This is a genomic window from Micromonospora sp. URMC 106 (assembly GCF_051386395.1).
In the GTDB taxonomy this organism is placed as follows: domain Bacteria; phylum Actinomycetota; class Actinomycetes; order Mycobacteriales; family Micromonosporaceae; genus Micromonospora.
Window position 1 is genome coordinate 1 of the sequence record NZ_JBPQTP010000045.1, and the last position, 48740, is coordinate 48740.

46 protein-coding genes and 1 pseudogene are annotated in these 48740 nt (G+C 74.8%); 23 read left to right on the plus strand and 24 right to left on the minus strand.

The window, feature by feature from the left end; all coding sequences use genetic code 11:
• The 4 genes from ACSNOB_RS16040 to ACSNOB_RS16055 form a co-directional block, all read right to left on the minus strand.
• Nucleotides 1–261, minus strand: a 261-nt coding sequence (locus ACSNOB_RS16040; RefSeq protein WP_436687362.1) for a zf-TFIIB domain-containing protein, incomplete at its 3' end; no start/stop codon positions are given.
• Nucleotides 262–280: 19 nt separating this feature from the next.
• Nucleotides 281–916, minus strand: coding sequence for a phosphoribosyltransferase (locus ACSNOB_RS16045; RefSeq protein ID WP_436687363.1), 636 nt, complete (start codon nucleotides 914–916; stop codon nucleotides 281–283).
• Nucleotides 891–2222, minus strand: coding sequence for a glycosyltransferase 87 family protein (locus ACSNOB_RS16050; RefSeq protein ID WP_436687364.1), 1332 nt, complete (start codon nucleotides 2220–2222; stop codon nucleotides 891–893). The genes ACSNOB_RS16045 and ACSNOB_RS16050 overlap by 26 nt, the downstream gene beginning before the upstream one ends.
• Nucleotides 2223–2389: 167 nt before the next feature.
• Entirely contained in the window at nucleotides 2390–4906 is a 2517-nt protein-coding gene (locus ACSNOB_RS16055; RefSeq protein ID WP_436687365.1) for a putative bifunctional diguanylate cyclase/phosphodiesterase, read from the minus strand.
• 912 nt (nucleotides 4907–5818) lie between these two features.
• Between ACSNOB_RS16055 and moaC the strand changes: the two genes are divergently transcribed.
• The 4 genes from moaC to ACSNOB_RS16075 are packed head-to-tail and all read left to right on the plus strand — an operon-like array spanning nucleotide 5819 to nucleotide 8534.
• Nucleotides 5819–6310: a cyclic pyranopterin monophosphate synthase MoaC gene (gene moaC / locus ACSNOB_RS16060; RefSeq protein ID WP_436687366.1), complete on the plus strand. Its 492-nt coding sequence runs from the start codon at nucleotides 5819–5821 to the stop codon at nucleotides 6308–6310.
• Nucleotides 6307–6777 carry a MogA/MoaB family molybdenum cofactor biosynthesis protein gene (locus ACSNOB_RS16065; RefSeq protein ID WP_436687367.1) on the plus strand — a complete coding sequence of 157 codons (471 nt, stop codon included), beginning with the start codon at nucleotides 6307–6309 and terminating at the stop codon, nucleotides 6775–6777. The genes moaC and ACSNOB_RS16065 overlap by 4 nt, the downstream gene beginning before the upstream one ends.
• A gap of 36 nt (nucleotides 6778–6813) precedes the next feature.
• A complete protein-coding gene (locus ACSNOB_RS16070) occupies nucleotides 6814–8073 on the plus strand; it encodes a molybdopterin molybdotransferase MoeA (protein ID WP_436687368.1) in 1260 nt (419 codons plus the stop codon).
• Entirely contained in the window at nucleotides 8070–8534 is a 465-nt protein-coding gene (locus ACSNOB_RS16075; protein ID WP_436687369.1) for a molybdenum cofactor biosynthesis protein MoaE, read from the plus strand. Before ACSNOB_RS16070 ends, ACSNOB_RS16075 begins: the two co-directional genes overlap by 4 nt.
• A gap of 18 nt (nucleotides 8535–8552) precedes the next feature.
• On the opposite strand, the gene ACSNOB_RS16080 is transcribed toward ACSNOB_RS16075, so the two are convergent.
• The gene (locus ACSNOB_RS16080) at nucleotides 8553–9995 is read right to left on the minus strand and encodes a glycosyltransferase 87 family protein (RefSeq protein ID WP_436687370.1); all 1443 of its coding nucleotides are present in this window, start codon (nucleotides 9993–9995) and stop codon (nucleotides 8553–8555) included.
• A 214-nt stretch (nucleotides 9996–10209) separates the two neighbouring features.
• Nucleotides 10210–10755, minus strand: a complete 546-nt coding sequence (locus tag ACSNOB_RS16085; protein ID WP_436687371.1) for a DoxX family protein — start codon at nucleotides 10753–10755, stop codon at nucleotides 10210–10212.
• Nucleotides 10756–10889: 134 nt separating this feature from the next.
• On the opposite strand from ACSNOB_RS16085, the gene ACSNOB_RS16090 reads away from it, so the two are divergent.
• Complete coding sequence (locus ACSNOB_RS16090; RefSeq protein ID WP_436687372.1) at nucleotides 10890–11435, plus strand: GNAT family N-acetyltransferase; 546 nt, start codon at nucleotides 10890–10892, stop codon at nucleotides 11433–11435.
• A 118-nt stretch (nucleotides 11436–11553) separates the two neighbouring features.
• On the opposite strand, the gene ACSNOB_RS16095 is transcribed toward ACSNOB_RS16090, so the two are convergent.
• From ACSNOB_RS16095 to ACSNOB_RS16105, 3 genes are all read right to left on the minus strand, one after another.
• Entirely contained in the window at nucleotides 11554–12795 is a 1242-nt protein-coding gene (locus ACSNOB_RS16095) for an AAA family ATPase (protein ID WP_393108385.1), read from the minus strand.
• 186 nt (nucleotides 12796–12981) lie between these two features.
• Nucleotides 12982–13407, minus strand: a complete 426-nt coding sequence (locus ACSNOB_RS16100; protein ID WP_436687401.1) for an LppU/SCO3897 family protein — start codon at nucleotides 13405–13407, stop codon at nucleotides 12982–12984.
• A gap of 593 nt (nucleotides 13408–14000) precedes the next feature.
• A complete protein-coding gene (locus ACSNOB_RS16105; protein WP_436687402.1) occupies nucleotides 14001–14468 on the minus strand; it encodes an LppU/SCO3897 family protein in 468 nt (155 codons plus the stop codon).
• A gap of 419 nt (nucleotides 14469–14887) precedes the next feature.
• Between ACSNOB_RS16105 and ACSNOB_RS16110 the strand changes: the two genes are divergently transcribed.
• Both ACSNOB_RS16110 and ACSNOB_RS16115 read left to right on the plus strand, forming a co-directional pair.
• A complete protein-coding gene (locus ACSNOB_RS16110; protein WP_436687373.1) occupies nucleotides 14888–15916 on the plus strand; it encodes an EamA family transporter in 1029 nt (342 codons plus the stop codon).
• A 10-nt stretch (nucleotides 15917–15926) separates the two neighbouring features.
• Entirely contained in the window at nucleotides 15927–16574 is a 648-nt protein-coding gene (locus tag ACSNOB_RS16115) for a prepilin peptidase (protein WP_436687374.1), read from the plus strand.
• A gap of 61 nt (nucleotides 16575–16635) precedes the next feature.
• Here ACSNOB_RS16115 and ACSNOB_RS16120 read toward each other — a convergent pair whose 3' ends face one another.
• The 6 genes from ACSNOB_RS16120 to ACSNOB_RS16145 form a co-directional block, all read right to left on the minus strand.
• Nucleotides 16636–19830: a UvrD-helicase domain-containing protein gene (locus tag ACSNOB_RS16120; protein ID WP_436687375.1), complete on the minus strand. Its 3195-nt coding sequence runs from the start codon at nucleotides 19828–19830 to the stop codon at nucleotides 16636–16638.
• Between the two features lie 137 nt (nucleotides 19831–19967).
• Nucleotides 19968–21212, minus strand: coding sequence for a metallophosphoesterase (locus ACSNOB_RS16125; protein WP_436687376.1), 1245 nt, complete (start codon nucleotides 21210–21212; stop codon nucleotides 19968–19970).
• Nucleotides 21213–21225: 13 nt separating this feature from the next.
• Nucleotides 21226–21459, minus strand: coding sequence for a MoaD/ThiS family protein (locus tag ACSNOB_RS16130; protein ID WP_393108648.1), 234 nt, complete (start codon nucleotides 21457–21459; stop codon nucleotides 21226–21228).
• Between the two features lie 110 nt (nucleotides 21460–21569).
• Nucleotides 21570–22583 (minus strand): GTP 3',8-cyclase MoaA, encoded by a 1014-nt coding sequence (gene moaA / locus ACSNOB_RS16135; RefSeq protein ID WP_436687377.1) that lies wholly within the window; start codon nucleotides 22581–22583, stop codon nucleotides 21570–21572.
• Nucleotides 22580–23494 (minus strand): fructosamine kinase family protein, encoded by a 915-nt coding sequence (locus ACSNOB_RS16140; protein WP_436687378.1) that lies wholly within the window; start codon nucleotides 23492–23494, stop codon nucleotides 22580–22582. Before ACSNOB_RS16140 ends, moaA begins: the two co-directional genes overlap by 4 nt.
• Nucleotides 23495–23511: 17 nt before the next feature.
• Nucleotides 23512–24903 (minus strand): MFS transporter, encoded by a 1392-nt coding sequence (locus ACSNOB_RS16145; protein ID WP_436687379.1) that lies wholly within the window; start codon nucleotides 24901–24903, stop codon nucleotides 23512–23514.
• A gap of 167 nt (nucleotides 24904–25070) precedes the next feature.
• On the opposite strand from ACSNOB_RS16145, the gene ACSNOB_RS16150 reads away from it, so the two are divergent.
• The 7 genes from ACSNOB_RS16150 (at nucleotide 25071) to ACSNOB_RS16180 (ending at nucleotide 33063) form a co-directional block, all read left to right on the plus strand.
• A complete protein-coding gene (locus ACSNOB_RS16150; RefSeq protein WP_436687380.1) occupies nucleotides 25071–25652 on the plus strand; it encodes an NADPH-dependent FMN reductase in 582 nt (193 codons plus the stop codon).
• A gap of 27 nt (nucleotides 25653–25679) precedes the next feature.
• Nucleotides 25680–26276: a DsbA family protein gene (locus ACSNOB_RS16155; RefSeq protein ID WP_436687381.1), complete on the plus strand. Its 597-nt coding sequence runs from the start codon at nucleotides 25680–25682 to the stop codon at nucleotides 26274–26276.
• 11 nt (nucleotides 26277–26287) lie between these two features.
• Nucleotides 26288–28978 (plus strand): AAA family ATPase, encoded by a 2691-nt coding sequence (locus tag ACSNOB_RS16160; protein WP_436687382.1) that lies wholly within the window; start codon nucleotides 26288–26290, stop codon nucleotides 28976–28978.
• A 98-nt stretch (nucleotides 28979–29076) separates the two neighbouring features.
• Nucleotides 29077–30117, plus strand: coding sequence for a DUF4192 domain-containing protein (locus tag ACSNOB_RS16165; protein WP_436687383.1), 1041 nt, complete (start codon nucleotides 29077–29079; stop codon nucleotides 30115–30117).
• A 30-nt stretch (nucleotides 30118–30147) separates the two neighbouring features.
• Nucleotides 30148–31104, plus strand: a complete 957-nt coding sequence (locus tag ACSNOB_RS16170) for an acyltransferase domain-containing protein (RefSeq protein WP_436687384.1) — start codon at nucleotides 30148–30150, stop codon at nucleotides 31102–31104.
• A gap of 208 nt (nucleotides 31105–31312) precedes the next feature.
• Complete coding sequence (locus tag ACSNOB_RS16175) at nucleotides 31313–32005, plus strand: GAP family protein (protein ID WP_436687385.1); 693 nt, start codon at nucleotides 31313–31315, stop codon at nucleotides 32003–32005.
• Between the two features lie 143 nt (nucleotides 32006–32148).
• A complete protein-coding gene (locus ACSNOB_RS16180) occupies nucleotides 32149–33063 on the plus strand; it encodes an aldo/keto reductase (RefSeq protein ID WP_436687386.1) in 915 nt (304 codons plus the stop codon).
• A 119-nt stretch (nucleotides 33064–33182) separates the two neighbouring features.
• Here ACSNOB_RS16180 and fdhD read toward each other — a convergent pair whose 3' ends face one another.
• Nucleotides 33183–34034: a formate dehydrogenase accessory sulfurtransferase FdhD gene (fdhD, locus tag ACSNOB_RS16185; protein WP_436687387.1), complete on the minus strand. Its 852-nt coding sequence runs from the start codon at nucleotides 34032–34034 to the stop codon at nucleotides 33183–33185.
• A 51-nt stretch (nucleotides 34035–34085) separates the two neighbouring features.
• Here fdhD and ACSNOB_RS16190 point away from each other — a divergent pair, with 51 nt between their 5' ends.
• The 3 genes from ACSNOB_RS16190 to ACSNOB_RS16200 all read left to right on the plus strand — a co-directional run bounded on the left by ACSNOB_RS16190 (nucleotide 34086) and on the right by ACSNOB_RS16200 (nucleotide 36225).
• Entirely contained in the window at nucleotides 34086–34775 is a 690-nt protein-coding gene (locus ACSNOB_RS16190) for an NTP transferase domain-containing protein (protein WP_436687388.1), read from the plus strand.
• Nucleotides 34772–35038: a DUF6457 domain-containing protein gene (locus ACSNOB_RS16195; protein ID WP_436687389.1), complete on the plus strand. Its 267-nt coding sequence runs from the start codon at nucleotides 34772–34774 to the stop codon at nucleotides 35036–35038. The genes ACSNOB_RS16190 and ACSNOB_RS16195 overlap by 4 nt, the downstream gene beginning before the upstream one ends.
• 80 nt (nucleotides 35039–35118) lie before the next feature.
• Nucleotides 35119–36225, plus strand: a complete 1107-nt coding sequence (locus ACSNOB_RS16200; protein WP_436687390.1) for a T3SS (YopN, CesT) and YbjN peptide-binding chaperone 1 — start codon at nucleotides 35119–35121, stop codon at nucleotides 36223–36225.
• A 79-nt stretch (nucleotides 36226–36304) separates the two neighbouring features.
• Here the strand turns inward: ACSNOB_RS16200 and ACSNOB_RS16205 are convergent, their stop codons facing one another.
• Together ACSNOB_RS16205 and ACSNOB_RS16210 are read right to left on the minus strand one after the other, a co-directional pair.
• Entirely contained in the window at nucleotides 36305–38182 is a 1878-nt protein-coding gene (locus tag ACSNOB_RS16205) for a beta-propeller domain-containing protein (protein WP_436687391.1), read from the minus strand.
• A 120-nt stretch (nucleotides 38183–38302) separates the two neighbouring features.
• Nucleotides 38303–38761, minus strand: a complete 459-nt coding sequence (locus ACSNOB_RS16210; protein WP_436687392.1) for an Lrp/AsnC family transcriptional regulator — start codon at nucleotides 38759–38761, stop codon at nucleotides 38303–38305.
• A gap of 59 nt (nucleotides 38762–38820) precedes the next feature.
• On the opposite strand from ACSNOB_RS16210, the gene ddaH reads away from it, so the two are divergent.
• Complete coding sequence (gene ddaH / locus ACSNOB_RS16215) at nucleotides 38821–39654, plus strand: dimethylargininase (RefSeq protein ID WP_436687393.1); 834 nt, start codon at nucleotides 38821–38823, stop codon at nucleotides 39652–39654.
• 101 nt (nucleotides 39655–39755) lie between these two features.
• Here ddaH and ACSNOB_RS16220 read toward each other — a convergent pair whose 3' ends face one another.
• Entirely contained in the window at nucleotides 39756–40952 is a 1197-nt protein-coding gene (locus tag ACSNOB_RS16220) for an ABC transporter substrate-binding protein (protein ID WP_436687394.1), read from the minus strand.
• Nucleotides 40953–41031: 79 nt separating this feature from the next.
• Nucleotides 41032–41829, minus strand: a complete 798-nt coding sequence (locus tag ACSNOB_RS16225) for an alpha/beta hydrolase family protein (RefSeq protein ID WP_436687395.1) — start codon at nucleotides 41827–41829, stop codon at nucleotides 41032–41034.
• 82 nt (nucleotides 41830–41911) lie between these two features.
• Here ACSNOB_RS16225 and ACSNOB_RS16230 point away from each other — a divergent pair, with 82 nt between their 5' ends.
• Nucleotides 41912–42514 carry a bacterial proteasome activator family protein gene (locus ACSNOB_RS16230; protein ID WP_436687396.1) on the plus strand — a complete coding sequence of 201 codons (603 nt, stop codon included), beginning with the start codon at nucleotides 41912–41914 and terminating at the stop codon, nucleotides 42512–42514.
• Nucleotides 42515–42545: 31 nt separating this feature from the next.
• Here ACSNOB_RS16230 and ACSNOB_RS16235 read toward each other — a convergent pair whose 3' ends face one another.
• The gene (locus ACSNOB_RS16235; protein ID WP_436687397.1) at nucleotides 42546–43358 is read right to left on the minus strand and encodes an HAD family hydrolase; all 813 of its coding nucleotides are present in this window, start codon (nucleotides 43356–43358) and stop codon (nucleotides 42546–42548) included.
• Nucleotides 43358–44179, minus strand: a complete 822-nt coding sequence (locus ACSNOB_RS16240; protein ID WP_393108439.1) for an HAD family hydrolase — start codon at nucleotides 44177–44179, stop codon at nucleotides 43358–43360. The genes ACSNOB_RS16235 and ACSNOB_RS16240 overlap by 1 nt, the downstream gene beginning before the upstream one ends.
• A 194-nt stretch (nucleotides 44180–44373) precedes the next feature.
• Here ACSNOB_RS16240 and ACSNOB_RS16245 point away from each other — a divergent pair, with 194 nt between their 5' ends.
• Entirely contained in the window at nucleotides 44374–44895 is a 522-nt protein-coding gene (locus ACSNOB_RS16245) for a GNAT family N-acetyltransferase (protein WP_436687398.1), read from the plus strand.
• 739 nt (nucleotides 44896–45634) lie between these two features.
• Here the strand turns inward: ACSNOB_RS16245 and ACSNOB_RS16250 are convergent.
• Entirely contained in the window at nucleotides 45635–46384 is a 750-nt protein-coding gene (locus tag ACSNOB_RS16250) for a hypothetical protein (protein WP_436687399.1), read from the minus strand.
• Between the two features lie 111 nt (nucleotides 46385–46495).
• Here ACSNOB_RS16250 and ACSNOB_RS16255 point away from each other — a divergent pair, with 111 nt between their 5' ends.
• The 3 genes from ACSNOB_RS16255 (at nucleotide 46496) to ACSNOB_RS16265 (ending at nucleotide 48244) form a co-directional block, all read left to right on the plus strand.
• Nucleotides 46496–46927 (plus strand): OsmC family protein, encoded by a 432-nt coding sequence (locus ACSNOB_RS16255; protein WP_393108445.1) that lies wholly within the window; start codon nucleotides 46496–46498, stop codon nucleotides 46925–46927.
• Between the two features lie 105 nt (nucleotides 46928–47032).
• On the plus strand, nucleotides 47033–47377 hold the full coding sequence (locus ACSNOB_RS16260) for a metallopeptidase family protein (protein WP_393108652.1): 345 nt from the start codon (nucleotides 47033–47035) through the stop codon (nucleotides 47375–47377).
• A 144-nt stretch (nucleotides 47378–47521) separates the two neighbouring features.
• Entirely contained in the window at nucleotides 47522–48244 is a 723-nt protein-coding gene (locus ACSNOB_RS16265; protein WP_436687400.1) for an AIM24 family protein, read from the plus strand.
• Nucleotides 48245–48317: 73 nt separating this feature from the next.
• Here ACSNOB_RS16265 and ACSNOB_RS16270 read toward each other — a convergent pair.
• Nucleotides 48318–48740 (minus strand): annotated as a pseudogene (locus ACSNOB_RS16270) (prephenate dehydratase); the annotation flags it as partial.

Below are 48740 nucleotides of genomic sequence, written 5' to 3' on the forward strand. Positions count from 1 at the left end.
GGCCGGCGGCGGGGGCGGCGGAGGCGCGTAGCCGCCCTGCTGGTGGCCCGGCTGGCCGGGGTAGCCGCCCTGCTGGTGGGTGGGCTGCGCCGGGGCGCCGCCCTGCTGGCGGTTCCAGTTGGCCTCCGCCTCGAACAGCTTCTCCAGCTCGCCGCGGTCGAGGAAGATTCCCCGGCACTCGCCGCACTGGTCGATGACGACGCCGCTGCGCTCGTACTGGCGCATTTCTCCGTGACACTTGGGACAGGTCAGGCTCATCACCCGACCGTACCCGGTCAGGTCACGCGGTCGCTGTCAGCGCTTCGGTGACTTCTGAGTCGGCGACCTCGTGGAAGTCCTCGTAGTAGGCGCTCACCGCCATGAACTCGGGCGGGTGCTGCGCGCAGATGACCTGGTCGGCCTCGGCGGCCAGCATCTCGTACGCCTCCTGCGAGCCGACCGGGACGGCGACCACCACCCGGCGTGCGCCGAGGTGGCGAGCGACCTGGACGGCGGCGCGGGCGGTGGCCCCGGTGGCCAGGCCGTCGTCGACGATCACGGCGGTGCGCCCGGTCAGGTCCAGCGGCGGGCGTCCGGCGCGGTAGAGCCGCTCCCGCCGTTCCAGCTCGGCCTGCTCGCGGCGGTTGACCTCGTCGATGTCGCCCTGGCTGAGTCGGCTGGCCACGACGTCGTTGAGCACCTGCACGCCGCCGGGGCCGAGTGCGCCGAACGCCACCTCGGGCGCCCACGGCATGCCGAGTTTCCGGACGACCAGCACGTCCAGGGGCGCGCCGAGGCGTTCGGCGACCACCCGGGCCACCGGAACGCCGCCGCGCACCAGCCCGAGCACGATGACGTCCGGTTCGCCGATCAGGGCGGTGAGCCGGTCGGCGAGCATTCGGCCCGCCTCTTCACGGTCGCGGTAGGTGGTGGTCATGCCTCAGGTCTACGCCGTGTCGCTGCCCTTCGCCCGCCAGTTCGGCGAACCCGGGCCGTAGCGCGGCGGCCCAGACCAGGAGGGCGATCGGGTAGAGCAGGTAGCCGAAGCGGGTCGAGGGCATCAGCAGGATCGCGGCGAGCAGCCCGTACCCGCAGACCAGCGCGGCGGCGACGGCGGTGCGGGGCGGGCGGCGGGCGAGCCGGACGGCGATCGCCAACCCGGCCGTCAGCAGCAGGGCGGCGGCGACCGCGCGGCCGGCGGGCAGCGCGGTGGCGATCAGGTGGCCGGGGAACGGCGACTGCGCCGGGCTCGTCACGAGGCCGTGGCCGAGCGGGAAGCGGAGCACGTTCTCGACCAGCGCGTCGCGGTCGACGAGCAGGGCGGGGAGCAGCGCGGCGGCGGGCAGGCCGAGCGCTCCCGCCGCGACCCGCAGGCCAGCCCGCCGGGTCATCCCCCAGACGATCAGCACGAGGGCGACGGGCCACGCGAAGAGCTTCAGCGCCCCGGCCAGGCCGACGGCGATCCCGACCCGGCCCGGTCGCCCGGCGGCGGCGAGGGCCAGCGCGAGCAGGCAGAGCGCGAGGACGGGCAGGTCGTCGCCGCCGGTGGCCAGGGTGAGCGCGCAGACCGGCAGCACGGTGGCGGCCTGTACGCCCCGGAGCACGGCGGACCCGGCGCGGTCGCTCGCCGGCCGGCCGACCCGGGTGAGGCTGCGGACCGCCAGGGCCAGCGCCAGCGCGGTGCCGACCGCGAACCAGACGCGGGCGTCGGTCCACCAGGCGTCGACGGCTGCCCGAGGCAGCCCGAACAGAGCCATCCCCGGCTGGTACGGGGTGTAGCCGAGCAACTGCTCGCCGGGCGGCAGGGCGGCGATCGCGTCGTGCCCCAGGTACGGCGTGCCGGTGTCGACCAACCGCCTGCCGGACTCCTCGACGACCAGCACCTCCTCCTGCGCCCGGTCGCTGCGCCCACCCGCCCGCTCGACGCTCTGCCAGGCCAGCGGCAGCAGGGCGGTGGCGGACCAGGCGAATCCGGTGACCGCCCAGCGGGCCCGCAGGCCGGTCAGCGACGATCCGGGGTCGCGCCGGCGCAGCAGGAGTTGGCCGGCCGCCACGAGGGCGGCGAGGAGGTATCCGACGGCGGCGATGCCGCCCCAGGCCCGGTGCGGGACCAGGGTGGACGTGGCGGCGGTGATCGCGGCGAACGCCGCCGACACGGCGTACAGGCCGAGGTCGAGGGCGAGGCCGCCGGCGGCGGGGTCGAGGGCCCGCCAGCCGCGGCGGGTGGTCGGGGCGGCGGTCACGCGGGCCAGTCTGGCAGACCCGGTCCGCCGCGCCGCCACGCGTCGAGTCCGGGCCGGCGGACGGTCGCGTCGGCCCGCCGCCGTCGGCTGGGTCACCCTCGCCGACCGCGACCGCGACCGGGCCGGGCGCGGCACGGTCGGCCGGTCGCGGTCGGCCCGGCGGGTGGTCAGGCGGGCAGGTGGCGGTCGGTGCGGCCGCGCCCACCCTGCCGGCGGCCCGGGGCGAGCCGGATCACCGCGCCGGTGTCGTGCAGGGGCGGCGCGAGGGCGCCGGGGCTGCCCCCGGAGCCGCGCCGGAACGCCGCGAGGAGCATGCCCGCCGGCATCGGCCGGGCGAAGAGGTGGCCCTGGCCGGCGGTGCAGCCCAGCTCCCAGAGCGCCCGGCGCTGCGGCTCGCTCTCCACCCCTTCGGCCACCACGTCGAGGCCGAGGCTGCGGCCCAGGTCGAGAGTGGAGCGGATGACGGCGGCGGCCTCGGCGGAGCCCTCCATGGCGGTGACGAAGCTGCGGTCGATCTTCAGCTCGTGCACCGGGATCCGGGAGAGCAGGGACAGCGAGGAGTATCCGGTGCCGAAGTCGTCCAGCGCCAGCCGGACCCCCTCGTCCCGCAGCCGGCTGAGCACCCGGTCGACCACGTCGAGCTGGCTGAGCGTCAGCGTCTCGGTCAGCTCCAGCACCAGCCGGTCGGGGGGCAGGTCGTGGGCCCGCAGCCGGGCCAGCACCGAGCCCGGGAAGCGGGCGTCGAGCAGGCTGCGCGGCGACACGTTCACGGCCACCGGCACGTCGAAGCCGGCGTCCCGCCAGGCGCTCGCCGCGATCAGCGCCTGGTCGAGGATCGCCTCGGCGAAGGCCGGGAGCAGCCCGGAGCGTTCCACCGCCTCCAGGAAGCGCAGCGGGTCGATCACCCCGTGGGTGGGGTGGCGCCAGCGGGCCAGGGCCTCCGCGCCGGTGACCAGGCCGGAGCCCAGGTCGACGATGGGCTGGAAGTTGACGGTGAACTCGTGGTCGGCGACGGCGCGCGGCAGTTCCCCGCCGAGGGTCAGCCGGCCCAGGTCGGCGGTGTCCCGGGTCGGGGCGTACGTCGAGGTGCGCTGCCCGGCCCGCTTCGCCTGGTACATCGCCACGTCCGCGCGGCGCAGCAGCTCCGCCATCCCCCCGGTGGCCGGCGCGGCGGCGATCCCGCCGCTCGCCTCGACGCTGATCCGCATGCCGTCCAGGTCGAAGGGCTCGTGCAGCGCGGCGAGCAGGGTCTCCGCGCGGTGCGCGGCCACCGCCGGGGCCGGCAGACCCCGCAGGAGTACGGCGAACTCGTCGCCGCCCAGCCGGGCCACCAGGTCACCCTCCTGGGCGGCGCCGCCCAGCCGCTCGGCGACCTGCACCAGGACCTGGTCCCCGGCGGCGTGCCCGAGGGTGTCGTTGACCTCCTTGAAGTGGTTGAGGTCGATCAGCACCAGCGCGGTCACCCCGTCGGCGTGCCGGGTGTTGAGGTGCTCGGTGCCCTGGTCGAGCAGGTGGCGGCGGTTGGCCAGCCCGGTCAGCGCGTCGTGCGTGGCGGCGTACGCGTGCTCGTCGGCGACCCGGGCCAGCTCGGCGTACGCCTGCGCGTTGCGCACCGCTGTGCACAGGGCCGAGGCGAAGGTGCGCAGCGTGTACTGCTCCCGCTCGGAGAGCTGCACCGGCCCGCGGAAGCGCAGGCGCAGCACGCCCACGTCGGCCGTCCGGTCGTGCCCCTCCAGCGCGACCGGGACCACGGTGCCGTCGACGGTGGTGGGCTCGCCGGCCGGCCCGTCGTACGTGATGGCGCCCGATCCGCCGCGCACGGTCCGGCCGCCGTCGCGCAGTTCGATTTCCACCTCGTCGGCGGAGAACAGCTCGGCGGCCTGGGTGACCGCGGTGGTGAGGACCTCGTCCAGGTCGACGACGTTGAGCGCGTCGGTGGTGCGGGCCAGCCGCTGCCACGCCTGCTGCTCGGCGCGCCCTCGCACCCGGGTCGAATAGGCGAGGTGGAGACTGAGGACGAGGGGCGGAACGGCGAGCAGCAGCCGAGGATCCGCTCTGAGGATGAGCAGCGTGCAGACCGCGACGACGAAACGCACGCCGAAGCCGGCCAGCCGCAGATCCAGGTTGCTCAGGAACTGACGGCTCACCCGGTTGCCCGACGCGAGTGCGATCACCGGAATCGCCAGGAGGTCGTCGAGCAGTGCCGCGACGAGGTAGATCGCCCCGAGGGACGTGATGAGGTCGGGCACGTCCGCCGGCGGCCACCGCCAGTGCAGGGTCAGCGCGATCGCGCCAGCCCCGGCCGCGACCAGGATGTTCTTGCCGACGCTGAACGCGGTCTTGATAGCCGGGAGGCCCATGATGACCGACGCGACACCGATGCCCGCGCCGGTGGAGATCACGACCCATGCCGGCGGTGCGACGGCGAGCCCGATCACGATCGCCGTCTCGGCCCACGTGATGGAATGCGTCGTCGACCTGATGCGCATCGGAGCCTTCACGATCGTCCCGAGGGCCGTTATGAAGGTGAGCGCAACGATGGTGGCCACATCGCCGACGGAGTTGGGTGGGCTGTCGACCAGTGAGCCGAGGGCGACGACGGCGGGTGCCACCGCCAGCGCGACCACCAGGCCGACGAGCGACAGCAGTTGCCGATCTGTCCTGCTCGCGTTTCCTGGCGCCATCCCGGCCATGAGGCTCCTGTCGTCGCCGACAGTTACTTGCTGACGACGGGAGCCTACCGCTCGGTGTCGCCAAAAGTCAGTGCCACTCGCTGCCGCGCATGACGCGCTCCTTTCGCTTCGTCCCCGAACCCGAGGTCGCTCCCTGAGGAATCGGCCTTCAGTGAGGAGGAGCGTAGGAGAAATAGCGAATGGTTAGCAGCAATAAATGTCGGTATGCGCAACATTAGCCAAGCCTGGGGCTTCTTGTCACGGTCTGTCCATCGCTCCTGAGCGGAGCGCATAGGTGTTGTGTCGCTGCGGGAAGAGGGCTTCGTGTACCTGATGATGGCAGCAGGGAAGGAACTTCGCCGTGGCCAGTGTGGAACTGCGAGACCGCCGGCGTCATCCGCGCTTCGGTTGGACGGCAACTGTCAATGGCCCGGTGGACCACGCGTTACGCCCGCGTTACCGCCGTGTGCTGAGGAGCGACGAATCGCGCACTGTGCTGAGCCCGTGTCCACCGACTGTGGGTGATCATTGCATTGCCCACCGGTCCGGAATAGGTCACGGGGGACTGGCGAAATTCGTGTCCCGGGTGGCCCCGCGGGTGTGGCAATCCGAGCGGCGGCAGCACGAACTGGCGCTCGTATTGTCGGCTGACTCGGGCGAAAGGCGCGCCGAATGTGCCGCGTTGAACGATCTCGGCCTGACCATCGCCCGTTCCGTATGACATGGCGAAAGCTGCCGAGGCGCACCGGCGGGCGCTTGAACTCGCGACCCGGATCGATCAGCCGTACGAGCGGGCGCGCGGGTCGCCGTTGAGCAGCGTCCATCGAATTCCTGCCGCCGGTCCCGATTGCGTCCTGCGCGTCCGGCACAACGGGGAGGTTCCGGTACGGGCAGGACCTCCGTACGACGGATAGGCTCGCGGCCGTGACCGATCCCGCGCAGCTCACCCACGTCGACGAGGCGGGCGCGGCCCGCATGGTCGACGTCTCCGCCAAGGCGGTCACCGGCCGCCTGGCCGTCGCCGCCGGACGGCTCCGCACCACGCCCGAGGTGGTCGAGCTGCTACGCCGCGACGGGCTGCCCAAGGGCGACGCGCTGGCGGTCGGCCGGCTCGCCGGCATCATGGGCGCGAAGCGGACGCCGGACCTGATCCCGCTCTGCCACCCCATCGCCCTGCACGGCGTCACGGTCGACCTGACGCTGACCCGCGACACCGTCGAGATCACCGCCACCGCGCGGACGGCGGACCGGACCGGGGTGGAGATGGAGGCGCTGACGGCGGTGGCCGTCGCCGGGCTGGCGCTGGTCGACATGGTCAAGGCGGTCGACCCGGCGGCGAGCGTCGACGCCGTCCGGGTGCTGCGCAAGGAGGGTGGCAAGACCGGCGAGTGGGTCCGCCCGGAGGACCGGCCGTGATCCGGGCGCGGGTGGTGGTGGCGTCCAACCGGGCCGCCGCGGGGATGTACGCCGACACCAGCGGCCCGCTGCTGGTGGCCGGGCTGCGCGAGCTCGGCTGCGAGGTGGACGAGCCGGTGGTGGTGCCGGACGGCGAGCCGGTGGGCGAGGCGCTGCGGGCCGCCCTGGCCGACGGGATCGACGTCGTGCTGACCAGCGGCGGCACCGGGATCAACCCCTCCGACCGTACCCCCGACGTGACCCGCGCGCTGCTCGACTACGAGATCCCGGGCATCGCCGAGGCGATCCGGGCGCACAGCCGGGACAGGGTGCCCGCCGCCGCGCTCTCCCGAGGCATCGCCGGCGTGGCCGGCCGGACGCTGGTGGTCAACCTGCCGGGGTCGACCGGCGGTGCCCGGGACGGCCTGGCCGTGCTCGGGCCGATCCTCGTCCACGCCGTCGACCAGCTCCGCGGCGGCGACCACTGACGGTCCCGTTCGCGCCGCACCCGCTAGGCTCGGCCGGTGAGCACGGAAACCGCACCGGCCGCCGATCCGGTCGCCGCGCCCCCGCCGGCCGGCTGGGACGAGGCCCGGTCCCGCGTGTACGCGGTCGGCCTCGCCGCCGCGCTCCCCGCCGTCAGCCGGCCGCTCGCCGAGATCGACGGTCACACCCTCGCCGAGCCGCTGGCCACGCGTACGGACCTGCCCGCCTTCCCCACCTCCAGCGTCGACGGCTGGGCGGTGCGCGGAGCCGGCCCGTGGCGTCAGGTCGGTCGGGTGCTGGCGGGCAGCACCCCGGCACCGCTGAGCGACGACGGGACGACCGTCGAGATCGCCACCGGCGCGATGGTGCCCGAGGGGGCCACCGCCGTGCTGCGGGTCGAGGAGTCCCGTCGTACGCCCGACGGCCTCGTGGACGGCACCCCACGGCCGGCGCCGGAGTGGCGCGAGCCCGGCGAGGAGGCGTACGCCGGGGAGGAACTGGTCCCCGCCGGCACCCCGGTGGACCCGGCGCTGATCGGCCTGGCCGCCTCCTGCGGTCACGACAGCCTCCGGGTGCGGCGGCAGCCGCGCGCCGCGCTGCTGGTCTTCGGCGACGAACTGCTGACCGCCGGCCCGCCCGCCGCCGGCCGGGTCCGCGACGCGCTCGGGCCGGCGGTGCCGGCCTGGCTGCGCCGGTACGGCTGCGTGGTGCGGCCGTCGGACGTGGTGGGACCGGTGGCGGACACCCTCCCCGCGCACGTGGCGGCCCTGCGCGCGGCGCTGGCCACCGCCGACCTCGTCTGCACCACCGGCGGCACCATGCACGGCCCCGTCGACCACCTGCACCCCACGCTGGAGGCGCTCGGCGCCGACTACGTGGTCAACACGGTCGCGGTGCGCCCCGGCTTCCCGATGCTGCTGGCCCGGCTGGCCGGCGCCGACGGGCGGGTCCGGTTCGTCGCGGGGCTGCCCGGCAACCCGCAGTCCGCCGTCGTCGCCCTCGTCTCGCTGGTCGCCCCGCTGCTGGCCGGCCTCTCGGGCCGCCCGATGCCGGCGCTGCCGCACGCCACGCTCGCCGAGCCGGTGCGCGGCCGGGGCAGCTACACGCACCTGGCGCTGGTCCGGCTGGACCGGGTCGCCGGCACCGCCCACCCGGTCCGGCACGTCGGCTCGGCGATGCTGCGCGGGCTGGCCGGCGCGGACGGGTTCGCCGTCATCCGTCCCGGCACCTCGGGCGAGCCCGGTGACCGGGTGCCGGTCGTGCCGCTGCCGCTGCTGCCCGGGGAGCGTGCGTGGTGAGCGCGCCGACCGCCGACGCGTCAGGCCGACTCGCGGACCCCCGGCCCGCGACGTTCGGCGAGGTCACCGACCGGCCGCTCGACCTGGCCGCGCACGAGGCGGCGGTCGCGGACCGCCGGGCCGGCGCGGTGGTGTCGTTCCAGGGGGTGGTCCGCGACCACGACCACGGCCGCGCGGTGACCAGCCTGGAGTACGAGGGCCACCCGAGCGCCGAGCGGGTGCTGCGCGAGGTGGCGGCCGAGATCGTCGCGGACCCGGACGTGTACGCGGTCGCCGTGTCGCACCGGGTCGGCCCGCTCGCCATCGGCGACGTGGCCCTGGTCGCGGCGGTCAGCACGGCCCACCGGGCCGCCGCGTTCGCGGCCTGCGCGCGGCTGGTCGACGAGGTCAAGGCGCGGCTGCCGATCTGGAAGCGGCAGGTGTTCGCCGACGGCACCGAGGAGTGGGTGAACTGCCCCTGACGGGGCCGGCCCACCCCCTCAGCGACGGACGCCGAGCGCGGCCTGGCGGCCCGTCCGGTCACCGTAGAAGGCCGGCTCGGCGCCGGGACGCCACGGCAGCGCGGCGACGAGCACGATCAGGGCCAGCGCCAGCGAGTTCTCCATCAGGGCGCCGAAGAGGCCGTCCTGGTAGTGCGACACCTCGGGGAGCTGGTGCTCGTACGGCCAGATCGGTGAGATCAGGAAGAGCAGGTAGAGCCCGAGCGCCGCCACGCCGTGCCGGAGCCCGGTCAGCGTCGGGTACCAGATCGGCGGGCGGAGCCCGTTCACGCCCGGCAGCCCGCCGTACGCGCCCTGACCGGCCCGCTGCGCCAGCCCGCGGCTGGCGTCGCGGCGGCGTACCGCTGCGTCGGCCAGCACGATGATCGCCGGGATGACCCAGACCAGGTGGTGCGTCCAGGAGATCGGGCTGATCACGTTGGCGGTGAGGCCGACCAGGGTGAACGCGGTCAGCTCGTCGCCGTCGGCGCGCGCGTTGGCGGCCCGGGACAGGCCGAGCGCCAGCATCAGCACGGCGAACGACAGCCAGAGCAGGCCGGGCGTCTCGATCGAGTCGTAGAGCCGGGCCAGCAGCCCGGCCAGCGACTGGTTGGGGGTCATGTCGGCGGCCCCGACCCGCTCGGTCTGCCAGAGCACGCCGCCGAAGTAGGCCCGGGACTCGGTGCCGACGACGGCGAAGGAGCCGAGGGTCACGGCGATCACCGTGCCCACCGCGGTGGCCGCCGCCCGCCACTGTCGCGTGATCATCAGGTAGGCGATGAACAGGGCCGGGGTCAGCTTGACCGCGGTGGCCAGGCCGATGCCGAGGCCGGCCCACGCGCCGCTGTAGACGAAGCGCAGCAGCGGGCCGTCGGACTCGGCGACGTCGGGGCCTCGGCGGGAGCGCCAACGCAGACCGATCAGGTCGGCCATGATCAGCGCGAAGAGGAGCAGGTTCACCTGGCCGTAGCCGAGGGTCTCCCGGGCCGGCTCGATGGCGACCGCCAGCGGCGTCGCGATCGCCACGGTGAACCAGAGCGGCCAGCCGAGCCGGTCGACGATCGGGCGGAGCAGACCGGCCAGCACGACCGCCAGGGCGGCGATGCTGGCGAGCGCGTTGACCATGCCGGCCAGCTCGACCGGCAGGTGTGCCATGGGCAGCATGACCAGACCGCCGAACGGCGGGTAGGTGAAACCCAGGGTGGTGCCGGGTGCGATGAACTCGTAGAGCTCGTGACCGCTCGCCCACCACACCACCGCGCCGTGGTAGATCTTCATGTCGAAGAAGTTGTACGGCCGCCCGAAAGCGCCGATGGCGAGCCATGCGGCACAGGCGACGGCGGCCACGATGCCGGTCCGTACGACTGTTCTACGATCGATCCCACGCGTTACGCGACGGACTGGGGCGAGGCGGTCCACCCGTCTTCCGACGGTCGCCGGCATGGCGTGGCCACCCCCGTACCAAGGTCGTCCTACCCGTCCAGGTCCTGCACGGAGCCTAGAACGGCGCCTCACGTTAATGCCTCCCGCGTTATGCGACCGTGTCCGATCCCACACAAGTTTTTGACATTTCCGCCCCGTTAACGCCTACCGGGTGGTTCAGGTGATTCGTGGGCGTTGGCGGGTGGGACCGGCGGAGGGGAGGTATCGACGCAGGTCAGCCGGGGAGTCGTCGGGCCGTCGCTGCCGATCGTACGGCGATTCGGGCCTCCCTGCGGGCGGTACGCACGGCTCGCCGCACGGAACGTCGGGAGTGGCCGATCCGGTGACCGGTCCGCCACCGCAGACCCGGCTTCCCGCCGGTGTCCGCCGCGGCGAGCAGCAGCCCGCCGAAGAGGCCGAGGTTCTTCAGGAAGTGGATCTGGTTGTTGTGGCGCGCCATCGGGTCGTCGTTGTTCCAGAAGGGATGCCCGGCGACGGTCACCGGGACGAGCGTGCCGGCGAGGACCAGCGCGGCCGGCCGGGCGAAGCGTCCGGTGGCGAGCATCAGCCCGGCGCCGACCTGCACCGCCGCGTTGAGCCGGATCAGTGTCTCGGTGTCGGTGGGGATGCGCGGGTCGGCCTTCTCCAGCAGCGGCGTCACCCGGTCCGTCACCGGCTTGGCGGCGGGAACCAGCCGCCCCGGGTTCTTGAAGTTGGTGAACCCGCTTACCACGAAGATGCCGCTCAACATGGCGCGGGCGAGGGAGCGCACGGGTTTCATGGATCAGTCATACCCCGTCACCGGCGCGGCTACCCCGGCAACCGCCGATCCGGATCGGTCGACGTGGACGCCGCGCCACGCCGATTCGAGCGACCGTCGCGGATGGACCGGCTACGACGGGTAACGTCCCCCGCGTGACGACGTTGCGGCTGCGACCCGAGGACCCGGCCGACGCCGGCGCGGTCCGTCGGGTGCTGGCCGCCGCTTTCGCCCGGCCCGACGTGGCCACGCCGCCCGAGGTGGGACTCGTCGACGAGTTGCGCGACAGCGACGCCTGGCTGCCGGAGCTGGCGATGGTCGCCGAGTACGGCGGCGAGGTCGTCGGGTACGCCCTGCTGACCCGGGTCCGGGTGAAGTCCGACGACGCCACCGCCCCCGCGCTGGCCCTCGGCCCGGTGGCGGTCGCGCCGCACCGGCAACGGATCGGGCTCGGCACGGCGGTGGTCCAGGCGGCCCTGGACGCGGCCACCGAGCTGGGCGAGCGGTTGGTGGTGGTGCTCGGCGACCCGTCGTACTACCACCGGTTCGGTTTCGGCAGGGCCGACCGGATGGGCCTGACCAGCCCCTGGTCCGGTCTCGGTGACCCCTGGCAGGCGCTGGCGCTCCCGCCGACCGTCAGCGGCGAGGGGCCGCCGCCGCGGGGCGAGGTCCTCTTCCCCCCGCCCTGGTCGAAGGTCTGACGCCCGCACCGGCCGTCCGCCGGCCGGGCCGTCGCGCCGGGCCGTCCGCCGGCCGGGCCGTCGCGCGGGGCCGTCCGCCCGCCGGATCCCGGCGCCGGCGGCGACCCGTCGCGGCCGGTCAGGACGGTTGGGTTCGCAGGTAGCGGCCGAAGTGGGGGACGGTGAAGGCGACCGTGCCGCGCTCGCCCGAGTAGATCAGGCCCTTCTTGATCAGCGCGTCCCGGGCCGGGGAGAGGCTCGCCGGCTTGCGCCCGAGGGCGCGGGCGATCTCCGCCGTCGGCACGGCGGCGTCCATGTCGTCCCGCCCGCCCCCGTCGGCCTCCCCCTCCACCAGGGACAGCGTGGCCATCGCCCGCATGTACTCGCGCTCGGCCGGGGTGGCCCGCTCGAAGCGCGAGCCGAAGAAGCCGACCGCCAGCTCGGCCTCGGCCTCCGGGGCGGCGACCCGCACGTCGGCGGCGGTGATCGGCGAGCGGGGCGCGTGGTCCCAGGTCGCCTTCCCGTACGCCTGCACGAAGTACGGGTAGCCGCCGGACTTCTCGTAGAGCAGGTCGAGCGCCTTCTGCTCGTACTCGACCTCCTCGCGCTCGGCCGGCGCGCAGAGCGCCTGGTCGGCGGCGATCCGGTCGAGCCGGTCGATGCGCTGGTAGCGGAAGAGCCGCTCGGAGTACGACTTGGCCGCGCTGAGCACGGCCGGCAGGTGCGGCAGCCCCGCGCCGACCACGATCAGCGGCGCGCCGAGCTGGGACAGCTCGTGGCAGGCGGCGCAGAGCGCGGAGACGTCCTCCGGGCCGAGGTCCTGCATCTCGTCGATGAAGATCGCGATGCCCGTGCCGACGTCGGCGGCCACGGCGGCGGCGTCGGTGAGCAGCTCGACCAGGTCGATCTCGATGTCGCCGGAGTCGGCGCGGCCGCTGGCGGCGGGCACGTCGATGCCGGGCTGCCACCGGTCGCGCAGCTTCGGGGCGGCCCCGCCGCGACCGGCCGGCGCGGAGCGCTGGGCGAACGCCTTGAGCACGCCGAGGAAGGCGTCGATCCGGTCGGGCGCGCGGTGTCGCGGGGCCAGCTCACGCACCGCCATGTGCAGGGCGGCGGCGACGGGGCGGCGCAGCGACTGGTCGGGCCGGGCCTCGATCTTGCCGCTGCCCCAGAGGTGGTTGATGGCCTGGGACCGGAGGGTGTTGAGCAGCACCGTCTTGCCGACCCCGCGCAGGCCGGTGAGCATCAGGCTGCGTTCCGGCCGGCCCCGGGCGATGCGCTCCAGCACGACGTCGAAGACGTCCAGCTCGCGCCCCCGCCCGGCCAACTCGGGCGGACGCTGACCGGCGCCCGGGGCGTACGGGTTGCGGACCGGATCCACGCATCGCACAGTATCGGGCCGTCTAGCTGCGGGGCTAGACATCCGTAGATGGGGCAATCGGCGTGTCGGGCCGCGCACGGCTGCCACCGCGCCGGGCCCTGCCGCTGGTGCCCGGATCGGGAGATCGGCGTCGAGACAAAACTAGGGCTGTCTAGCGTCCATGCTAGACAGCCCTAGTTTTGGTAATCAGCGCTTCTTCAGGCAGAGCACGTAGTCGAGGAAGTCCAGCGAGTTGTCGTGCACGTAGTTCGCCGTCGCCTTCGGAGCCCGGGTCTTGCACCGGTCGCCGTCCGTCGTGCCGGGAATGCGCAGCAGCACCTCGTACGTGTTCGGGCCGCAGGGCACCTTCCGCAGCTCGGCGTCGGTGGCGGTGCCGTCGTTGACCACGCAGTCGCCCTTGGCGAAGTCGTCGTCGTCATCCTCGGTCGGGCTCGGCTCGGCCGAGGTCGGCGCCGCGCTGGGCTCGGCCGTCGGCTCGCTGCTCGGCGTGGCGGGAGCGCTCGTCGCGGGGGCCGAGATCGGGTCGTCGTCGTCGCCGGACTGCCAGGCCGCCCAGCCGGCGATCCCGAGGCACGGGCAGAGCAGGAGCACCACCACCAGGCCGATGATCAGGGCGATCTTTCCCCCGCCCTTCTTCGCCGGCGGGGCGACCGGCGGCGCCCCGAACCCGCCGGGGGTGGGCGGCGGGGCGCCCCACTGGCCACCGGCCGCCGGAGCGGGCGTCGGTCCGGCCGGCGGGAACGGCCCGGCCGGCGGGTAGCCACCCTGCTCCGCCGACGGCTGACCGCCCGGCGGCGGGTAGCCGGCACCTGAGCTCGGCGGCGGCGGGTAGCCGGCACCGGAGGACGGCGGCGGGGGGTAGCCCGACCCGGAGGACGGCGGCTGCGCCGGCTGGCTCCACATGGGCGTGGTCGGCGGCTCGGCGGCCGGGGCCGGCTGACCCCAGGCGGGGGCGGCGGGTGGTTCCCCGCCGGGCTGCGGCTGCCCCCACTGCGGCGCAGTGGGCGGTTCGCCGCCGGGCTGCGGCTGGCCCCACTGCGGGGCGGCCGGTGGCTCCGCGCCGGCCGGCGGCGGCTGTCCCCACTGGGGCAGCGTCGGGTCGACGGGCGGCGGCCCGCCCGGCGTGCCGGGCGGGCGCTGGTAGGGGTCGTCCGGCTGTCCGGGTGATCCGTAGGTTGTCATCTCTTCCCCAGGGGTGCGGTTGCTCAGCGCTGCTTCAGGCAGAGCACGAAGTCGAGGGTGTCAAGCTCGCTGTCGAAGAAATACCAGTTGGTGTAGCCGTCGACCTTGGCGCACTTGGCCGCGGCGTCCTTCTCGCCGCTGGTCGCTCCGTCGATCCGGCGCAGCACCTCGTACGTCTGCGGGCCGCAGTCGCTGATCAGCAGCTTGGGCTTGCCGCCGGCCGGACCGTCGTTGCGGACGCACTGCCCGGCCTTGACGAAGCGCGGGTCGGCGGAGGATTCGGGGGCCGGGGCGCTGGGCGCCGAGGTCGGCCCGCTCGCCGACGCCTCCGGCACGCCCGTCCCGGCGGCCGGCGCCGACGCGCTCGGGGTGACCAGGGGCGCCTCGTCGTCCTGGCCGAGCAGGTAGAGAACCGCCGCGCCGCCGCCGAGGGCCAGCACCGCGACCGCCACCAGCACCGCGACGACCGGCCCCCGGCCGCGCCGGCGCACCGGCGGCGGGGTGGGCCCGGCGGCGTACGGGAAGGGGGCCGCGCCGGCGTCCTGGTCCCGCCAGGGGGCGTACGGCTGGGCGGCGGGACCGTGGTCGTGGGCGGGGGCCGGCGGTCCCGGATGGTAGGGCCCCTGGTGGTGCGGCCCCGATCCGTGGCCGGGACCGTCCCGGCGGTGGGGGTCCGCGCCGTAGCGGGGCTCCGGCGGCGGGTACGCGGCGTGCGGGTCGTCCCACCCGCCCCGCCCGGCGGACCCGGCAGGGGGGCCGTACGCCTCGTCGGGCTGCCGCCCGCGCCACGGTTCCGGGTCCCCCCGACCCGGTGGTCCGTAGTTCGCCATGCACGTCTCCCGCGTGAGTGGTGAGAGGCCGGCCACCAACGAGGGACACCGACGCCCACGCCACCGTAGCGTGTCCACCGATGAGACCACGCTCACCGAGTGCGCCAGCGCCCGCCGGCCCGCCCACCCGGACCGACCCGGCCACCGGGGCCGGCCGGGCGGCCGCCGCCACGCCGGCGCTGGTCTGGACCGCCCTGCTGCTGGTCTACGTCCTGTGGGGCTCCACCTACCTCGGCATCAAGATCGCCGTGGAGTCGATGCCGCCGCTCGGCTCCGCGGCCCTCCGGTTCGCCGCCGCCGGCCTGGTGCTGTCGGTCGTGCTGCGGCTGCGCCGGGGCCCGGGCGCGCTGCGCGTCGATCGCCGGCAGCTCGGCTCGGCCGCGCTGGTCGGGGTGCTGCTGCTGGCCGGCGGCAACGGGCTGGTGGTGCTCGCCGAGTCCGGCCCGCCGGGCGTCGCGGTGCCCTCCGGGATCGCCGCGCTGCTCGTGGCCACCGTCCCACTGCTGGTGGTGCTGCTGCGTACGGTCACGGGCGACCGGCCCCGGTTCTGGACGCTGGCCGGGGTGACGCTGGGCTTCGTCGGCCTGGTGCTGCTCGTGCTGCCGACCGGCGGGGCGGACGCCGTACCGCTCGCCGGGGCGTTGACCGTGGTCGCGGGCGCCGCGAGCTGGTCGGTCGGCTCGTTCCTCTCCGGCCGGATCCGGATGCCCGCCGACCCGTTCGTCGCCACGGTCTACGAGATGTTCGCCGGGGCGGTGGCGCTCGCCGTTCTCGCCATGGGTCGCGGTGAGCTGGCGGGCTTCGATCCGGGCGAGGTGACCGCGCGGTCGTGGCTGGCGCTCGCGTACCTGATGGTGGCCGGCTCGCTGGTCGCCTTCACCGCGTACGTCTGGCTGCTGCACCACGCCCCGATCTCGCTGGTCTCGACGTACGCCTACGTCAACCCGGCGGTCGCGGTGCTGCTCGGCGCGCTGTTCGTCGCGGAGCCGGTGACCGTGCAGGTGCTGCTCGGCGGTGCGGTCATCGTCGCCGGGGTGGCCCTGGTGGTGAGCACGGAGAGACCCCGACGTCCCGTACCGGGGACCGCGCCGGAGCCGTCCCGCCGGTAGCGTCCGGCCCGTGTCGGGCGGGCTGGTGGCGTACGCGGCGCTGCTCGGCGGCCTCGCCGGCCTCGCCGCGCCCCGGGTCGGCCGCCGCTGGACGGCCCGCCCGGGGTCGATCCGGCCCGGTGCGGCCACCGGGTCCGGCGCGGTCGCCGGCGCGGCGGTGGGGGCGGTCGTGTTCGCCGGGCTCGCGGCGGCCCGCGGCGGCGACCCGGCCCTGCCGGCCTTCCTCGGGCTGGCGGCGTTCGGGTTGGTGCTCGCCGTGGTCGACCTGGCCTGCCTGCGGCTGCCCGATCCGCTGGTGGGCGCCGCCGCGCTGGTCGTCGTCGGCGGCCTGGCCGGCGCGGCGCTGTCGACCGGGGCCCCGGAGCGGTTGCTCGGCGCGGCGGCGGGGGCCGCGCTCTCCTTCGCCGGCTACGTGCTGCTGGCGCTGCTGCCCGGCTCGCGACTGGGCTTCGGCGACGTGAAGCTCGCCGCCGTGCTGGGCCTGCCGCTCGGCTGGTTGGGCTGGTCGCCCCTGGCCCTCGGGCTGCTCCTGCCGCACCTGCTCAACGGCGTGGTGGTGCTCGTCCTGCTGGCCGGCGGCAGGGTGCGTCGGGACACCCCTCTCCCGCTCGGCCCGGCCCTCCTGGCGGGCGCCTGGCTGACCGCCCTCACCGCCTGACCCGACTCCACCTGCCCCGGCCGCGCCGCGGGCGAGGGGAGCGCGGGGTGTCGGGGTCGGGTCAGATGAGGCGGAGCTGGCGGTCCCGGGGACGGCGGGGCTCGGCGTCGCCGAAGCGTTCGAACAGGCCCGGGTCGATGGCGTCGAGGAACGGCGACGGGGCGCACTCGCGTTCGCTGCCGTGCCGGGTGCGGCGGGCGGCGTGGCTGACGTACAGGCGGTCCTGGGCCCGGGTCAGCCCGACGAAGAAGAGCCGCCGCTCCTCGGCGATCGCGTCGTCGTCGGGCGTGCTGCCGGGCCAGCGCAGCGGGAGCAGCCCGTCCTCGGCGCCGACCAGGAAGACCACCGGGAACTCCAGCCCCTTCGCGGCGTGCAGGGTGAGCAGGGTGACCGCCTCGGCGCGCGGGTCGAGGGCGTCCACCTCCGCGCCCGTGGCGAGCTGGGAGAGGAACATCGGCAGGTCGTCGCCGCACCGCCGGGCCAGCGGGGTGAGCAGGTCGACGGCCGACCGGACGTCCTCCGGGCGGACCGTGCCGGCGCCGTCCAGCGTCGGCACGGCGAACCGCTCCGCCAGCACCTGTCCGGCCAGCCGGACCCGGGCGGCCAGCGATCCGTCGAGCCCGTCGGCGTGCCGCAGCTCGCGGGCGATGGCCGCCACCCCGGGCCGGTCCCGCAGCCGGTCGTGCGAGCGCTTCTGCACGGGGATGTTCGCCCGGGCCAGCGCGTCCACGATCGGCGCGGCCTGCGCGTCGGTGCGGTAGAGCACCGCGATGTCGGAGAACGAGAGCGAGGTGGTCCGGCCGTCGATCCGCCCCGAGTCCAGCGACCGGTGGGACAGCCCGCCGACCAGCTCGTCGATGGTGCGTACGACGAAGTCGGCCTCGTCGGCGACGGAGCTGGCGGGGTAGCGGCCGACCAGCGGGGCCTCCGGGTCGAGCCGGGCCGGGTCGAGCCGGCGGCCGCGGACCAGTGACGACGGCGCGATGGCCTGCACGGCGGCGGCCAGGATGGGGGCCGACGAGCGGTAGTTGCGGTTCAGCCGCACCAGCCGGGCGTCGGTGAAGTCCTCCGAGAAGCGCAGGAAGTAGCCGACGTCGGCACCCCGGAAGGAGTAGATGGCCTGGTCCGGGTCGCCGATCGCGCACAGGTTGCCGTCGGCGGGGCTGAGCAGCCGCAGCAGCTCGTACTGCACCGCGTCGACGTCCTGGTACTCGTCGACGAAGATCCACCGCCAGCGCTCCCGGTAGCGCTGCACCAGCTTCTTGTCCGCGCGCAGCAGCCCGACCGGCAGGGTGAGCAGCTCGTCCAGGTCGACCAGGTCCTGCTTGCGCAGCAGCGCCGTGTACCCGGCCTCGTCGGCGCCGGCCTCGGCGCGGGCCTCCGCCCGCTGGGCGTCGTCGGCGATCCGGAAGTCCGCCGGCAGGCCGACGGCGTCGGCGTTCTCCCGGAGGATGGTCAGCCCCAGCGAGTGGAAGGTGCCGACGGTGACGTCCTCGGCGACCGGCCCGAGCAGGCCGTCGAGGCGGTGCCGCAGCTCCTCGGCGGCGCGCCGGGTGAACGTGATCGCCAGGCACTGCTCCGGGAAGACGTTCAGCTCGGCGCAGAGGTAGGCGATCCGGTGGGTCAGGGTCCGGGTCTTGCCGGTGCCGGGCCCCGCGACGATGAGCAGCGGGCCGCCGGGCGCGGACGCGGCCACCCGTTGCATCGCGTCCAGCCGGTCCAGCAGGCCGGTGCCGACCTCCTCCATGCCGGCGAGCATGGGCTCGAACGGCTCGTGCGGCGAGGGCGCCGGCGCGATCGGGGGCGGCGGCGTGGGCGGCGCGGCCTTGCGTTTCGGCTCGGCCTTGGCCGCCGCCGGGCGCTTGGCGCGGGGCTTCGGCGCCGGCTCCGCGGGGGTGCGCTGCGCCGGCACGGGTACGTCGAAGAGGGTCTCCTGGGCCGCACCGGCGTTGCCGCCCAGTTCGGCCGGGTCGAAGAGGGTGATGACGCCGTACTCGCCGTCGTAGCCGGGGACGCGGCGGACGTCGCCCCGGCGCAGCCGGCCGATGCCCTCGGCGAGCAGTTCCCCGCCGACCTTCGAGATCTCGGCGAGCGGGGTGGTGGTGAGGATCTCCAGCTCCGGGCCGAGCGCGGCGAGCAGCTCGTTGAGCTTTCCCTCGACCTTCTTCGAGCGGGCGCCCACCTTGTTGAGCTCGCCGAGGATCTCGGCCAGCGGCACGAGGTGGGTGACGTCCCGGGCGTGCGGGGGCCGATGGCCCGCCGGGCGGTCGGCCAACTCCTCGACCCGGCTCAGCACGCCGACGGTCAGCGGCTTGCCGCACTCCGGGCAGCGGCCACCGGCGGCCCGGGTCCGCTCCGGGGACCAGTTGACCCCGCAGAGCCGGTGCCCGTCCGCGTGGTACTTGCCCTCCTCGGGGAAGAACTCGATGGTCCCCGCCAGCCCGTCGCCGGTACGCAGCGCGTCCCGGATGGCGAAGTAGTCCCGCGCGGTGGCGAAGACGGTGGCCTCCCGGGCCAGGGCCGGCGGCGAGTGCGCGTCCGAGTTGGACACGAGCTGGTAGCGGTCCAGGCTGCCGACCCGCCAGTTCATCTCCGGGTCGGAGGAGAGGCCGGTCTCCACGGCGAAGACGTGGTCGGCCAGGTCGGCGTAGCAGTCGGCGATCGCGTCGAAGCCGGACTTCGAGCCCAGCGCGGAGAACCACGGCGTCCAGATGTGCGCCGGCACCAGGTAGCCGTCGGCGCTGGCCTCCAGGGTGATCTCCAGCAGGTCCCGGGAGTCCAGGCCGAGGATCGGCCGGCCGTCCGAGCCGAGGTTGCCGATCCGCCCGAGCGCGGTGTTGAACCGGGCCACCGCGTCCAGGTCGGGCAGGTAGATGAGGTGGTGCACCTTGCGGGTGCGGTCGTCCCGCTTGTAGATCGTGGAGATCTCCACGCTGAGCATGAACCGGACCGGGTCCGTCTCCGCCTCGCTGGCCAGCCGGGGCGGCAGCCGGCGGGCGATGTCCCGTTCCGCCTCGGGGCTGAGCCGGTGCAGGCCGGGCTCGGCGGGGTGCAGCGTCTCGCGCAGGTGGTCGTACCAGGCGGGGTGGGTGAAGTCGCCGGTGCCGAGCACGCCGATGCCCTTGCGCCGCGCCCACCAGCCCAGGTTGGGCAGGGTGAGGTCGCGGCTGCACGCGCGCGAGTACTTCGAGTGGATGTGCAGATCCGCGACGAACGGCGGGAGGCCACCGGAGGGTGCGGCGCTGAACGGAGGCACGCCGCATCCTGTCACGCCCGATCCATTACCCGCCGGTCGCCACGCGCACCCGTGACCTGAGCGGCCGGTGCTGGACAAGCCGACGGTCCCGCGCTATGGGCCGGGCCGGGCCATGGGTCAGCCGCCCGCGCCGAGGGTCAGCGGGTGCGCAGCTCGACCAGGGTGATCTGCGGTTCGGCGCCGACGCGGACCGGCGGGCCCCAGAAGCCGGCGCCGTTGGTGACGTAGACCTTGGTGCCGTCGACCTCGCCGAGGCCGGAGACCACCGGCTGCTGGAGCTTCACCAGCAGGTTGAACGGCACCATCTGGCCGCCGTGGGTGTGGCCCGAGAGTTGCAGGTCGACGCCGAACTTCGCCGCCTCCACCGCGGCCACCGGCTGGTGGGCGAGCAGCACCACCGGTCGGCTCGGGTCGCGGTCGCCCAGCGCCGCCGCGTAGTCCGCGGGGGCGGCCAGGCCGGTGCCGGCGGCGGTGACGTCGTTGACCCCGGCCAGGTCCAGCACCCCGCCCCGGGCCTGGATCTCGGTCCGCTCGTTCTGCATGACCCGCAGGCCGAGCCGGTCCAGCTCCTGGACCCACTCCTCGACGCCCGAGTAGTACTCGTGGTTGCCGGTGACGAAGTAGCTGCCGTGCCGGGAACGCAGGCCACGCAGCGGCTCGGCCGCCTCGCCCAGCTCGGCCACCGAGCCGTCGACGAGGTCACCGACGACGGCGACGATGTCGGCGTCGAGGCGGTTGATCGCGGCGACGATCCGCTCGGTGTGCGCACGGCCGCGCAGCGGGCCGAGGTGGATGTCGGAGACCGTGGCGATCCGCAGGCCGTCCATGCTCCGGGGGAGCTTGGCCAGCGGGATCTGCACCCGGTCGAGCCGCGGCGGGCCGAGGGCGGTGCGGATGCCGTACCCGGTGAGGCCGGTGGCGGTGAGCCCGGCGAAGATCGCCGCCCCACGGGCGAGCAGCAACCGGCGGGCCGGGTCGTGGTCCGGCTGCGCGACCGCGCCGGCGGCCGGCGGGTCGGCCGGGCCCGACGCGCCGACCAGGGCGGGCTCGGGCGCGGCGGCGGTGGGCTCCGCGGCGGCGACCCGGCGGCGCAGCACGAGCCGGGTCACCAGCATCGGCACTTCCAGCGCCACCAGCAGGACCAGCAGGTAGAACATGACGGCGAGCCAGAGGTAGCCCGGCCACGCGAGCCAGTAGAGACCCGCCTGGGTGCCGGCCATGGTCGCCGGTACGAGCAGCGCCAACACCAGGGCGGTGATCCCGCCGATCCGCCGCCAGCGCCCCGGCGCGGTGGTGTCCCGCACCAGCCGCTTCCACAGGTAGAGGTGGATCAGGCCGGTGATCAGCGCCATGGTGGCCACGAACGCCAGTGCCGCCAACATGTTGTGCGCCTCCTCAGCCGCCCGCGAAGGGGGGCAGGACGTCGATCGTGGCCCCGGCCGGTAGCGGTGCCCGACGATCATGACAGGTCACGCCGTCGACCAGGAAACTCGCCACCCGCAGCACGGCGGCGAGCCGCTCCCCGTGCCGCGCGGCCAGCTCCACCAGGAGTTCGTCGAGACCGCCGCCGGCGGACGCGGTCTCCTCGGCCCGGCCGGCGGCGGCCCGCGCCCCCGCGAAGTAGCGCACGGTGAGCGGCGGTCCGGCGTCAGCAGGCGGAACCGCCTGTCCGGTGTCGGCTGCCTGCGCGGCGTGGGCCGGCGGTCCGGCGTCGGCCGGCCGCGTCGGTTCGGTCACGGTCATCCTCCGATGGCCGACATGGGCCGGGCGGGTTGCAGGAAGGCGGGGTCGTCGATGCCGTGCCCGGCCCGCTTGCCCCACATCGCGGCCCGCCAGCGCCGGGCCAGCTCGTCGTCGTCCGCCCCGGCCCGCAGCGCGCCGCGCAGGTCGGACTCCTCGGTCGCGAAGAGGCAGGCGCGGACCTGCCCGTCGGCGGTGAGCCGGGTGCGGTCGCAGTCGCCGCAGAACGGCCGGGTGACGCTGGCGATCACGCCGACCCGGGCCGGGCCGCCGTCGACCAGCCAGGTCTCGGCCGGGGCGGCGCCGCGTTCCACCGGGTCGGGGGTCAGGGCGAACTCGCCGTGCAGGTGGGCCAGGATCTCGTCGGCGGTGACCATGGTGGCCCGGTCCCAGCCGTGCTGGGCGTCCAGCGGCATCTGCTCGATGAACCGCAGCTCGTAGCCCTGCGCCAGCGCGAAGCGGAGCAGCGCCGGGGCCTCGTCGTCGTTGACGCCGCGCATCAGCACGGTGTTGACCTTGATCGGGGTGAGCCCGGCGGCGGTCGCCCCGGCCAGCCCGGCGAGCACGTCCGGCAGGCGCGGGCGCCGGGTGAGCCGGGCGAACCGCTCCGGGTCCAGGGTGTCCAGCGAGACGTTCACCCGGTCCAGTCCGGCGGCGCGCAGCGCGGGGGCGAGCCGGTCCAGCCCGATGCCGTTGGTGGTGAGCGAGATCCGGGGGCGCGGCTCCAGCGCCGCCACGGCGGCCACGATGCCGACCAGGCCGGGCCGGATCAGCGGCTCCCCGCCGGTGAACCGCACCTCGGTCACGCCCAGCCGCCGCACCGCGACCCGGACCAGCCGGACGATCTCCTCGTCGCCGAGCAGTTCCGGGCCGGCCAGCCAGGGCAGCCCCTCGGCCGGCATGCAGTAGGTGCAGCGCAGGTTGCACTTGTCGGTCAGGGACACGCGCAGGTCCCGGGCGACGCGGCCGTACCGGTCGACGAGGGCGCCGTCGGTCGGCGGGGCGGCGTTCACCCGTCGACGGTAGCGCGCACCAGCCCGGTCAGGGCCGCTCGGGCGGTGCGGGAGACCGCATCGCGGTACGCCGCGCCGAAGAGGGCGGTGTGCACCAGCATCAGGTGGAGCTGGTGCAGCGGCACCCGCTCCCGCCACCCGTCGGCGGGCGGCCACGCCTCCGCGTACGCGGCGAGGACCCGGTCGAGGTGGGGCACGCCGCCGAAGAGCGCCAGCTGCGCCAGGTCGGTCTCCCGGTGCCCGCCGTGCGCGGCCGGGTCCACCAGCCACACCCGGTCGTCGGCCCCCCAGAGCACGTTGCCGGGCCAGAGGTCCCCGTGGATGCGGGCCGGCGGCTCGTCCCCGCCGAACTCCCCGATCCGGTCGACGACCTCCTCGACCAGCGCGGCCTCCGCGCCGGTCAGCGCGCCGCCGTCCACGGACCGGCGCAGGTACGGGACCAGCCGGCGCTCGGCGAACCAGCGCGACCACGGGCCGTCGTCCCGCGTGTTGTCCTGCGGGAGCGCGCCGATGAACCCGGTCCACCCGGCCCCGAACGCCGGCGCGCCGGCCCGGTGCAGTCCCGCCAGTTCCCGGCCGAACCGCTCGGCCGCCTCGGGCGTCGGCTCGCCAGGCTCCACCCAGTCGAGCGCCAGCAGCTCGGGCAGCGCCACGACCACCTCCGGCACCGCGACGGCGCCCGCCTCCCGCAGCCAGCGCAGGCCGGCCGCCTCGGCGGCGAAGAAGCCCTCCGGCACCGGCCGGCCGGCGCTCTCCGGCCAGGTCTTGGCGAAGATCGAGTGGCCGTCGTCGAGGGTCAGCCGGGACGCGGCGCAGATGTCGCCGCCGGCGACCGGCGTCTCCCGGATCCGCTGGTGGGTCAGGAAGGTCGGCAGGTGCTCCGGGTGCGCCCGCAGGTACGCCAGATCCATCTGCGCAAGGTAACCCGTCAGTCGCCGGCGCGGGCGGGTACCGGGGCGGGGTCGCGGCGCCGGGCGGCCAGCAGCGCCAGCGCCCCGGCGGCCTGGATCGCCGTGAGCACCACCAAGGCGGTGCGGAAGCCGGCCAGCCCGCCGCCGCCGGCGGTCCAGCACAGCGCGGCGACTGCCGGCGCGAGCGTCGTCGCGATCATCCGTACGGTGCCGCTGACCCCGCCGGCGGCGCCGGTGGCGCCGGCGGGCGCCGCCGCCATGACCGCCGCGATGATCGGGGTGTTGAAGAGGCCGAACCCGACGCCCGTCACCGCGATCTGCCACCCGACGTGCGCCAGCCCGGCGTCGGCGGGGAGCGTGACCGGCAGCAGCGTGGCCCCGGCTACCAGCGCGGCACCCGTCGCCGCCGCCGGCAGCGCGCCGATCCGGTCGGCGAGCCAGCCGGCGACCGGCGAGGCGACCGTCATGGCGCCGATGTTGACCAGCAGCAGCATCCCGGTCACCTCCGGGCCCTCGTGCAGCACATCGGCGAGGAAGTACGGCAGGAGGAAGGCCGTCAGCGCGACGTTGAAGCACACCAGGAACAGCCCGAGGACGGTGAACCCGAAGCGACGGTCGCGTACCAGCGCGATGACCGGTCGCGCGGCGGGCAGCCGGGCCCAGGCCAGGCCGAGTCCCACGGCGAGCGCGCCCAGCCCGGCGGCCACCGCCGGCCGCGCCGCGATCTCGTCGACCGCGACGAGCACCGTGGCGACCGTGCCGCCCAGCAGCGCCACCTCGCTCAGCAGCGGCAGGCCGGGGTTGGGCAGTCCCCGGCCGTCGCGGGGCAGCGCCCGCAGGCCCAGCCAGAGCGCGGCCGCGACGAGGGGCAGCTTGAGCAGGAACACCGCCCGCCAGCCGAACGCGCCCGCGACCAGCCCGCCGAGCGACGTGCCAGCCATCCCGCCGATGGTCATGATGGTCACCACCGTGCCGATCGCGCGGGCCCGCTGGTCCGCCCGCACGGTCGCGGCGATCACCGGCAGGTAGACCGCCAGGGTGAGCCCGCCGGTGACGCCCTGGAGCAGGCGTACGGCCAGCAGCACCCACATCGTCGGCGCGAGGGCAGCGAGCACGCTGGTGACGCCGATGCCGGCCATGGACACGACGAAGATCAGCCGGGGATCGGCCTGGTCGGCCCAGCGGCCGGCCGGAATGGAGATCGCGGCCATCGGGAGTGCGTACGCCAGCAACACCCAGGTGGTGGCCGCCGGGTCGGCCGCCAGGTCGGAGCCGATGGAGGGCAGCACCACGCCGGCGATGCTCATCTCCGAGGTCACCACGAGCATGGCGAGGGCCACCGCGGCGACCGGGGCCCAGCGGGTGCGGACGACGGGCGGTGGCTGCTGCGACGCGTGTGTGGTGGTCATGGACGCCGACGGTAGGAACGGGGACGTCCGCCGGGCATCTGTCGAACGACCGTACCGGCCACCGGGGCGGGGGTCCGGGTCCGTGACCGGTCGGTTGACAGATGGCGGGGGGCCGCCGGCTGCCTAGCGTGGTCGACACACACCCCGACCGACCTGGGAGAACATCCATGACCACGCAGCAGTTGCGCCTCGCCGTCATCGTGGCCAGCACCCGGGAGGGGCGCTTCGGCCCGGTGGTGGCCGACTGGTTCGTCGACCGGGCGCGGCGGCACGGCGGTTTCGATGTCGACGTGATCGACCTGGCGGAGGTCGACCTGCCGGCCACGCTCAACGATTTCGGCGCGCCGGAGCCGGCGGCGGTCGGCGCGCTCGCGCCGCGGCTGGCCGGCGCCGACGCCTTCGTGGTGGTCACGCCGGAGTACAACCACAGCTATCCGGCCTCGATCAAGATCGCGATCGACTGGTACCGCGACGAGTGGCGCGCCAAGCCGGTCGGCTTCGTCTCCTACGGCGGGCTCGCCGGTGGCCTGCGTGCCGTGGAGCACCTGCGCACGGTCTTCGCCGAGGTGCACGCGACGACCGTGCGGGACACCGTCAGCTTCCACGGCTGCTGGGACAAGTTCGACGAGTCCGGTTCGCCGGTGGATCCGCAGGGCTGCGACAGCGCCGCCAAGACCGTCCTGGACCAGCTCGGCTGGTGGGGGCGGGCACTGCGCGAGGCCCGCGAGCGCGCCCCGTACGCGGCCTGACCCGAGGAACAGAGAAGGGAGCGGACGATGGACGTGGAATTCGTCTTCGACGTGCCGTGCGTGTGGTCGTACTTCGCCTTCGCCCGGTTCCAGCGCGCGGCGGCCCGGATCCGCGCCGAGGGCGGGGAGGTGAGGGTGCGGTTCCGGCCGTTCCAACTGGACCCCCGCGCCACGGTCGACGGCGAACCGAAGATCGACGTGCTGCGCCGGGCCTTCGGGGCGGGAGCGGACGACGCGATCGCCGGCATCGAGTCGAAGGCGGCGAGCGAGGGGCTGACGTTCCGGCACCGCCACGCGGTGTGGTCCGACACGCTGCCCGCGCACCGCCTGAACGCGGTGGCCGCCCGGCAGGGGCGGGGCGAGGCGATGGTGGAGCGGCTGTTCCGCGCCCACCACACCGACGAGCTCAACATCGCCGACCCGGCCACGCTGCGCCGGCTCGCCGACGAGGCGGGCGTCGCCTGGCAGGACGGCGGCGACGACGACGTGCGCGCCGAACTCGCCCGGGTGCGGGCCGAGGGCGTACGCGGGGTGCCGGTGTTCCGGATCGCCGGTCGTACGCTGAACGGCGCGCTGTCGGAGGAGACCCTGTACCAGGCGATGAGCGCGACGGTGGCCGCGTAGCCTTGACTCCCGTGCTGCATGGCCGGACCGAGGAGATCTCCCGGATCGACACCCTGCTCCGGCAGGCGCGGTCCGGCCGCAGCGGGGTGCTCGTCCTGCGGGGCGAGGCCGGGATCGGCAAGTCGGCGCTGCTCGACCACACCGCGCACCTGGCCGGCGACATGCGGGTGCTGCGCACGGACGGGATCGAGTCGGAGGCGGGCTTCCCCTACGCGGGGCTGCACCTGCTGCTCGGCCGGGAGACCGACCGGCTGGACGCCCTGCCCGCCCCCCAGGCCCGGGCGCTGCGGGCGGCGCTCGGGCAGGAGGCCGGCGGCGACGCGAACCGGTTCCTGGTCGGGCTGGCGGTGCTGAGCCTGCTGGCCGAGCTGGCCGAGGAGCGCCCACTGCTCTGCCTCGTCGACGACGCGCACTGGCTGGACGCGGCCTCGGCGGAGGCGCTGCTCTTCGCCGTGCGTCGGCTCGACGCCGAGGCGATCGCGGTGGTCGTCGCGGTCCGTGCCGACGAGCCGTCCCCGTTCGACCCGGCCGGCCTGCCGGAGCTGCCGATCGGGCCGCTGGACGAGGCGGCGGCCGCCGCCCTGGTCGCGCAACGGCCGGAGCCGGTGCCCGGCTACCTCCGGTCCGATCTGCTCACCGAGGCGCAGGGCAACCCGCTCGCCCTGCTGGAACTGCCGCTCGACGGCGAGCCGCGCCGCGTGCCGTCCTCGCGCTACCAGCGGCTGCACCAGGTCTTCGCCGAGCGGGTGCGGCGGCTACCCGAGGCGACCCGACGGCTGCTCGTCGTCGCCGCCGACGCGTCCACCGCCGACGCCGCCGTGGTGCTCCCGGCCGCCGAACGCCTCGGCTGCACCCGGGACGACCTGGTCCCCGCCGAGCAGGCGCAGCTCGTACGGCTGGTGGAGGGCCGGCTGGTGTTCCGCCATCCGCTGGTGCGTACGGCGGTGCGGGAGACCGCGGAGGTCGGCAGCCGGATGGCGGCGCACGGGGCGCTCGCGGCGGTCTACGCGGCCCGGGGCGACGTCTGCTCGTACGCCTGGCACCGGTCGGCGATGGCCATCGGGCCGGACGAGGAAGCGGCGCAGGCACTGGAGACCGCTGCCCGCAGCGGGTCGCCCCGGGTGAGCGCGGCGGTCTCGGCGATGTGCGAGCGGGCCGCCGCGCTCACCGCGGACCGGGCCCGGCGCGGGCAGCGGCTGACCACGGCGGCGGAGGCGGCCGCCGACGCCGGCCAGCTGGATCGGGCCGCGGCGCTGGCCGACCAGGCCGCCGACTACGTCACCGATCCCGTGCAACTGGCCGACATCGCCCTGGTCCGCGCCGTCGTGCTGGACTCGCGGGACCGCCCGAAGGAGGCCCACCGCCTGCTCTCCGACGCCGCCGTGGCGGTGGCCTCCCTCGACCCGCGTCGGGCCGGTCACCTGCTCTTCCGCGCCGGCCGGGCGGCGGCCCACGCGGACGACCTCGGCGCGCTGGAGCGCACCGCCGCGCGGGCCGAGGAGCTGGGCGTGCCCAGCGCCCACCTCGTGACCGCGCTGTCCCGGGTGTTCGCCGCGCAGCACGCCCTCTCCGACGCCTCGGTCGAACCGCTGCGGTTGCTGGTCGAGGAGACGACGGGCTGCGCGCAGCACCTGGAGCTGCTCGACATCGGGTGGTGGCACCTGATGCTGGCCGACGTCGACAGCGCCCACGACATCGCGGCGCGACTGGCCGACACGGCCCGTCGGCAGGGCGCCGCCGGCCTGCTGGCCTCGGTGCTCCCGCTGCTCGCCCGCACCCAGCTCATGTCGGGCTGGCACGACGACGCGGAAGCCAACGCCACGGAGGGCCTGCGGATCGCCGCCGACACCGGGCAGCGCCGGCACGCGGTCTACCTGAACACCGTGTTGGCCGCCCTGGCCGCCGTCCGGGGGGACGAAGGGCGGTGCGTCGAGCTGACGGCGGAACCGATCGCGCGGGGCGTGACGCCGGGAAACGTCCACGCGGCGGGCGCGCTGAGCCTGCTGGACCTGGGCCTCGGCCGGTACGAGGCGGCCTTCGGCCGGCTCTCCGGGATGCTGGCCGCGCGGCACCGCGGCGGCGCGATGGCCAGCCTTCCCGACCTGGTGGAGGCCGCGGTACGGGTGGACCGGCCGGCGGACGGGCTCCCCGCAGCCCGGCAGTACGCCGACTGGGCCGCGCACGTCCGCCAGCCGTGGACGCGGGCGGTCGCACTGCGGTGCCAGGCGCTGCTGGACGGCAACGCCGACGACCGGTTCGCCCAGGCTGTCGCGCTGCACCGGCAGGGCGGCCCGCCGTTCGAACGGGCCCGCACCGAACTGCTCCACGGCGAGTGGTTGCGTCGGGCGCGCCGGATCAGCGAGGCGCGGATCGTGCTGCACTCGGCGCTGGAGATCTTCGACCGGCTCCAGGCCCGGCCCTGGAGCGCGCGGGCGCGGGCCGAACTGCGCGCCGCCGGGGAGAGCGTCCGGGCCGCCGACACGGGCGCCGTGCAGCGGCTGACCCCGCAGGAACACCAGGTGGTCCAACTGGCGGCCCGGGGGCTGAGCAACCGCGAGATCGGCGCGCAGCTCTTCCTGAGTCCCCGCACGGTCGGCTACCACCTCTACAAGGCGTACCCGAAGCTGGGCGTCGGCTCCCGCAGTGAGCTGGCGTCGCTGGTGGCGGACCAGCCGGAACGCTCCGCGCCCGCGGAGGCGTGAACGCCTGAGCTGGGGCGACACGCTGCGTGTCTGTGGATAACCCGCGTGTCGTCCACAGGGGCTGCCCGCGGTTCCGCCCGCGCCGCAGGCTGCCAGCCATGACCCCGACCGACCGCCCCCGGCTCACCGTCCGTTCCCCGGCCGACCTCATCGCCGCCGTGCCGTACCTGCTCGGCTTCCACCCGGCCGACAGCGTCGTCGTGGTCGCGATGCGGGCCCGCCGGATCACCTTCGCCGCCCGCGCCGACCTGCCCGACCTCGCCGATCCGGGCGACGCCGCCCGGCACCTCGCCGGCGTCATCGCCCGGCAGAGCGCCGAGACCACCACGGTCCTGGGCTACGGCCCGGCCGCCCGGGTCACCCCCGCCGTCGACGCCGTCCGCGTCGCGCTGACCTCGGCCGGGCTGCCCGTGCTCGACGCCCTCCGTGTCACCGGGGGCCGATACTGGTCGTACGTCTGCACGGAGCCGGAGTGCTGCCCGCCCGAGGGCAAGCCCTTCGACGCCGGGGCCAGCGAGGTCAGCGCGGCGGCCGTCTTCGCCGGCCAGGTCGCCCTGCCCGACCGGGCCGCCCTCGTCGCGCAGGTCGCCCCGGTCACCGGTCCGGCCCGTTCGGCCGTACGCCGGGCCACCGCCCGGGCCGAGCGGCGCCTGGCGGCCCTGCTGCAGATGGCGCCCGTCGGGGATCTGCGCAGCGGGCGGGCGGTCCGGGCCGCCGGCACGACGGCCGTACGCGGCGCGTTGCGCCGGCACCGGCGGGGACAACGGCTCAGCGACGACGAGGTGGCCTGGCTGAGCCTGCTGCTGACCCACCTGTCGGTCCGCGACCACGCGTGGGAGCGCACCGACGGGCGCGACGAGGACATCGCGCTCTGGGCCGACGTGCTGCGCCGGGCCGAGCCGGATCTGATCGCCGCGCCGGCCGCGCTGCTGGCGTTCGCGGCCTGGCGGGCGGGGCAGGGGGCGCTGGCGGCGGTGGCCCTGGAACGGGGCCTGGCCGAGCACCCCGACTACCCGCTGGCGCTGCTCCTCGACGACCTGCTGCGCCGGGGCGTACCACCGTCCGAGTTGGACGGGTGGCCGGCCGTCGGCATGCCGGGCGTCGTACGCCGCCGACGCAGCCGGGGCGGCCCCCGGTGAGCACGCCGACCGGCCGGTAGGGTCGGCCGGGTGGACCTGGACGACACCGCCGCCCGGCTCGAGGTGCCCGTCGAGGACGTCGACCGCGTGCACCGGCTCGCCGGCGACCGGCCGTCGGCCCCGCTGCCCGCCAAGGCCGACGCGCCCGCGCTCCTCGACCGGCTAGCGGTGCGAGCGGACGACGCCGCCGAGATCATGGCGGGCTGGCCCGATCCTGGCTCACCACTGTGGACGTCGGAGCTGCGCTGGCTGCTCGACCGCTCGATCGCGCTGGTCCGCGCCGATCTCGGGGGCCACGGCTGGCTGCCGCCCGGTCCTGCGCTGCCGCGCGAACGGGGCCCAGCCTGGCGCCATCTCTACGTGTACGCGTACCTGGCTCTGGTCGACGTCGTCAGGGGATACCACCGTGACCACGGCATCTCCGACGCCGTGTCGTGGGCGACCCTCGCCGATTTGGGCCGCAACCTCGCGATCGACCGGCGGATGCACCGCGAGGGCTGGCCGGTCATGCAGAGCTGGCTCACGCTGCACGCGCGCGGCGGCCTCTACGAGCTGGGCCGCCTGCAATACCAGCGCGGCGGCACCGCCCTCGACCTGCACATCCCCGAGTCGGGGCCGATGACCTCGGAGGCGGTCGCGGCGTCCCTCGACGAGGCACGCGCGTTCTTCCCGCGCCACTTTCCCGACGAGCACTACACGGCGTTCTCCTGCGGCTCGTGGCTGCTCGACCCGCAGCTGCTGGAATATCTGCCCGAGGATTCCAACATCGTCCGGTTTCAGCGGATGTTCGAGCTGGAGCCCTACGAGGAGCCGGAAGGGTTGGACGCCGACGTCGAGGTGCTGCGGTTCGTGTTCCGCAGCCTGACCACGCCGCTCGACCGGCTGCCGCGCCGCACCGTGCTCCAGCGGGCGATCATCGACCACCTGAAGGCCGGGCGTCACTGGCAGATCCGCCGGGGCCGCTTCCCGATCCAGCCACGTCCCTAGCTCAACTGTCGGATGGGCGGAGAGGCACCGATCCAGCCAGGAGAGCAGGACCCGCTCGTACTGTGGGCTGACCGCGGTCAGGTCGCCGGCCTCGTGCGGGCGCGCACGTCCGTCGAAGGATGTAGCCGACGTTCGTTCTGCGGGGCGACTCCACCGGCTCCGCGCCGCCCGAGAATGATCACATGCCGCTACTCCTTGACCGTCCGACATGAGCGTCGGACTGCTGCTCTCGCTCGCCGGCCTGGCCCTGGTCGACAGCACCAGCATCGGCACCCTCTTCATCCCGGTCTGGCTGCTGCTCAGCCCCGGCAGGGTCAGGGTCGCACGGCTTCTGACCTACCTCGGCACGATCACCGCGTTCTACTTCGCCGTCGGGCTGCTGCTCGTCCTCGGCGGCGCCCAACTGGCCGACGTCCTCGGCGGGGCGATGGACAACCGGCCCGTGCTCTGGGCGCAGCTCGTCCTCGGGGTCGGGTTGTTCGCGCTGAGCTTCCGGTACGACGGTAAGCGCAAGTCCGGCGGCGCTGCGCTGCGCTGGCGGGACCGGGTCGCCGCCGGGGACTCGTCGGCGCGCTGGCTGGTCGGGCTGGCGCTGCTCGCGGCGCTCGCCGAGGTGGCGACGATGCTGCCGTACCTCGGCGCGATCGGCCTGCTGACCACCTCCGGGCTCGGCGCGGGGAGCGTGGTGGGGCTGCTCGCCGGTTACTGCCTGGTGATGGTGCTGCCGGCCGTGCTGCTGCTGGCGGCCCGGGTGGCCTGGCCGAGGCTGGTCGAGCCGGTGCTGGCCCGGCTGAACGCCTGGATCATGCGCAGCTCCAGCAGCATGCTGGGCTGGATCCTCGGCATCGCCGGTTTCCTGCTGGCCCGGGACGCCGTCGTCCGGTTGGGGCTGTTCGACTAGGGCGGTGTCTGTTCGACTAGGGCGGTGTCGGAGTCGGTCCGACAGAGCGCCCGCACTGTAGATAACTTAGCAACGATCTTGCGGGAGCGGTATCGGGCAGATGACCGGCTGTGCAGGGCAGCGGGGATGGCTAGGTTCGCCCAATGCCCATCAACATGATCACTGCGGACTCCGCGGGCACCTGGACGCTCGGCGACCTGACCGTCAACCGGATCGGGTTCGGCGCGATGCGCCTGACGGGCAACGGCAGCGCGCCGAGCGACCGCGACCGGGCCGTCGGTGTGCTGCGCCGGGCGGTCGAGCTCGGGGTCAACCACATCGACACGGCGGCGTTCTACTTCTCGCCGCTGCGGTCGGCCAACGAGTTAATCAACACGGCGCTCTCGCCGTACGCCGACGAACTGGTCATCACCACGAAGGTCGGGCCGGGCCGCGATCCGTCCGGGGAGTGGCTGCCGCTGGCCCGGCCAGACCAACTGCGCGGGCAGGTCGAGGAGAACCTGCGCCAGCTCGGCCGCGACCACCTGGACGTCGTGAACCTGCGCCAGCACGGGCTGGACTCGGTCGCGGAGCACTTCGGCGCGCTGGCCGAGCTGCGCGACGCCGGCCTCATCCGGCATCTCGGCCTGTCGAACATTCGCCCCCATCACCTCGCGCAGGCGCAGGCGGTCGCCCCGGTGGTCTGCGTGCAGAACCCGTACGGCGTCGACACCCGACGTGTGCACGACGAGTTCGTGCGCACCTGCGGGGAGCAGGGTGTCGCCTTCGTGCCGTTCTTCGCGATCGCCGGCGACGGACGTGAGGCCGGCGGCGTGGCCACCAACGAGGCGGTGCATGCCATCGCCCGCGCCCACGGCGTGACGCCGGCGCAGGTGCGGATCGCGTGGACCCTCAGCCGCGGCCCGCACCTGCTGGCCATCCCCGGCACCGGCAACCCCGACCATCTGGTCGAGAACCTGGCCGCCGGGGCGCTGCGCCTGTCCCCCGAGGAGTTGGCCAGCCTCGACCAGCGGCGCCCGGCGCAGGCAGCGCCCTGCCACGAGTCCACGACCCTATGACGGAAGGCCCCTCCCTTCGCGGGCGGCGATGACGTCCATCGCCATCCCCCGCCGCACACCTCGTGGCTCGTTGCCCGAGGACCTCATCCCCGATCACGGCCCGTGCCGACCGTGACGGATCAGGTCGTGACCCGGTCGGGGCGGGCGTAGACGTTCATGGTCTGGTCGCGCAGGAAGCCGACCAGGGTCAGTCCGGCCTCCTCGGCCAGCTCCGCCGCCAGGGTGCTCGGCGCGGAGACCGCCGCGAGCAGCGGCACCCCCGCCATCCACGCCTTCTGGGTCAGCTCGAAGCTCGCCCGCCCGGAGACGAGCAGCACGTGCCCGGTCAGCGGCAACCGCCGCTCGCGGACGGCCCAGCCGATCACCTTGTCCACGGCGTTGTGCCGGCCGACGTCCTCGCGCAGCACGACCAGCTCGCCGGTCGCGGTGAACAGGCCCGCCGCGTGCAGCCCGCCGGTGCGGTCGAAGCCACGCTGCGCCGCGCGCAGCCGCTGCGGCAGCCCCGTCAGGACCGCCGCCGGCACCGTCAGGGGGTCGTCGCCCACCGCGAAGAGCGATCGGGTACGCACCGCGTCGATGCTCGCCTTGCCGCACACCCCGCAGGCGCTGGTGGTGTGGAAGTTCCGGGTCGGGTCGGCGGTCGGCTCGGGCACACCGGGCGCCAGCACCACGTCCACCACGTTGTACGTGTTGGGCGTCTCCGCGCCGGCGCAGAGCTGCGCGGTGTGCACGTCGTCGGCGGAGCGGATGAGCCCCTCGGTCAGCAGGAAGCCGATCGCCAGGTCGAGGTCGTCGCCGGGCGTACGCATGGTGACCGCGAGCGGCCGCCGCCGGCCGGGACCGGGCGGGCCGACCCGGATCTCCAGCGGCTCCTCCACGGCGAGGGTGTCCTGCCGGCGTACCGAGGCCCGGCCGGTCGCCGCGTCGAGGTCGATGCGGAGCACGCCGCGTCGGTCAGTCGCCCGTCCCATCCCGCCATCCTGCACCCCGTGCCCGGGCGGCCGCACGGCTACCGTGGCCGGGTGGACACGTACGCGGCGGTGGTGCTGGCGGGCGGGGCCGCGCGCCGGATGGGGGGCGTCGACAAGCCCGCCCGGACGGTGGGCGGCCGGCCGATGCGGGACCGGGTGCTGGCCGCCGTCGCCGACGCCGCCCCGCGCGTCGTGGTCGGCCCGCCCGGGCCGGTGCCCGCCGGGGTGCGGGTGACCCGGGAGGACCCACCCGGCGGCGGGCCGGTCGCCGCCGCGGCGGCCGGGCTGGCCCTGCTCGATCCCGGTACGCCCGTCGTCGCCCTGCTCGCCGCCGACCTGCCCCTGCTCACCCGCGCCGCCGTCGGCGCGCTGCTCGACCGGCTCGACGCCGGTCACGACGGGGCCTGCTACGTGGACGACGACGGGCGGCGGCAGACGCTCTGCGGGGTGTGGCGGGTCGCCCCGCTGCGCGCCGCCCTGGACCGCCTCGCCGTCGAGCGCGCCGCCACCGCCGAGCCGGCGTTCAGCGCCGAGCCGGCCGCCGTCGAGCCGACCCCGCCCGGCGGGCCGCCGCACACCGCCGGACCCGGCGGAGCCGCGCCGCTGGCGGGGGCGCCGATCCGGGCGCTGCTCGCCGGGCTGCGGGTCCGCCAGGTGCCGTGGACCGGTGCCGGCCCGCCGCCCTGGTTCGACTGCGACACTGACGAGGACGTACGCCGGGCGGAGGAGTGGGCGCGATGACGGTGATGGACGACTGGGTGACGGCGGCCTGCGCCGAGTTGGGCCTCGACCCCGCCCGGGTGCCGGTGCCGGCCGTGCTCGACCTGGCGAAGGACGTGGCGCACCAGGTGCTGCGCCCGGGCGCGCCCGTCACCGCGTACCTGCTCGGGCTGGCGGTCGGCGGGGGCGCGGACCCGGCCGGCGCGGCGGCCCGGCTCAGCGCGCTGGCCGCCTCCTGGCCGGTCGAACTCGGCGGCGAACGGCCCGGCGAGGCCCCGGCCTGACCGCCGTTGTCCGATCGGTGTCGGGCTGATTCGTCCCCCCGCGTCCGTGGGTAGGGTGACCTGGACGGACGGAGGCGATCATGACGGCAGACCACCCCTCGGCGCCGAACGGTGACTCGCCCGGCACCCTGCCGGCGCACCACGAGCCGATCCTGCTCGACGAGCCCACCACGGCGGACCTGCGGGCGAAGGTCACCCAGGCGTGGCGGGAGTTCGCGCGGGCGCTGGCCGAACGGTTGGGGGCACTGCCGACGGGCACGCACGTCGAGCTGACCCTCGACCCCACCGCCTCCGGCACCGGCGACGCCGTCTACTCCCTCAGCGTCGACGTCGGCGCGGACGGCAGGCTGGCCGCCCGCGCGGTCGGCAACGCCACCCTCCCGCAGGGCTACCGGCTGGACCGGGCCGCGGTGGCGGACATGATCGCCCTCGGCTGGTCGCCGCCCGGCGTGGTGGAGGGCTCCGGCGAGCACTTCGGGCTGGACGGCAGCACCGCCGAGGCCAGCCAGCTCGCCGCCCTGCTCACCCGGACGCTGCGCGACGTCTACGGCGCCCCGCACCCCGCCTTCCTCGTCTACCTGATCCACGACGCCGAGGGTGAGCCGCTGCCGGTGGAGCCGCTGGGCACCGCGCGCAGCGAGTTCGGCCCGGACCGGGACGTCGAGGGCGACCTGGACGAGGCGCTCGCCGCCGCGGCCGCCGCCCAGGCCCCGGAGGGCGACGTGGCCGCGCTCGCCGAGCGGGTGCGTACGGTCGTCTCGACCATGCTCAAGTCGGACTCGGACCGGTTGCAGGTCGACTCCGACGGCGACATCACCATCCGTGCCGGCTCGGCGATGGTCTTCGTCCGGGTCCGCGACAATCCGCCGCTGGTGGACGTCTTCTCCCCGGTGCTCACGGAGGTCGAGCCCACCGAGCGGCTCTACGTGAAGCTGTCGGAGCTGACCAACCGGATGCCGATCGGCCGGCTCTACTGCGCCGACGACACCGTGTGGGCGTCCATCCCCGTCTTCGGCCGTAACTTCCAGGCCACCCACCTGATGCTCGCCGTGCAGGTGATGACGGGGCTCGCGGACGAGCTGGACGACCGGCTGCACGGGGAGTTCGGCGGGAAGCGCTTCTTCGGCGAGGGCGACAAGCCGGTCAGGCGCGACCAGGGCGAGCACCGCACCGGCATGTACCTCTGACCGACCCCCTCCCGGACGGTGCGGCGGGTGGAGCCCGGAAACCCCGAGAAACCGGGCCCCACCCGCCGGGGAGGGAGGATCAGGTCACGGGGAGCCAGTCGAGGCTCCGCGCGGTGGTGGGGTCGACGGCCCGCAGGCCCGTGTCCGAGACGGTCCAGAGCACGTCCCCGACCAGCAGCGACCGGGTCACCGCGCCCGGGTCGCCCGGATGGGACACCGTGCCGACCTCGCTGATGTCGGTCCCGGAGACCCGCAGCAGGCGTACGTCGTCGCCGACCGGGAGGGCGACCAGCCCGGTCTCCGGGTGGTGCAGGAAGGCGTGCGAGTCGTACTCCAGCGCGGAGTAGGCCCGGGGCACGTGCCACTGGTCGAGCCGGGTCGGCCGGGCCGGGTCGCGGACGTCGAACAGGGAGACCTGGACCCCCTGCGTCCGGCCCCGCTGGTCGGCCTCCTGGCCCACGCCGAGCAGTCGCCCCTCCGGCAGCGGGTGCAGGTACGCCGAGTACCCGGTGATCTTCAGCTCGCCGGTGACCCGGGGCGCGTCGGGGTCGGTCAGGTCGACCGCGTAGAGCGGGTCGGTCCGCCGGAACGTGACCACGTACGCGGACCCGCCGAGGAAGCGCACCGACCAGATCCGCTCGCCCGGGCCGAGGCCGGTGACCGAGCCCGTCCGGGCCAGGGTGTCGCCGTCGCGGCGCAGCACGTGCACGCCGGACTCGGAGGTCGGGCGGGCGGCCCAGGGATCGCCGGTGGTGGTGGCGACCCGCAGGTGCCCCTGCCACTCCGAGAGGGCGTACTGGTTGACGAGCGTGCCCGGCACGGTGCCGGCGGCGACGTAGCGCGGACGCCCCGGCGCGCCGGTGTCGAACTGGTAGATCTCGGTGACCTGCGCGCGGGCGCGCCGGTCCCGGTGCGGCGAGCCGGGCCGGCCGGTGACGGGCCGCTCGCCCGCGAGGTAGAGGTTTGGGCCGGTGCCGTAGACGGTGGTGGCGTCGGCGGCGACGCTGACCGGGTCGCCGTCGCCGAGCCGGTCGGTGGCCAGGTCGAAGCTCAGCACGGTCAGCATCGACGTGCCGGACCACGCGGGCGGGCGGCTCAGCCGGTCGCAGCCGACCCGGCCGGTGTGCCGCTGGGTGCCGGCCGTCCACTCGTACGCCGGCAGCCACGCCTCCACGCCGGCCCGGTCGATCACCGCGTGGTTGGCCGCCGTCCGCGTCGCGTCGGTGCCGCGCTCGGCGTACGGGAACTCCAGCCGGGGCCGGGTGTGGACCACGACCCGCGCGGTGGACCCGGTCTGCCGGGCGTCGACCAGGCTCCCCTCCACGCGGTAGGTGCCGAGGACGCGTGGCGCGCCCGCGAGGTCGACCAGGATCAGCCGGGACGCGGCGACGCCGCCCGGCATCCGCGTCCCCGGCATCGGCATCACCGGCTCCCGGACCGTGCCCGTCCGGGTCAGCACCAGCGCCCGGTCGCCGTGCAGCAGCAGGGTCTGCTCCCCCCACCCCTGATCCGGCAGCGCCCGGGTGAGGTCGACGCGCCCGGTCTCCCGCCGGGCGGCCGGGTCCACCACCCGCAGCAGCCCCCGGCTGACCGTGACGATGCGCCGGCCGTCGGTCTTGACCAGGTCGGGCTCGTCCGCGCCGGCCTCGTGGTTGTTGGTGGTGGAGTGTTCCGGGGCGGACGCGGCGGACGCCCGCACGCCCGACTCGGCCCTGGGCGGACCGCCGAACGCGGTGCGCCAGCCGTCGGCGAAGCCCCACGGGCCGACGGACGCGCGGGCGGCGGCCCGCAGTCCGGACAGCGCCTCGGCGCAGGAGTCGAAGGAGACCAGCCGCGGCGCGAACGGCCGGTGGCTCGGCGGCGGATCGCCGGGCAGCGGCGGCGGGACGGCGCTCCCGCCGAGCAGGGTGAGCGCGGCCAGCGTGCCGGCCGCGAGGACGTGCGCTCCCCGTGTCATGGCCGGTTCGACGCGCCCGCCCGGCGCGTGGTTCCGACCCGGCCGGGCTTTCCGCGCTGTTCCCCGGCGGCGCACCTCGGCGGTACCGCGCCACCAGGTGCCGGGTGCGGGGCCGGCGGGTCAGCCGACGGAGGGCCCGACGCCGGGGGACTCGACCAGGCGGGAGAGCACGATGGTGCTGCGGGTGGAGGTCACGAAGGGCTCGGCCCGCAGCCGCTCCAGCGCCGCCTCCAGGTGCGCGATGTCGGCGGCCCGCAGGTGTACGAGGGCGTCGGCCTCGCCCGAGACGGTGTACGCGCCGACCACCTCCGGGTGCCGGCGGGTGGCCACCCCGATCTGGGCCGGGGTGGTCCGGCCGGCGCAGAACAGCTCGACGAACGCCTCGGTGGTCCAGCCGACGGCGGCCGGGTCGACGACCGCCGTGAAGCCCCGGATCACCCCGGCGGAGCGCAGTCGGTCCACCCGCCTCTTGACCGCCGGGGCGGAGAGTGAGACCCGTTGTCCGATGTCCGCGTACGAGGCGCGGGCATCCGCGACGAGTAACGCAATGATCCGCTGGTCTACGGCATCTATCTGCAACGTTCCGCCTCTGGGAAGCAACGGTTGTGGCTGTTACCAAAGTTCCACGGTACCTACCCTTGGTCACCGTGAACCAGCAGCGAGTCCCGCGAAAGCGGACATATCTCATGTGCTCGCCCGAGCACTTCGCGGTCGAGTACGCGATCAACCCGTGGATGGACGTGACCACCCCGGTCGACCCGGAGCTGGCGGTCAAGCAGTGGGACCGCCTGCGGGAGACCCTCGTCGGTCTCGGCCACGAGGTGCACCTGCTCACGCCCGAGCCGGGCCTGCCCGACATGGTCTTCGCGGCCAACGGCGCGTTCGTGGTCGACGGCACCGTCTACGGCGCGCGGTTCAAGCACGAGCAGCGCACCGCCGAGGCCGCCGCGCACCGGGCGTTCTACGAGTCGCAGGGCTGGCGGTTCATCGCGCCGAGCGAGACCAACGAGGGCGAGGGCGACTTCGCGTACCTGCCGGAGGCGCACGGCGGGCTGGTCCTCGCCGGGCACGGCTTCCGCACCGAGCTGCCGGCGCACGCCGAGGCGCAGGAGGCGATCGGCCGTCCGGTGGTGTCGCTGCGCCTGGTCGACCCGCGCTTCTATCACCTGGACGTGGCGCTCGCCTCGATCGACGACGAGAACATCGTCTACTACCCGGGCGCCTTCTCGGCGGCCAGCCAGAAGGTGCTCGCCCACCTCTTCCCCGACGCGGTGGTCGCGGATGACGAGGACGCGCTGGCCTTCGGCCTGAACCTGGTCAGCGACGGGCTCAACGTGGTGCTCAACAGCGAGGCGACCCGGCTGGCCGGGAAGCTGAAGGCGGCCGGCTACCACCCGGTCCCGGTCGAGCTGGCCGAGCTGAAGAAGGGCGGCGGCAGCGTGAAGTGCTGCATCGCCGAGCTGCGCCACTGAGTCCGGCCGCGCCGCCGGGCCGCTGAGCCGGGCCGGGTACGACGAAAGGGCCGGCCTTCCGGGAGGGGAGGCCGGCCCTTTCGCTCGTCGTGTCGGTGCGCTCAGCCGAGCGTGGCCAGCTCGGTGACCAGCACGTTCGACAGCACCTGGCCGTCGAGCTGGACCTCGCGCAGGTACCACTTCTGCTGCGGCGTGCGCGGCTGGTTGAACTGCCACACCCCGCGCGGGCTGTCGATCTGGCCGATCTTGCCGAGCGCCAGGTTGACCTGCTGCGGGTTCGGCGTGTCCCCGGCGACCCGGATGGCCTGGTCGAGCACCTGCGCGGCGTCGTAGGAGGCCATCGCGTAGGTGGTGGGCGAGGCACCGTGCTTCTTGCGGTACGCGGAGGCGAACCGCCGGTTGGCCGTGTTGTTCAGGTCGGCCGAGTAGTTGAGGGCGGTCTGGATGCCCATCGCCTCCTCGGCCTTGACGCTCTCCAGGACGGTGCCCTCGGTGAGGAAGCCCGGCGCGTAGACCTTGCCCTTGAACCCCTCCATGCGCAGCTGCTTGATGAACTCGACGGCCGCCGGCCCGGCGTAGTAGCAGAACACGGCGTCGGGGTTCCGGTTCAGCGCGGCGCGGATGTCGGCCCGGTACGCCGACTTGGACGGGTTGGTGAAGACGCCCGTCCAGGTGACCGGGTCCTTGATGCGCTGGTCGGTCTCGCCGAACTCCTGCTTGAAGCCCCGCACCACGTCCTGGCTGCCGACGTTCTCCGGCGCGATGATCGCCAGTCGCTCCGACGCGCCGAGCTGCTCCCGCAGGTAGCGGCCCAGCGCCCGGCCCGCCTCGTCCAGCACGTACGACGTCCGCCAGATGTAGACGACGCTCTGCAGGCTGGTCGGCGAGGCGTTCGAGCCGATCAACGGCACCCGGGCCTTCTCGACGGTGTCGCGGATGCCGAACATGATGTTCGAGTCGACCACGCCGGTGAGGGCGAGCACGCCCTGCTTCAGCAGCCCCTCGACGGCGGCCTTGCCGGTCTTCACGCTCTCGCCCTCGTCGGCGGTGAGCAGGGTGACCGGGTGCCCACCCAGGCTGTTCTCGTTGAGGTCGAGGAAGAGCTGGAAGCCGTTGGTGATCTCGTCGCCGATCGCCTTGAGGCCGCCGCTGGTGGGCGCGATGAGGCCGATCTTGATCGGGCTCCGCCGGCCCGCCGGTTCCCCCTCGGCGGCGTCGGTGCCGCAGCCGGCGGCGAACCCTGCCGTCCCGAGCGCGGCCAGCAGTTGAAGTGCCCGCCTGCGGTTCATCTGCGACACGGAGTTCCTTCCGGGGAGCGTTGCAGGGCGGATCACGCCCCCTCGGCGTTCTACCCGGTCAGCGACGCTGCGTCAATGCTTAGCGATCTTCGAGCAAAGATCGAAAAGCAGCCGTGACCTCAGGCCAGGCCGCCGACTCCGGATCGATGAGCCCGAAATGCTCGCATTCCGGCAGCTCAACGAGGCGGATCTCGCCCCCGGCCGCCCGGCCGGCCGCGACGAACTCCCGGCTCATCGCCACCGGCACCTGCTCGTCCAGCGCACCATGCACGACTACTGTCCGTGCCGGAATGGGTACCAACGGCCGTGGATCGGCTACGGCGTACCGGTCGGGGAAGTCCGCCGGGCCGCCGCCGAGCAGCGCGGCCACCGCGCCGGAGTCCAGATCCAGCCGGTACGCCTCGGCGAGGTCCGACACCGGGGCCAGGGCCAGCACGCCCCCGACGGTCGCCGGCGCGGTCGCCGCCGCGTACAACGCCAGGTGTCCGCCGGCCGAGTGGCCCACCAGGACCGGGGGCCCCGCGGCGACGTGCCCGGGCAGCGCCTCGGCCGCCAGCCGGGGCAACTCGTTCACGCCGGTCAGCACGTCGGTCAGCGTTCCGGGCCAGCCGCCACCCGGCTGCCCCGTCCTGCGGTACTCCACCTGGGCCACCGGGTGGCCGAGCGCGGCCAGCGCGGCGGCCAGCGGGCCGGTGTGCCGCCGGTCGTACTCGGCCCGCCAGAAGCCGCCGTGCACCACCACGACCAGCGGTCGGGCCGGGCCCGACCCGGCGGGCCGGCGGAGATCGGCGATCTGGTCCGGATGGTCGCCGTAGGAGACGGTGACGTCCGGGGCCGGAGCGGGGCGGCTGAGCACGGCGCGCGGGTCGGCGGGCATGGCGCGACCGTAGCGCGGATCACCCGCCGATCCGGCGTCGGGATCGGTCCCGGGGCGCATGGCCGCCGGCGGCTGGGTAAAGATGGATCCCATGACCGAAGCGCACTCCGCTGGACAGAACGACGAGCCGGGCCAGGACGGCACCGGTCGCTCCGGAACGGTGGTGGTGGTCGGCCCGGACGGCCGGCCGGTCGGCACCGTGCAGACCGACGAGGCCGCTGGCGAGGACCCCACCCGACTGGTCGAGCAGCCGGCCAAGGTGATGCGGATCGGCAGCATGATCAAGCAGCTCCTGGAGGAGGTCAAGGCCGCCCCGCTCGACGATGCCAGCCGGCACCGGATGCGCGAGATCCACCAGCGGTCGATCGTCGAGCTCAAGGAGGGGCTCGCCCCCGAGCTGCGGGAGGAACTGGAGCGGATCTCGCTGCCCTTCACCGAGGAGAAGGCGCCCAGCGAGGGCGAGCTGCGCATCGCCCACGCCCAGCTCGTGGGCTGGCTGGAGGGCCTCTTCCACGGCATCCAGGCGGCCCTCGTCGCCCAGCAGATGGCCGCCCGGGTCCAGCTGGAGCAGATGCGCTCCGGCCGGCCGGCGCTGCCCAGCGGCCCCGGCGGCGTGATGCCGGGCATGCCGGGCATGGGCCAGCCGCAGGGCGGCGAGGGGCACAGCACCGGCCAGTACCTCTGACCGTGTCGGCCGGCCGGGCCCCGGCCGGCCGTCACCCCGCCCCGAAGACCTTCTCCAGGTACGTCGCCACGCCGTCCGTCGAGTTCGCCGAGGTCACCTCGTCGGCGATCTCCAGGACGGCGGGGTGCGCGTTCGCGACCGCCACCCCCCGCCCGGCCCAGGTCAGCATCGGCACGTCGTTGGGCATGTCGCCGAACGCGAGCACGTCCCGTGCCTCGATCCCGATCCGGGCGCAGTACCAGGCCAGCCCGGCCGCCTTGGTCACGCCCGCGGCGGAGATCTCCACCAGCCCCGAGTACGACGAGTGGGTGGCCTCAGCCAGCCCGCCCAACGCCCCGGCGACCAGGGCGACGAACGCGTCCGGGTCCTGGTCGGCGGCCCGGGCCAGCAGCTTCACCGCCGGCGCCGCCAGCAGCTCCTCGGGCGTCTCGACCGCCCGGATCGCCCCGTGGTCGGCGTCCCAGCGCAGCGGGTAGTGCGCCTCGTGCCGCATCTGCCGGCTGTCGACGATCTCCACCGCGAAGCTGACGTCGGGCACCTCGGCGCGCAGCCGCCGGGCCACCTCCGCCAGCAGTTCCGGGGCGAGCGGGTCGGCCCGTAGCACCTCGTCGGCAACCGGGTCGTAGACCACCGCGCCGTTGGCGCAGATCGCCGGCAGGGGCTCGGCGAGCTGGTCGTACACGAGTTTCAACCAGCGGATCGGACGGCCGGTGACCAGCACGACCGGCGTGCCCCGCGCGGAGATCCGCGCCAGCACGTCGGCGGTGTGCGGGCTGAGCGAGCGGTCGTCCCGTAGCAGGGTGCCGTCGATGTCGGTGGCGATCAGCCGAGGTGCCTCTCCCATCAGCGGGACAGTAGCCGATCGAGGTACACCGCCACTCCGTCGTCGTCGTTCCGCAGCGTCACCTCGTCCGCGGCGGCGCGGACCGTCGGGTGGGCGTTGGAGACGGCGACCCGCGCCCAGCCGGCCCACGCGAACATCGGCAGGTCGTTGGGCATGTCGCCGAAGACCAGCACCTCGGCCGGGTCGACGCCGAGCCGCTGCGCCACGACGGTCAGCCCGGTGGACTTGTCCACCCCCGGCGGGCAGATCTCGACGAAGCCCAGCCCGGCCTGGGTGAGCGTGGCGACCTCCGGCGGGACGACCTGCCGGGCGACGGCGAGCAGCTCGTCGACGTGGTGGTCGGCGGTCCGGACGAACGCCTTGATCACGTCGCAGGAGAGGCACTCGGCGCGGCTGCGCGCCTCGAACGCGTCCTGGTAGGGCCAGCTCGGGTGGTAGTCGCCCCAGAGCGGCGCGCCGTGCTCGTCCGACGCCTCGACCATCACCGTCAGCGGCCCGACCGCCACCTCCAGGTCGGCCAGCAGCGTGGCCAGCACCTCGGCGGGGAGGCGCTCGTCGCGCAGCACCACCGGCCCGGCCGGGTCGCTCTGGTCGACCACGCGGCCGCCGCCGGCCATCACCAGGAAATCGGCGGCGCGGATGTCGTTGCGGGTCAGCTCGGCCAGCCGGGGTCCGCGGCCGGTCGCGCCGACCACCGGGATCCCGGCGGCCCGCACCCGGTCGAGCACCTCGTGGGTGTACGCGGAGACGGTCTCGTCGCTGCGGACGAGCGTCCCGTCCAGATCGGTGGCGATCAGCTTGGGCAGGCCCGGGCGGGTCATCGTTCCTCCTTCGCCCGCCGCCGCCGCAACCAGCCGTTTCGGTCGTCGGTGCCTCGACCCTGAGTGACGGCGGGCAGCAACCGTACCTCGCGCGGCACGTCGCAACCATGGCGTTTCGGCGAATGCGGTGCCAACGGACGACGGCCCGACGGTGTCCCCGTCCAGGGCTCTCCGGCGGGCCGTACGGTGGGCGGATGGAAAAGCGGGACTGGCCGGTGGCGGAGGTCATCGGGACCGAGCGGCTGGTGCTCGAACCCCTTCGGGTCGACCACGCCGAGGAACTCGCCCCCCTCCTGAACGACGAGGCCCTGCACGAGTACATCGGCGGCAGCCCGGCGACCCCCGACGAGCTGCGGGAGCGCTACCGCCGGCAGGCGGCCGGGCGGTCCCCGGACGGCCGGGAGGGCTGGCTCAACTGGGTCGTCCGGCACCGGGACACCGGCGACGCGATCGGCACCGTGCAGGCCACCGTGCGGTTCGACGGCGACCGGCCGGTCGCCGAGCTGGCCTGGGTCGTCGTGGCGCCGCACCAGGGTCGGGGCTACGCCGGCGAGGCCGCCGCCGGCATGGTCGGCTGGCTGGCGGAGCAGGGCATCGGAGCGCTGGTCGCGCACGTGCATCCCGACCATCGGGCCTCCGCCCGGGTGGCCGAGCGGCTCGGCCTGCGGACCACCGACGACATGGTGGACGGCGAGGTCCGCTGGGCGGCCCCCTGAAGAGTGCGGAACGATCGGCCGGTGCCGAGGGGGACCGGCGTCACCGTCCCCGGCTCTTCGGACCTGTGGGCAGAGTCTCTAGACCTCGGCAGGGATGCCTGTCACGACGCTGTCGAGCTGAATCGTTTACGACATCATCGGCGACCAACCTCGGAGGCAAGGCGGTCCGGGTGACGCGCGCGGTGTGGACAGCGGTGACGCCGGCGGTGCGATAGCGCCGACAACGAGCACAACGCGGGCGATGCGAACAGCAAGAGACCGCGCCGACCGTGCGGTTGGTGCGGTGGCGGTTGCGCGATGGGTATCGGGCGGTGGGTCCGGGGGCGCCGGCTGTGTGGGTGGTGCGGTGCGGTGCGGTGGCGGTAGCGCGACGGGCATCGGCGGCGGGTTGGTGGATGAATCGTTTACGACATCAGCTCGACAGTCGTCCTTACATCGATCGGCGCCCGCAGCCGACGACGCGCCGCGTCCAGTCGGCGGAAGGCGTCGACCGGTGTGCCGCGTCCAGTCGGCGGACCGCGTCGACCGGTGTGCCCCGTCCGTTGGGGGAAAGCGTGGACCGGTGTGCCGCGTCCGTTGGGGACCGCGTGGACCGGTGTGCCGCGTCCATCCGCGCGCCCCGCTCCCGGCAGCCCAGCGCACGGCGGGCCATCCGGCTGGTGGGGACGTGCCTGGCTCCGCGAAACGCGGCTGGCGGCCGCCAGTGTGGGGCCGGCGGTCACCGTCGAGCGGGGGCCGGTCAGTCCCGGGGCTCGGGGCGGGCGAAGGGGATGGCCGGCCCGACGGTGAGGTCCGCCGGCGCGGGCGGGCCGTCGTCCTCCAGTTCCCGGCCCCTGCGGCTGCGGCGGCGCAGGCCGACCGGCTCCGCCTCGCCCCCGTCGTCCGCCGCCTCGTCCGCCGCCTCCTCGGGCGGCGGGAGGGGGCCGGCCGGGGCCAGCTTCAGCGCTACCGCGAAGAGCGCGCAGGCGACGAAGGCCGCCACCAACCCCCGGCCGTGCTCGACCCGGAACCCGTCGTCGGTCGAGTAGAAGAAGACGCGCTGACCCGCCTCGTCGAGCGAGGCGGCGGTCGCGGTCAGCAGCGCCAGTAGCGCCCCGGCCAGGGTCAGACCGGCGATCCGGACGTTGCGCCGCACAGTCGCGGTGCCGCGCAGCGCGAGCGCGACCGCGCAGACCAACGCCAACAGCCCGACCAGGTAGCCGACCCCGAAGCCGCCGATGTCGGAGACTCCGCCGGGCACCCGTACCGGAGTGTTCCCCTGCGGGCCGGCGTTGGGAATGGTCATCACCTGCCACTCGCCGAGCATCGAGGCGAGGGCGGCCACCGCGCCCAGCGCCGCGAGCAGCGACGGCAGCCGGCGGTCCCGGCCCAGGCCGGAGAGCGTACGCCCGAACCGGCCCGGAGGGGCCGACTCCGCCCCGCCCCACTCCACGACGGCGGTGCCGTCGGACCGGTGGTCCTGGCGGGGAATCGGGAGATCCTGGGACATCGGCCACCCTTCCGCGTTCGCGGGCCTGAGCGAAATCATGACACAGCACGCACCCGAGGACGCGGAGCGTGAACGGTCGCCGGTCGGTGCCCTTTCGGATAGCGTCGTGGCATGCCTATCCGTACCGCTTCCGCACGTTGGCAGGGCAACCTCACCGAGGGGTCCGGCACGGTCCGCACCGGCAAGGGCGGGCTGGCGGGGAACTACTCTTTCAAGTCGCGCTTCGAGGAGGGCGAGGGCACCAACCCGGAGGAGCTGATCGGCGCCGCGCACGCCGGCTGCTTCTCCATGGCGTTCTCCAAGGCGCTCGCCGAGGCCGGCTCGCCGCCCGCGTCGGTGGAGACCACCGCCAAGGTCCACCTGGACAAGACCGACGCCGGAATGACCGTCACCCGGATCGAGCTCGACACGGTCGGCGACGTGCCGGGCATCGACGAGGCGCAGTTCACCAAGCTCGCCGAGACCGCCAAGGAGAACTGTCCGATCTCGCGGCTGCTCTCTCCGGGCGCGCAGATCACCCTGACCGCCCGCCTCGCCTCCTGACCCACCCGCGTCCGCCTCCACCGGGAGCCACGCTCCCGGTGGAGGCGCGCCGATCTTGACCGGGCCGCACCGGCCGCGTCGTCGGGGCAGAATGGGCGGGTGCCGGTGGAGATGAGCCGCGAGCGCTTCGAGGAGCTGGTCGGCGAAGCGCTCGACGAGGTGCCCGAGGAACTGCTCGCCCTGATGAGCAACGTGGTGATCCTGGTCGAGGACGACCCGCCCCCCGGCGAGGACCTGCTCGGCCTCTACGAGGGGCACGCCCTGACCGACCGGGGCTGGGACTACTCCGGCGTGCTGCCGGACCGCATCCTCATCTACCGCAACCCGATCCTGCGCCTCTGTGACGACGACGAGGACGTGGTGGACGAGGTCGCGGTGACGGTGGTGCACGAGATCGCCCACCACTTCGGCATCGACGACGAGCGGCTGCACGAGCTGGGCTGGGGCTGACGGGGCGCCAGAGCCGACGCCGGGCCGGCGGGAGGCCCCGGGGCGCGACGACCGGCGTCCGGGCCGGGCCGGTCGGCTGGTGGTCGGCGGTTGCGACGGTCGCCTACGGTCGGTCCAGGCATCGCGATTTCAGGAGGCACTTCCATGCGCAGCGAGCTCTTCTCCGCCGAAAACCTGGAGAAGGAGTCCGCGCAGCCCGGCATGCGGCTGCAGAACTCCAAGATGTTGAAGATCGAACTCAACGGCGAGGCGATGGCCCGCGTCGGGTCGATGGTTGCCTACCAGGGGCAGGTGCAGTTCCAGGCGCTCGGTTCCGGCGGGCTCGGCAAGTTCCTTAAGCAGAAGCTGACCGGCGAGGGCGTTCCGCTGATGAAGGTCACCGGCCGGGGTGACGTCTTCCTCGCCGACTTCGCCAAGGACGTGCACATCATCGACCTGGAGCCCGGCGACGCGCTCTCCATCAACGGCTCCAGCGTGCTGGCCTTCGACTCCACCCTCCAGTACGACATCCGGATGGTCGGCGGCGCGGGCATGGCCTCCTCGTCGGGCCTGTTCAACTGCGTCTTCACCGGTCACGGCCGGATCGCCATCACCACCAAGGGCACGCCCGTGGTGCTCAACGTCGACGCTCCCACCTACGTCGACCCGCAGGCGGCCGTCTGCTGGTCGGCCAACCTCCAGACCGGCTACCACCGGGCGGAGCAGCTCGGCCTCGGCACGCTGCTCGGCCGGCGCACCGGCGAGGCGTTCACGATGAGCTTCGCCGGTCAGGGCTTCGTCGTCGTCCAGCCCTCCGAGGAGCCGCCGATCATGGGCAGCGGCACCCAGGAGCAGCAGGGCGGCCTCCTCGGCGGCCTGCTCAGCTGACCCGCCACGCGCGCACACCGCCCCCGCGCCGCCGACCCGGCCCAGCCGGCTCCGTGGCGCGGGGGCGGTGTCGTCAGCTGAGGTCGCCGGCCCGGAGGCGGGCCAGCCAGGCGGCGGCGTCGGCGTAGTCGGCGTCCGAGAGGCCGGGCGGGGCGGGGACCGGCCGCTCGCCCGCCGCCGGGGTCCAGCGGTGCCGGGGGTACGAGCCCAGGAAGCGCACGTCGGCGCAGACCCGGCGCAGCCCCTGCAACGCCTCCCCGAGCCGTACGTCCGCCACGTGCCCGGTGCAGTCGAGGAAGAAGACGTACCGGCCGAGCGCCTCCCCGGTGGGCCGGGACTCGATCCGGCTCATGTTGACCCCCCGGACGGCCAGCTCCATCAGCACCGCCAGCAGCGCGCCCACCCGCCGGACGCGGTCGTGGTCGACGTGCTCTCCAACGGCGCGGCCGGGGCGGGGTGCTCCCCGACGGCGCCCGGGTCCGGGTGCGGACCGGCC

What these genes read in the sequence shown, in the direction of transcription:
- ACSNOB_RS16175 (WP_436687385.1), top strand. Translation starts at nt 31,313, where the DNA reads ATGAGCGTCGGACTGCTGCTCTCGCTCGCCGGCCTGGCCCTGGTCGAC.
- ACSNOB_RS16255 (WP_393108445.1), top strand. Translation starts at nt 46,496, where the DNA reads ATGCCTATCCGTACCGCTTCCGCACGTTGGCAGGGCAACCTCACCGAG.
- ACSNOB_RS16200 (WP_436687390.1), top strand. Translation starts at nt 35,119, where the DNA reads ATGACGGCAGACCACCCCTCGGCGCCGAACGGTGACTCGCCCGGCACC.
- ACSNOB_RS16250 (WP_436687399.1), bottom strand. Translation starts at nt 46,384, where the DNA reads ATGTCCCAGGATCTCCCGATTCCCCGCCAGGACCACCGGTCCGACGGC.
- ACSNOB_RS16085 (WP_436687371.1), bottom strand. Translation starts at nt 10,755, where the DNA reads ATGAAACCCGTGCGCTCCCTCGCCCGCGCCATGTTGAGCGGCATCTTC.
- ACSNOB_RS16205 (WP_436687391.1), bottom strand. Translation starts at nt 38,182, where the DNA reads ATGACACGGGGAGCGCACGTCCTCGCGGCCGGCACGCTGGCCGCGCTC.
- fdhD (WP_436687387.1), bottom strand. Translation starts at nt 34,034, where the DNA reads ATGGGACGGGCGACTGACCGACGCGGCGTGCTCCGCATCGACCTCGAC.
- ACSNOB_RS16165 (WP_436687383.1), top strand. Translation starts at nt 29,077, where the DNA reads ATGACCCCGACCGACCGCCCCCGGCTCACCGTCCGTTCCCCGGCCGAC.
- ACSNOB_RS16140 (WP_436687378.1), bottom strand. Translation starts at nt 23,494, where the DNA reads ATGGATCTGGCGTACCTGCGGGCGCACCCGGAGCACCTGCCGACCTTC.
- ACSNOB_RS16265 (WP_436687400.1), top strand. Translation starts at nt 47,522, where the DNA reads ATGCGCAGCGAGCTCTTCTCCGCCGAAAACCTGGAGAAGGAGTCCGCG.
- ACSNOB_RS16225 (WP_436687395.1), bottom strand. Translation starts at nt 41,829, where the DNA reads ATGCCCGCCGACCCGCGCGCCGTGCTCAGCCGCCCCGCTCCGGCCCCG.
- ACSNOB_RS16150 (WP_436687380.1), top strand. Translation starts at nt 25,071, where the DNA reads ATGACCACGCAGCAGTTGCGCCTCGCCGTCATCGTGGCCAGCACCCGG.
- ACSNOB_RS16195 (WP_436687389.1), top strand. Translation starts at nt 34,772, where the DNA reads ATGACGGTGATGGACGACTGGGTGACGGCGGCCTGCGCCGAGTTGGGC.
- ACSNOB_RS16080 (WP_436687370.1), bottom strand. Translation starts at nt 9,995, where the DNA reads ATGCCGGCGACCGTCGGAAGACGGGTGGACCGCCTCGCCCCAGTCCGT.
- ACSNOB_RS16110 (WP_436687373.1), top strand. Translation starts at nt 14,888, where the DNA reads ATGAGACCACGCTCACCGAGTGCGCCAGCGCCCGCCGGCCCGCCCACC.
- ACSNOB_RS16155 (WP_436687381.1), top strand. Translation starts at nt 25,680, where the DNA reads ATGGACGTGGAATTCGTCTTCGACGTGCCGTGCGTGTGGTCGTACTTC.
- ACSNOB_RS16245 (WP_436687398.1), top strand. Translation starts at nt 44,374, where the DNA reads ATGGAAAAGCGGGACTGGCCGGTGGCGGAGGTCATCGGGACCGAGCGG.
- ACSNOB_RS16145 (WP_436687379.1), bottom strand. Translation starts at nt 24,903, where the DNA reads ATGACCACCACACACGCGTCGCAGCAGCCACCGCCCGTCGTCCGCACC.
- ACSNOB_RS16045 (WP_436687363.1), bottom strand. Translation starts at nt 916, where the DNA reads ATGACCACCACCTACCGCGACCGTGAAGAGGCGGGCCGAATGCTCGCC.
- ACSNOB_RS16180 (WP_436687386.1), top strand. Translation starts at nt 32,149, where the DNA reads ATGCCCATCAACATGATCACTGCGGACTCCGCGGGCACCTGGACGCTC.
- ACSNOB_RS16230 (WP_436687396.1), top strand. Translation starts at nt 41,912, where the DNA reads ATGGATCCCATGACCGAAGCGCACTCCGCTGGACAGAACGACGAGCCG.
- ACSNOB_RS16240 (WP_393108439.1), bottom strand. Translation starts at nt 44,179, where the DNA reads ATGACCCGCCCGGGCCTGCCCAAGCTGATCGCCACCGATCTGGACGGG.
- ACSNOB_RS16125 (WP_436687376.1), bottom strand. Translation starts at nt 21,212, where the DNA reads ATGTTGGCGGCACTGGCGTTCGTGGCCACCATGGCGCTGATCACCGGC.
- ACSNOB_RS16055 (WP_436687365.1), bottom strand. Translation starts at nt 4,906, where the DNA reads ATGGCGCCAGGAAACGCGAGCAGGACAGATCGGCAACTGCTGTCGCTC.
- ACSNOB_RS16235 (WP_436687397.1), bottom strand. Translation starts at nt 43,358, where the DNA reads ATGGGAGAGGCACCTCGGCTGATCGCCACCGACATCGACGGCACCCTG.